Origin of the sequence: Microcoleus sp. S13_B4, assembly GCF_036700885.1 — a bacterium.
Lineage (GTDB): Bacteria > Cyanobacteriota > Cyanobacteriia > Cyanobacteriales > Microcoleaceae > Microcoleus.
On record NZ_JAUBPU010000027.1, the window covers coordinates 1 to 56,474 of the forward strand.

General features: G+C 45.5%; 58 protein-coding genes (1 of these 58 running past the window's edge). 31 read left to right on the top strand and 27 right to left on the bottom strand.

The genetic code is table 11. The features are described 5' to 3' along the window. Positions 1 to 119: 119 nt before the first annotated feature. The 3 genes from QT994_RS15675 to QT994_RS15685 all read right to left on the bottom strand — a co-directional run bounded on the left by QT994_RS15675 (position 120) and on the right by QT994_RS15685 (position 1,768). On the bottom strand, positions 120 to 392 hold the full coding sequence (locus tag QT994_RS15675; protein ID WP_333044472.1) for a hypothetical protein: 273 nt from the start codon (positions 390 to 392) through the stop codon (positions 120 to 122). A 144-nt stretch (positions 393 to 536) separates the two neighbouring features. Next, positions 537 to 1,148: an alpha/beta fold hydrolase gene (locus QT994_RS15680; protein ID WP_333175982.1), complete on the bottom strand. Its 612-nt coding sequence runs from the start codon at positions 1,146 to 1,148 to the stop codon at positions 537 to 539. A gap of 2 nt (positions 1,149 to 1,150) precedes the next feature. Further along, positions 1,151 to 1,768, bottom strand: coding sequence for a triacylglycerol lipase (locus QT994_RS15685; protein WP_333175984.1), 618 nt, complete (start codon positions 1,766 to 1,768; stop codon positions 1,151 to 1,153). 317 nt (positions 1,769 to 2,085) lie between these two features. Between QT994_RS15685 and QT994_RS15690 the strand changes: the two genes are divergently transcribed. Continuing rightward, the gene (locus tag QT994_RS15690) at positions 2,086 to 2,547 is read left to right on the top strand and encodes a hypothetical protein (protein WP_333044467.1); all 462 of its coding nucleotides are present in this window, start codon (positions 2,086 to 2,088) and stop codon (positions 2,545 to 2,547) included. A 104-nt stretch (positions 2,548 to 2,651) separates the two neighbouring features. On the opposite strand, the gene QT994_RS15695 is transcribed toward QT994_RS15690, so the two are convergent. From QT994_RS15695 to sir, 7 genes are all read right to left on the bottom strand, one after another. Beyond that, entirely contained in the window at positions 2,652 to 3,809 is a 1,158-nt protein-coding gene (locus tag QT994_RS15695; protein ID WP_333044466.1) for a tetratricopeptide repeat protein, read from the bottom strand. A 201-nt stretch (positions 3,810 to 4,010) separates the two neighbouring features. Beyond that, positions 4,011 to 4,751: a PPC domain-containing protein gene (locus tag QT994_RS15700; protein ID WP_333175985.1), complete on the bottom strand. Its 741-nt coding sequence runs from the start codon at positions 4,749 to 4,751 to the stop codon at positions 4,011 to 4,013. A 53-nt stretch (positions 4,752 to 4,804) separates the two neighbouring features. Continuing rightward, a complete protein-coding gene (locus QT994_RS15705; RefSeq protein ID WP_333044463.1) occupies positions 4,805 to 5,245 on the bottom strand; it encodes a lysozyme inhibitor LprI family protein in 441 nt (146 codons plus the stop codon). 106 nt (positions 5,246 to 5,351) lie between these two features. Beyond that, positions 5,352 to 5,699, bottom strand: coding sequence for a type II toxin-antitoxin system PemK/MazF family toxin (locus QT994_RS15710; protein ID WP_333175987.1), 348 nt, complete (start codon positions 5,697 to 5,699; stop codon positions 5,352 to 5,354). Continuing rightward, complete coding sequence (locus QT994_RS15715) at positions 5,689 to 5,919, bottom strand: hypothetical protein (RefSeq protein WP_333044459.1); 231 nt, start codon at positions 5,917 to 5,919, stop codon at positions 5,689 to 5,691. The genes QT994_RS15710 and QT994_RS15715 overlap by 11 nt, the downstream gene beginning before the upstream one ends. Positions 5,920 to 5,999: 80 nt before the next feature. Beyond that, a complete protein-coding gene (locus QT994_RS15720) occupies positions 6,000 to 6,776 on the bottom strand; it encodes a 16S rRNA (uracil(1498)-N(3))-methyltransferase (RefSeq protein WP_333175989.1) in 777 nt (258 codons plus the stop codon). A gap of 253 nt (positions 6,777 to 7,029) precedes the next feature. Continuing rightward, complete coding sequence (gene sir, locus QT994_RS15725; RefSeq protein WP_333175991.1) at positions 7,030 to 9,021, bottom strand: sulfite reductase, ferredoxin dependent; 1,992 nt, start codon at positions 9,019 to 9,021, stop codon at positions 7,030 to 7,032. A gap of 286 nt (positions 9,022 to 9,307) precedes the next feature. Between sir and QT994_RS15730 the strand changes: the two genes are divergently transcribed. After that, positions 9,308 to 9,556, top strand: a complete 249-nt coding sequence (locus QT994_RS15730; RefSeq protein ID WP_333175993.1) for a chlororespiratory reduction protein 7 — start codon at positions 9,308 to 9,310, stop codon at positions 9,554 to 9,556. Positions 9,557 to 9,750: 194 nt separating this feature from the next. On the opposite strand, the gene QT994_RS15735 is transcribed toward QT994_RS15730, so the two are convergent. Further along, complete coding sequence (locus tag QT994_RS15735) at positions 9,751 to 10,131, bottom strand: hypothetical protein (RefSeq protein WP_333175995.1); 381 nt, start codon at positions 10,129 to 10,131, stop codon at positions 9,751 to 9,753. Between the two features lie 106 nt (positions 10,132 to 10,237). Next, positions 10,238 to 11,404: a glycosyltransferase family 4 protein gene (locus tag QT994_RS15740; RefSeq protein WP_333175997.1), complete on the bottom strand. Its 1,167-nt coding sequence runs from the start codon at positions 11,402 to 11,404 to the stop codon at positions 10,238 to 10,240. A 775-nt stretch (positions 11,405 to 12,179) separates the two neighbouring features. Between QT994_RS15740 and QT994_RS15745 the strand changes: the two genes are divergently transcribed. The 6 genes from QT994_RS15745 to serS all read left to right on the top strand — a co-directional run bounded on the left by QT994_RS15745 (position 12,180) and on the right by serS (position 19,440). Then, positions 12,180 to 13,226, top strand: coding sequence for an ABC transporter substrate-binding protein (locus QT994_RS15745; RefSeq protein ID WP_333175999.1), 1,047 nt, complete (start codon positions 12,180 to 12,182; stop codon positions 13,224 to 13,226). A gap of 181 nt (positions 13,227 to 13,407) precedes the next feature. Then, positions 13,408 to 14,952, top strand: a complete 1,545-nt coding sequence (locus QT994_RS15750) for a sugar ABC transporter ATP-binding protein (protein ID WP_333176001.1) — start codon at positions 13,408 to 13,410, stop codon at positions 14,950 to 14,952. Beyond that, entirely contained in the window at positions 14,949 to 15,953 is a 1,005-nt protein-coding gene (locus QT994_RS15755) for an ABC transporter permease subunit (protein WP_333176003.1), read from the top strand. Before QT994_RS15750 ends, QT994_RS15755 begins: the two co-directional genes overlap by 4 nt. Beyond that, positions 15,919 to 16,101 carry a hypothetical protein gene (locus QT994_RS15760; protein WP_333176005.1) on the top strand — a complete coding sequence of 61 codons (183 nt, stop codon included), beginning with the start codon at positions 15,919 to 15,921 and terminating at the stop codon, positions 16,099 to 16,101. Before QT994_RS15755 ends, QT994_RS15760 begins: the two co-directional genes overlap by 35 nt. 55 nt (positions 16,102 to 16,156) lie before the next feature. Beyond that, entirely contained in the window at positions 16,157 to 17,791 is a 1,635-nt protein-coding gene (locus QT994_RS15765) for an iron uptake porin (RefSeq protein WP_333176007.1), read from the top strand. A gap of 368 nt (positions 17,792 to 18,159) precedes the next feature. After that, positions 18,160 to 19,440 carry a serine--tRNA ligase gene (serS, locus tag QT994_RS15770; RefSeq protein WP_333176009.1) on the top strand — a complete coding sequence of 427 codons (1,281 nt, stop codon included), beginning with the start codon at positions 18,160 to 18,162 and terminating at the stop codon, positions 19,438 to 19,440. A gap of 139 nt (positions 19,441 to 19,579) precedes the next feature. Here serS and QT994_RS15775 read toward each other — a convergent pair whose 3' ends face one another. Further along, positions 19,580 to 20,596, bottom strand: a complete 1,017-nt coding sequence (locus QT994_RS15775) for a hypothetical protein (protein ID WP_333176011.1) — start codon at positions 20,594 to 20,596, stop codon at positions 19,580 to 19,582. Positions 20,597 to 20,842: 246 nt separating this feature from the next. Between QT994_RS15775 and QT994_RS15780 the strand changes: the two genes are divergently transcribed. After that, positions 20,843 to 22,711, top strand: coding sequence for a beta-ketoacyl-ACP synthase III (locus QT994_RS15780; RefSeq protein ID WP_333176013.1), 1,869 nt, complete (start codon positions 20,843 to 20,845; stop codon positions 22,709 to 22,711). Beyond that, a complete protein-coding gene (locus QT994_RS15785) occupies positions 22,711 to 23,637 on the top strand; it encodes a DUF6999 family protein (RefSeq protein ID WP_333176015.1) in 927 nt (308 codons plus the stop codon). Before QT994_RS15780 ends, QT994_RS15785 begins: the two co-directional genes overlap by 1 nt. A 122-nt stretch (positions 23,638 to 23,759) precedes the next feature. Here the strand turns inward: QT994_RS15785 and QT994_RS15790 are convergent, their stop codons facing one another. Beyond that, positions 23,760 to 23,897, bottom strand: a complete 138-nt coding sequence (locus tag QT994_RS15790) for a hypothetical protein (RefSeq protein ID WP_333050273.1) — start codon at positions 23,895 to 23,897, stop codon at positions 23,760 to 23,762. A gap of 319 nt (positions 23,898 to 24,216) precedes the next feature. Between QT994_RS15790 and msrA the strand changes: the two genes are divergently transcribed. From msrA to QT994_RS15810, 4 genes are all read left to right on the top strand, one after another. Continuing rightward, positions 24,217 to 24,870, top strand: coding sequence for a peptide-methionine (S)-S-oxide reductase MsrA (msrA, locus tag QT994_RS15795; protein ID WP_333176017.1), 654 nt, complete (start codon positions 24,217 to 24,219; stop codon positions 24,868 to 24,870). 308 nt (positions 24,871 to 25,178) lie between these two features. Beyond that, entirely contained in the window at positions 25,179 to 25,484 is a 306-nt protein-coding gene (locus QT994_RS15800) for a hypothetical protein (RefSeq protein ID WP_333176019.1), read from the top strand. A 121-nt stretch (positions 25,485 to 25,605) separates the two neighbouring features. Then, complete coding sequence (locus QT994_RS15805; RefSeq protein ID WP_333176020.1) at positions 25,606 to 25,947, top strand: YtxH domain-containing protein; 342 nt, start codon at positions 25,606 to 25,608, stop codon at positions 25,945 to 25,947. Between the two features lie 37 nt (positions 25,948 to 25,984). Beyond that, the gene (locus QT994_RS15810) at positions 25,985 to 26,563 is read left to right on the top strand and encodes a DUF948 domain-containing protein (protein WP_333176022.1); all 579 of its coding nucleotides are present in this window, start codon (positions 25,985 to 25,987) and stop codon (positions 26,561 to 26,563) included. A 14-nt stretch (positions 26,564 to 26,577) separates the two neighbouring features. On the opposite strand, the gene QT994_RS15815 is transcribed toward QT994_RS15810, so the two are convergent. Beyond that, a complete protein-coding gene (locus QT994_RS15815) occupies positions 26,578 to 27,438 on the bottom strand; it encodes an Rpn family recombination-promoting nuclease/putative transposase (RefSeq protein WP_333176023.1) in 861 nt (286 codons plus the stop codon). 162 nt (positions 27,439 to 27,600) lie between these two features. Further along, positions 27,601 to 28,101: a DNA-binding response regulator gene (locus QT994_RS15820; RefSeq protein WP_333050267.1), complete on the bottom strand. Its 501-nt coding sequence runs from the start codon at positions 28,099 to 28,101 to the stop codon at positions 27,601 to 27,603. 415 nt (positions 28,102 to 28,516) lie between these two features. Between QT994_RS15820 and QT994_RS15825 the strand changes: the two genes are divergently transcribed. Further along, on the top strand, positions 28,517 to 30,187 hold the full coding sequence (locus QT994_RS15825; RefSeq protein ID WP_333176025.1) for a C39 family peptidase: 1,671 nt from the start codon (positions 28,517 to 28,519) through the stop codon (positions 30,185 to 30,187). 205 nt (positions 30,188 to 30,392) lie between these two features. On the opposite strand, the gene QT994_RS15830 is transcribed toward QT994_RS15825, so the two are convergent. Next, a complete protein-coding gene (locus tag QT994_RS15830; RefSeq protein ID WP_333176028.1) occupies positions 30,393 to 30,656 on the bottom strand; it encodes a DUF4926 domain-containing protein in 264 nt (87 codons plus the stop codon). A 165-nt stretch (positions 30,657 to 30,821) separates the two neighbouring features. Beyond that, complete coding sequence (gene argB, locus QT994_RS15835; RefSeq protein WP_333176029.1) at positions 30,822 to 31,733, bottom strand: acetylglutamate kinase; 912 nt, start codon at positions 31,731 to 31,733, stop codon at positions 30,822 to 30,824. A 246-nt stretch (positions 31,734 to 31,979) separates the two neighbouring features. Between argB and QT994_RS15840 the strand changes: the two genes are divergently transcribed. After that, positions 31,980 to 32,771, top strand: a complete 792-nt coding sequence (locus tag QT994_RS15840) for an HAD family hydrolase (RefSeq protein ID WP_333176031.1) — start codon at positions 31,980 to 31,982, stop codon at positions 32,769 to 32,771. 56 nt (positions 32,772 to 32,827) lie between these two features. On the opposite strand, the gene mreD is transcribed toward QT994_RS15840, so the two are convergent. The 3 genes from mreD to QT994_RS15855 form a co-directional block, all read right to left on the bottom strand. After that, the gene (gene mreD, locus QT994_RS15845) at positions 32,828 to 33,394 is read right to left on the bottom strand and encodes a rod shape-determining protein MreD (RefSeq protein ID WP_333046375.1); all 567 of its coding nucleotides are present in this window, start codon (positions 33,392 to 33,394) and stop codon (positions 32,828 to 32,830) included. Then, a complete protein-coding gene (gene mreC / locus QT994_RS15850; RefSeq protein WP_333176033.1) occupies positions 33,391 to 34,197 on the bottom strand; it encodes a rod shape-determining protein MreC in 807 nt (268 codons plus the stop codon). The genes mreD and mreC overlap by 4 nt, the downstream gene beginning before the upstream one ends. A gap of 87 nt (positions 34,198 to 34,284) precedes the next feature. Beyond that, positions 34,285 to 35,292, bottom strand: a complete 1,008-nt coding sequence (locus QT994_RS15855) for a rod shape-determining protein (RefSeq protein WP_006632285.1) — start codon at positions 35,290 to 35,292, stop codon at positions 34,285 to 34,287. Between the two features lie 330 nt (positions 35,293 to 35,622). Here QT994_RS15855 and QT994_RS15860 point away from each other — a divergent pair, with 330 nt between their 5' ends. From QT994_RS15860 to QT994_RS15895, 8 genes are all read left to right on the top strand, one after another. Further along, complete coding sequence (locus tag QT994_RS15860) at positions 35,623 to 35,982, top strand: single-stranded DNA-binding protein (RefSeq protein WP_333176036.1); 360 nt, start codon at positions 35,623 to 35,625, stop codon at positions 35,980 to 35,982. Between the two features lie 47 nt (positions 35,983 to 36,029). Beyond that, a complete protein-coding gene (locus QT994_RS15865) occupies positions 36,030 to 36,551 on the top strand; it encodes a tetratricopeptide repeat protein (protein ID WP_333176038.1) in 522 nt (173 codons plus the stop codon). A gap of 77 nt (positions 36,552 to 36,628) precedes the next feature. Next, positions 36,629 to 37,300 (top strand): hypothetical protein, encoded by a 672-nt coding sequence (locus QT994_RS15870; protein WP_333046369.1) that lies wholly within the window; start codon positions 36,629 to 36,631, stop codon positions 37,298 to 37,300. Between the two features lie 71 nt (positions 37,301 to 37,371). Then, the gene (locus QT994_RS15875) at positions 37,372 to 38,676 is read left to right on the top strand and encodes a TldD/PmbA family protein (protein WP_333176040.1); all 1,305 of its coding nucleotides are present in this window, start codon (positions 37,372 to 37,374) and stop codon (positions 38,674 to 38,676) included. A 241-nt stretch (positions 38,677 to 38,917) separates the two neighbouring features. Further along, complete coding sequence (locus QT994_RS15880; protein ID WP_333176042.1) at positions 38,918 to 39,742, top strand: DUF3153 domain-containing protein; 825 nt, start codon at positions 38,918 to 38,920, stop codon at positions 39,740 to 39,742. 152 nt (positions 39,743 to 39,894) lie between these two features. Then, positions 39,895 to 40,332, top strand: a complete 438-nt coding sequence (locus QT994_RS15885) for a LapA family protein (protein ID WP_333176044.1) — start codon at positions 39,895 to 39,897, stop codon at positions 40,330 to 40,332. Between the two features lie 73 nt (positions 40,333 to 40,405). Continuing rightward, positions 40,406 to 41,221, top strand: a complete 816-nt coding sequence (locus QT994_RS15890; protein ID WP_333176046.1) for a segregation/condensation protein A — start codon at positions 40,406 to 40,408, stop codon at positions 41,219 to 41,221. A gap of 312 nt (positions 41,222 to 41,533) precedes the next feature. Then, positions 41,534 to 42,697 carry an NDP-sugar synthase gene (locus tag QT994_RS15895; RefSeq protein ID WP_333046358.1) on the top strand — a complete coding sequence of 388 codons (1,164 nt, stop codon included), beginning with the start codon at positions 41,534 to 41,536 and terminating at the stop codon, positions 42,695 to 42,697. A 122-nt stretch (positions 42,698 to 42,819) separates the two neighbouring features. On the opposite strand, the gene speA is transcribed toward QT994_RS15895, so the two are convergent. The 3 genes from speA to QT994_RS15910 form a co-directional block, all read right to left on the bottom strand. Beyond that, positions 42,820 to 44,829, bottom strand: coding sequence for a biosynthetic arginine decarboxylase (speA, locus tag QT994_RS15900; RefSeq protein WP_333176048.1), 2,010 nt, complete (start codon positions 44,827 to 44,829; stop codon positions 42,820 to 42,822). A 325-nt stretch (positions 44,830 to 45,154) separates the two neighbouring features. Beyond that, on the bottom strand, positions 45,155 to 46,303 hold the full coding sequence (locus QT994_RS15905; protein WP_333176050.1) for a helix-turn-helix domain-containing protein: 1,149 nt from the start codon (positions 46,301 to 46,303) through the stop codon (positions 45,155 to 45,157). 172 nt (positions 46,304 to 46,475) lie between these two features. Then, a complete protein-coding gene (locus QT994_RS15910) occupies positions 46,476 to 47,066 on the bottom strand; it encodes a DUF3611 family protein (protein WP_333046353.1) in 591 nt (196 codons plus the stop codon). A gap of 167 nt (positions 47,067 to 47,233) precedes the next feature. Here QT994_RS15910 and QT994_RS15915 point away from each other — a divergent pair, with 167 nt between their 5' ends. From QT994_RS15915 to QT994_RS15930, 4 genes are all read left to right on the top strand, one after another. Beyond that, positions 47,234 to 47,404 carry a hypothetical protein gene (locus QT994_RS15915; protein WP_172186391.1) on the top strand — a complete coding sequence of 57 codons (171 nt, stop codon included), beginning with the start codon at positions 47,234 to 47,236 and terminating at the stop codon, positions 47,402 to 47,404. 357 nt (positions 47,405 to 47,761) lie between these two features. Beyond that, entirely contained in the window at positions 47,762 to 48,055 is a 294-nt protein-coding gene (locus QT994_RS15920) for a hypothetical protein (protein ID WP_333046352.1), read from the top strand. A 103-nt stretch (positions 48,056 to 48,158) separates the two neighbouring features. Next, entirely contained in the window at positions 48,159 to 48,587 is a 429-nt protein-coding gene (locus QT994_RS15925) for a heavy metal-responsive transcriptional regulator (protein WP_333046350.1), read from the top strand. A 331-nt stretch (positions 48,588 to 48,918) separates the two neighbouring features. Then, positions 48,919 to 49,671, top strand: coding sequence for a type II toxin-antitoxin system antitoxin SocA domain-containing protein (locus QT994_RS15930; RefSeq protein WP_333176052.1), 753 nt, complete (start codon positions 48,919 to 48,921; stop codon positions 49,669 to 49,671). A 94-nt stretch (positions 49,672 to 49,765) separates the two neighbouring features. Here the strand turns inward: QT994_RS15930 and QT994_RS15935 are convergent, their stop codons facing one another. Then, complete coding sequence (locus QT994_RS15935; protein WP_333176054.1) at positions 49,766 to 50,503, bottom strand: hypothetical protein; 738 nt, start codon at positions 50,501 to 50,503, stop codon at positions 49,766 to 49,768. A 186-nt stretch (positions 50,504 to 50,689) separates the two neighbouring features. Next, positions 50,690 to 52,129 (bottom strand): hypothetical protein, encoded by a 1,440-nt coding sequence (locus QT994_RS15940; protein ID WP_333176056.1) that lies wholly within the window; start codon positions 52,127 to 52,129, stop codon positions 50,690 to 50,692. 216 nt (positions 52,130 to 52,345) lie between these two features. Between QT994_RS15940 and QT994_RS15945 the strand changes: the two genes are divergently transcribed. The 3 genes from QT994_RS15945 to QT994_RS15955 all read left to right on the top strand — a co-directional run bounded on the left by QT994_RS15945 (position 52,346) and on the right by QT994_RS15955 (position 55,524). Beyond that, positions 52,346 to 53,719, top strand: a complete 1,374-nt coding sequence (locus tag QT994_RS15945; RefSeq protein ID WP_333176058.1) for an NB-ARC domain-containing protein — start codon at positions 52,346 to 52,348, stop codon at positions 53,717 to 53,719. Then, positions 53,716 to 54,501: an exodeoxyribonuclease III gene (xth, locus tag QT994_RS15950; RefSeq protein ID WP_333176060.1), complete on the top strand. Its 786-nt coding sequence runs from the start codon at positions 53,716 to 53,718 to the stop codon at positions 54,499 to 54,501. The genes QT994_RS15945 and xth overlap by 4 nt, the downstream gene beginning before the upstream one ends. 147 nt (positions 54,502 to 54,648) lie before the next feature. Continuing rightward, the gene (locus tag QT994_RS15955) at positions 54,649 to 55,524 is read left to right on the top strand and encodes an SDR family oxidoreductase (protein ID WP_333176062.1); all 876 of its coding nucleotides are present in this window, start codon (positions 54,649 to 54,651) and stop codon (positions 55,522 to 55,524) included. Between the two features lie 42 nt (positions 55,525 to 55,566). Here QT994_RS15955 and QT994_RS15960 read toward each other — a convergent pair whose 3' ends face one another. Next, positions 55,567 to 56,474 carry the 3' portion of an EAL domain-containing protein gene (locus QT994_RS15960; RefSeq protein ID WP_333176063.1) on the bottom strand. It continues 217 nt past the right edge of the window, so the window shows 908 of its 1,125 coding nt (coding positions 218–1,125); the start codon falls outside the window, past its right edge; the stop codon is at positions 55,567 to 55,569.

Consider the following 56,474-nt stretch of genomic DNA (forward strand, 5'->3'; position numbering starts at 1 on the left):
GGTTTAACTGCTTATCAATCCATTCAACAAGCTCTCTCTATTGATGGCTCCCTTTTTTCCCCTAGTTGAGCAATTACGATTTTGGATATTCTCAGGAATTTGACGGCGAGCTGACATTTCTATACTGTAGGCTGAATCTGGCCCAAGAAAAGATTGCGGACAGTCCGATTGACAAAACTGAGATAATCGTCGATCTCTTCGTAAAGATTCAGTTCTTGGTCTTCTTCGGGATTGAGTTGCAAATTTTGTTGTTTTTCCAACAGTTCTTCTATGCGATTTTTGACTGTTGTAGAGGCTCGGAAAATCGGTATTCCTTCCACTAATTCAATGCGAACTGCTCCTTCTATAGGCAGAGTATCTCGCAGCTTTTCCAGTTTTGGCAGGACGATCATAATTGTTGATTTTATGGGTTTCAATCAAGATTATATCAATAAATTTTAAATCCGTCTAGGTAGACTCAAAAAGACCGAATCCAGAATCCCTACTTTTTAAAAGATTCGGGGTTTTAAAAGCAGAGCGTTTTACTTTATAGCCAGCTATTTATCAATCTTTAATGGTTCTGAAAGTGCTTCAGCGACCGCTTTTAAACTGCTGGAATGCCTCGCCATCATGGCATGGGCGAAAACAGACAATTTTACATCTTTGGCAGCCGATATTTGGGAACTAGAAGCCGGTACGATGATGAAATCCCAATCTGTCCAAATCGAAGTAAAATTGAGCTTTTCCAACAAGGCAGCATCTCGATTTAAATCTTCCAGAAAAGCACTCCCAGGACGCATTTGGATGCAGCCTTTTCCCCAAAGAGTGTAAGCCATCCAAGTACCGCTGTGAGGAGAAGATATGGCAATAAAGCGCTGCACTCGGTTAAGGCCGCCTAACCTTTGCAGGTAGTAGCGAGTTGCTAAACCGCCCATGCTCAATCCTACTATATCTATATACTGTTCGGGTGCAAAGGTTTTGTCTATATAATCTGCTATTTGTTGGGCTAATTCGTCTATGCTGGCGTTGCCCCAATGGGGCGAGAGATTGAGGGTGTAGACTGACCATCCCAGTTGGGTGAGGTAGGCAGACATTTTGTGAAAAATTCCCGATTTTCTGAAGATTCCGTGAATTAGCAAGACTGGGTTGTGGCTGAAATTGCTATTCATTTTTAAGTGGGAATTTTATTTTCAATAGGTGCTTTGAGTTCTTCAACTACTGCGTTAATACTTAGGGGTTCTGTCACCATTTGGCGGTGCAGCAAAACGTTGACTTTAACTTCTTTACCTACTGGCATTTGGGAGCTGTTCGCCGGTACAATCATTATGTCAAAGGGCGTCCACATTGATGTAAAGTTTATGCGTTTGAGCATTGTCACATCTTGATTTAAATCGCGCAGCAAGCGACTATCGGGGCGCATATCCAGGTATCCTGGTAGGCGTAGGGAATAGGCGGTGAGGGTGCCGTGGTGGGGCGAAGAGAGGGTGATGAAACGCTGTACGCGGTTGATTCCTCCGAGTCGCTGGACGTAGTAGCGGCTGACGATGCCGCCCATGCTGTAGCCTACTATGTCTAAAGATTGTTCTGGATCGAAGGTTTCAGAGATGTAGTCTGCGAGTTGCTTGGCCAGTAAGTCGAGCCCGAGGCTGCCGTCGTTGGGGGTGAGGTTGAGGCTGTGGACTGACCATCCAAGTTGGGTGAGGCGGGCGGACATGGTGTTGAAAATAATCTTTGTGTCCCAGATGCCGTGTATGAGGATGACGGGATTGCGATCGAGCGAACTGTTCATTTGAAAAGAAAATTGCTTGCTGATTACAGCATAGATTACTGCCCTAGGGAGTTTTACCCCTACTAGGACAGCTATGGAATCGGATCGAGGTACGATCGGCAATTAGTGGGAATCGCTAACAAATTCTGAGATACTTGTAAATAAGTGCAAAGCAGTGCGAGTATTTATACCTAAAATTTGCTTTGATGAGGTAGCTTAGATATAGCCAAATGTAAATTTTGATGAATAAATGTAGACAAAGGTTGCCATAGCTCGTAATCTAACTTTGTTGATAAGCTTGTACAAATTTCTCTAAAAGAACAAAAGGAGTAAGTCTAATGTTTGGTTTTATCAAAAATTTCTTCGGCGGTATTTTCGGCTTTTTTGGCAGACTGTTGGGCTTGAAAAAGTCGGAATATTTCCTAGATTTGGGCGAATCTGGAGCTAAGGAACCAGCAAAAGTTGCGCCTGCGAAGGCTGAGCCTGTTGCGATCGCATCGGCAAAAGTTGAGCCTGTTAAGTCTGAGAAGTCTGAGAAGTCTGAACCTGCTAAGAAGGCTAAGGTAGAGAAAAAGTCTACCAAAGATAAAGAACCAGTCGCTAGCGTTCCTGCTAAGACTTCGGAACCCGCGAAGGTACCTGCAGCGGCAGCAACTAACGGGAAAGTGCCGAGTCAAGCTGAACCGAATCGGACTTTTGCTCCTAATAATTTAATGCCGACACCAAATGGAAGTCGTCGAACCCCTGGCCCCAGCATGAACAATTTCCGGGAAATGGCTCGTCAGGTGAAAACGAAGTAGGAAATTGGGAATTGATAATAGGGAATTGGGCACTGGATAATTCCTAATGCTGGCGTTAAAAAATTAAAAATGGGATTCCTGATTTTTAATTTTAACTCTTTGTTCTATTCCCTATTTTCTTGGTTTCTGAGGAAGGCCAATCCGCTGTATAGCTGAAAAGCTGAGTCCCAAGGAGTTTCGGATTTGCGCTCGACTTCTATATGAGATTCGATCTTGCTCAACATATTAGTGTAATCGAGCACTGTCTCGGCAAAGGGCGTAAATTCTGACCAAAGTGTAACGTCAAGCTGGCGATCGAATATTTCCAGTAAGTGATTCCAGTTAATTCTGGTGGTACTTTGAGGAATCTGTTGAGAGTTTTTGACTCTGGATGTTTTGTTTTTCGGGTTCGGTGAAGTGGGCAGAACCGCAGAAGCTTTGGTGAAGTCAACTCCTTGTTGAAATTCGTAACTTTGGTCGCAAATTCGCAGAATGCAGTTTCTGCTGGGAATGTGTAAGTCACAGATTTGAGCGTAATCTTGCCTAATTTCTCTGTGGCGAAATTGCTCCTTTCTTCGGTTGGGGGAGTAGTCCATGACTTCGATGAACATCGGCAACAAGCCTTCTACTCTTTGGGTAACTTCTGACCAGTTAAAGTCGATCGCACCGAGTCGATCGAGTTGATCTTTGCAAACAACGGCTGGTGAAGAGAGAGACTGGAAGTGTTGCACTCGGAAGATTTGGATTTTTTGAATATCGCTTAGGGTTGCCCAAAATACGGGAATGCCAGCGTTGAGGAGTTCTTGACCATAAATTCGGAGTTCGGCGATGGGGCCAGTTTTGTAAAGTCTCCAGCCGCGGCTTTGGATTTGCATCCGGGTTGTGTAGGCGTCGATTTTAAAGATTCTGCTGATATTTTGAATGGCGGCGGGTTTGTTTTCGGGACTCACTGGTTCCAGGATGAGGAGTCCGGGTTCCAGGTTGCTGGGGTCGTTTTTGGCGGTTTCTATGGCTTGTTGGCGGACGTTTTGTTGGGCGATTTCAATCCGTTGAATAGCTTGCCGGGTCTGGGAGACGATTTTGGGGTTGGTGATGTCGCGGAGTATTTGTTTGTAGCTGGTTTGGGCTTTTTCGAGGTTGTTGGTTAGTTCGTAGTAGCGGGCGATATAGTATTGCACCCACGGATTTTCGGGCGATTCTTTTTGCAGTTGTTTGATGAGTTGGGCGGCTTGTTTGTAGTCTTTACCCTCTAGGGCGGCGGCTATTTGGTTGATGTCTGTCATGGCGGTTGCGGGAATGGCGTTGTTTCTATCTTGGCTGATGTTTGCTTGGTTCCACCAGTGGTTAACAATTTTGGCTGTTGTGTTAGTTGGGAATTTTGGGCTGTTGGGAAAAATTAAGATTGGGATTTTTAACCGCAGATGAACGCGGATGAACGCGGATGTGTATAGATGGATGTTGAGTGGATGTAAAAAAAATATAAGTTAAAGTTGATTGGAATTAACGCTTAATGTGTAAGTACCTTTGCTTGTGCGATCGCCTCCTTTTACAACTATTTTATAAGTGCCGTTACTAGGCAATTTTACGGTGAGTTGAGATTCTCGGCGATTCTGGGAGTTGCCTGTTTTTTGGGCAATATTTTTGCCGTTGATGTCTAACAGTGTTATGTTGTGGTCGAATGCTCTGCTTTTGAGGTCGATCGTAATAGATTGACCTGCCCGTCCTGGAAATGTGTGTTCGCTGGGGTCGCCGTCTTTGAGGGTTCCCCGCTGCTGTAGGATGGAAAGGGAGGTGAGTTTTGGGCGATCGACATTGCTCAATTCTAAGCCGTAATTGGTCACGGGTGCTTCGGGGCCATTTCCTTCTCTGACAGCGATGATAAAGGCTGTTTTGTTGTTGGGGTCTCGGAGTATTTTGTCAATAAATTGGGATTGTATTTGTTTTGCTGTTAGAGGTTTAGGTTGGTTGAAGTTGGGTTTTGAGGTACAGAAAAGCACGGCTCCGTCTAGATAGCGGGTGGCGTAGAACCAGTAGTTTTGACTGTTAGTTGTAAATTCGTTGCGGCTAAAGATAGTGAATCTTTCAAGTTGCGGTAGTTGCTGGTTACGGTTACAATTTTTATCGATGTATATTTCGTTGGCTGATGGCTGTCGCTGGGCGAAAACTGCTGGTACGGTGGTGGTTACAATTGCTGAGATGAGGGTGAAGGGCGATCGGCTTTTCATAAATACTTGTTTCTATTTATTGTTGTCAGGTATTGTACGCTGTACTTGCTATTTTATCTATATTTTAAATACTTTTCTAATTCCGCAGTGCGCTGTTTCGTCATGCGCTCCAAACATTCATTAAAAAAACCTCCATAACCGGTACCGCCACGACTTTTATAAGCTTCAAATTCACAGGTTTTATCTCTTAACTTAATCCATCCTAATTGTGCTTCCGTAAGAAGTGAGCGCTCTTCGTCGCTCAATGAGGAAGTTAGTTCTTTGTAAACCTCGTTCAGTCGTTTATCCGAGGCCTCATAACTCAACCGAATACAAGTTCTGACTTGTGCATCTCCTTGCGGGCGATCGCAATTAATCTGTTGAGCAATGGGAAAGCTCGGAGATTGTGCAGAAACTGATGTTGTACCCAAAATTGCCAAAAGCGCGTGAAGCGAAGCTATCCCGTAGGGAATCGACAAAAAGCGCGATCGACCTTTTCTCAACTCTATTTTCATGACTCGTCAACCCATTTATCTGATAATTCCTCTTAACACGAGACAGAGTGGATTTGATTAATTTAAGTATTTTTTTATATTCACTGAATTAAAACGCCTTTTTTTATCAGATTCCAAAAGTGTGCTTGAGTGCTGCATCTACTGGCACCATATCCGACAAAATACCAATTTTGCGATCGATTTCAACTTCTAGAAGCGTCACAAGATTGTCTGTCATAATTACCGAGTCAGCTAGCAATCCCGTTTGCTGCCCTTCCGGTGTTGCTAGGGAAACAAAAACCCGGCTTGGGTGTCCTGAACGGGCTAAGTTGCTAGTAATCATTGCCGTAATTGTTTGCCCTAAACCAGTCCCCAGATTATTAGCTTGAACTATCAAAGGTGGACGGCGTTTCGCAGTACGTAAATCTGAGCTGGGGAACAAAACCAAAACCACATCACCGCGACTATAAGGCATCGTAAGCATCCATCTCCGGTAGTTCCCAATCAGGAGCAAATCTACTCAACCGAACCCGTAAATCTGCTGCTTGTTCCTGGTTGATACCGCGAGATTGCAAGTTTACTAACGCTACTTTTGGCATAAAAGTAACAATAACTTGCGCTTCTTCTATGTCAGCGGGCATTTCCAATAACTCAATTTTGCCATTTCGGTATATCCCCTCTACTGACTGTAACATATTACTCCTGTGATAATTATCTATTTACATTTTAGCTGCGATCGCCAAACCCATCAAGTCTCAGATTAGCTTGGTGGATATTAGCACTTCTCAAATGCCGCGCCCACTAAAGATAAAGCCACAATCGGTGCTGTCACCGCTCTTAAAATTCTACTCCCCAAAGATACAGCTTCAAAATTAAATTCGATCGCTCTTTTCACCTCACCCTCAGTCCATCCACCCTCCGGCCCAACAGCAATCACAATCGATAATTCTCCCCAAGCCGGGGGCGGGCACGGGGACACCGCCCCTACAAAGGGGGGATCGAAACTACCAATCAAACAATCCCACAAATGTCGATTTTCCCCGCGAGCAACACAAATATATCGAGATTTTTGAGCGCTATCTTTCAGAGCAAATTCAAACGAAATAGGATCTAAAATCGTCGGCACAAATTGACGTTCCGACTGTTCCGCCGCCTCCGCAGCAATCCTTCTCCACCGATCGACTTTTTGATCGCTTGGTTTGAGCAAAGTTCGATCGCTCGTTACCGGCACAATACTTGCCACACCCAACTCCGTCGCCTGTCTCACAACCTCGTCAAAGCCGTTTCCCTTGGGCAATGCCGCCATCAAAGTTACTTCAACTGGTAGCTCCCTGTTCACAGCAATCTCCTCTGCTATCGAGGCAAATAACCCGGTTTCCCGTGCTTCTAGGACTGCTAACCACCAATGTCCCCGTCCGTCCATTGCAATAAATCGATCGCCCGCGTGCAAACGTAGCACTCGATTTAAATAATGCTGCTGTTCCCTAGTTAAGTCGATTTTGCGATCGCAAATTTGAGGGGCAGTAATTGCTAATCTTTGTAATTGAGGCATTGAATTTGGGATTGTTTGTTTTCTATTAGAGATTTTTTTTATTTAACCGCAGAGAACGCAGAGGAAGAGAGAATGAGAGGAGATAGGCAGGCGGGGTTTCAACAGTTCAAAAAACAATAAAGGCAAAGCATCTACAACCGGAATTATTTTACAAATTCAAGTTTTTTTCTGCAAATGCTCTGCCTTTATATTACTTTTGCCAGAAGTCTATTGAATACAATCGAAAATCACAAATCGATAATCGAAAATTGGCTTATCCTTCCTCCTTAATCTTCTTTAAATAAGTGGAAATCGCCTCTGTAGCTAGCTGTGTAATCGGCTTGCCCTGACGGGCTGCTTCTTCCTTGAGCTCGTTGTAGATTTCATCGCGGACGCTAATTCGACGGCGGACTTTGCCACCGCCAGCAGTGGCAGTCTCGTTTTCATCGCCGTTACTAGACGTAACTTCTAATTCATTAATCTCAGTTGTCATCGAGTCAGCAGATTGGTAGTTGGTTACAAATTGACGGATAGATTCTAACCCGACGCGATCGCAAAAATTGCCAAAACTCTCGCTCAGTTGCCGTTTTTGCTTGAAATAAACAAAAATCGGCTCCAGAAAAGCTTCAAAATCCTTGACGTGCAGCTTTTCCTCAATGGGTTTTGCCAGCCGCGTTTGTTCTGGAGAACCGCCCAGCCAAATCTGGTAGGATTCCGGCGAACTCCCGACAAACCCCAATTCTGCCATATAAGGGCGGGCGCATCCATTTGGGCAACCAGTCATCCGCACCACCAAATGCTCGTCTTGTAAGCCCACTTTGGTTAAAAGCGCCCGAATCCGCTCTAAAATGCTCGGCATCACGCGCTCAGATTCGGTAATCGCCAGCCCGCAAGTCGGCATTGCCGGACAAGCCATTGCATAGCGCACTAAGGGGTCGATCGCAGTTTCTCGCTGAATGCCACATCGATCGAGTATTCCCTGAATTTCCTGTTTGATATCCGGCGAAATATCGTAAATCAGCACGTTTTGGTGTGGCGTCGCCAGTATCGGCAAGTTGTGCTTCTGGACAATTTCCCGCAAAGCTGTTTTTAGCTGAAATGAACCTTCATCCTTAATCCGGCCATTATCCACAGAAATGCCGACAAACAGCTTGCCGTCTCCTTGTTCGTGCCAGCCCAAGAAATCAAAATACTGCCACTCAGGCAGCGGTTTAAAGGCTTCTAGCGACTTGCCAAAATATTCGGCTACTTTTTCGCGGAACCACTGTACACCTTTGTCGTTAATCAGGTACTTCAGCCGCGCGTGCCGTCTGTCTGTGCGATCGCCGTAATCTCTCTGGGTTGCTACAATTGCCTTGACCAAATCGTAAACATCATCCTTGGCAACATAGCAAATCTCATCCGCAACCCGCGCAAAAGTCTCTTCTTTGTTGTGAGTGCGGCCCAAACCGCCGCCAGCAAACACGTCAAAACCTTGCAACTCGCCAGCTTCATTGGTAATTACCACCAAGCTCAAATCCTGAGAGTACAAGTCAATTGAATTGTCTCCCGGCACGGTAACGGAACACTTGAACTTGCGCGGCATATAATGGCTGCCGTAAATCGGTTCTTCTTTGTCGTCGCTAAAGATTGTGCCGTTGCCGTTTTTCTGTCTGGCGGCCTTCACTGCGGGGTCTTCCTCGGCCGAAACAGCTTTTTCGCCGTCCAACCAAATTTCGTAATAAGCACCGGTTTGCGGCGTCAGCAAATCGGCGACATTGCTAGCGTATTGCAGCGCATACTTGTATTCTGGACGATTTTTGTACGGTGCTGGCGGTGCCATGATGTTGCGGTTCAAGTCGCCGCAAGCTCCCAAGGTTGACCCCATATTTTTAATAATTGAGGAAAACACTGCTTTAAGATTTTTTTTCAACACGCCGTGAAGTTGGAAACCTTGGCGCGTTGTGACACGGATCGTGTGGTTGCCGTATTCTTCAGATAGCTGGTCTAAGGCTAAGTATAATTGCGGCGGAGTGAACCCGCCGGGATTGCGGGTGCGGAGCATGAACTGATAGTCTTTTTCTTGTCCTTTAACTCGATTGTCGCGGTTGTCTTGCTGGTACGAGCCGTGAAATTTGAGAATCTGAATCCCGTCTTCGGTGAAGTGGGTAGTTTCTTGTAACAGTTCAGTGGCAACGGGTTCTCGTAAATAGTTGCTGCGTTCTTTGAGACCTTCTGATTTAGAGGGCTTGCGCGCAACAGGGGTTGAAGTGGAAGATGTGATCATGGGAATGTATAGTGCCAGTTATAATTAGATACAGCCGATCGAAGATTTCTTGACAATTTGACACTTGACAAATTTGCACTTGACAAATCTCCTCAGAAATGCTGTGTCGGATCTGTTGACAACTCGGTTAACAACTAAGTTAATAACGGTAATCCGCTAGGAATTCTGATGGTGCTTAATTGTAACACGATCGAGCTGGGGCTGGAAAATTGTAATTAAGAGTTTATACTTTCGATCGCTTAACTGCACGAAATTTTACAAATAATTAACCTCAACCTTTGAAACTATGTCACTGTATGACGAAGACACCTTTGTGGTCTTAGAAACAAACCAGTCAGAGCAGTTTTTGACTGCGGCGGAACTGTTAGAAAAGCTGAAAGCCGTGTTAACCGAGGAACACGAAGATTTGCCGCAGGACGTGGATAAAATATCTGGCGTGGAAGCTCAAGCCAAGTATTTAATTAATACTTATTGTGAATTAGATGTCGGGCCTGGAAAATTTTTGCAGTGGTATGCTGTGCGCTTGGAAAAGTAATTTTGGAAATAGGGCATCGCGCATAGGGCATTGGTTATTCAAACCAACAAGTAACAAGTAACAAATAAAAAATAACAGGTAACAAGTAACAAATAAAAAATAACAATCAACTAATGCCCAATGCCCAATGCCCAATGCCCCATGCCCCATGCCCGATGCCCAATTCCCCATGCCCCATGCCCAATTCCCAATGGTTAATCTTCCAACTGTTGAACCGATGATACTTCAACTGCGGTAACATCGATCGTACCGGGCGGTGTCAAGCGACTAAAATGACCTTCCTCTATTTTCAGAGGTTCGCCACAGTTGGCACACTGAAACTGAGTTTGATTTAAAGCTGGAAATTCGTATTGACAAACTGGACACTTGTCATGAATTAAATTGCGTTTCAGCCACCACTGAAGCGCGAAAAATGCGACCACAGGCGTCAGCAACAAAAAAGCTACTACAATCAACACTGATTTAACTATCCAACCCAAACCAATTGACACCAACAAACACGCGATGCCCAGCAGTATCAGCCAATTGCTAATACGGGGTAGCTTGAAAGATATTTTGGGGGTGCCTTGGTTCACGGTGGTCTCCTTGGGTGTCTTTGCAGGTAGGCCTAACTCTATCCTACTCAGAAATTAAGGCGGTCGATCGAGTTAATTTTCCCATTGTACACCCAGAAACCGCTCTCTACGGCATAAGTTTATCTGACCCAGAGGGTTGAAAAATTCCTTGTAAGGATTGACAAAGGGATTGAAAACTAAATCTTGCGAGGGTTTGTTCCCTCAACCAGTGGCGATCGCACCTTTTATCCTCTCCTCGCAGCATTTCCACACAAGCAACCGCTACTGCTGCTGAATCTCGGTGAGGAACTCGCCATCCCAGTTTACCATCTTGCAGCGGATCGGCTGACCCGTCCGAGTCCCCCGCCAGCACGGGTACTCCGCAAGCCAGCGCTTCCAAATAAACTATACCGAACCCTTCCTGGGAGGGCATTACATAAGCATCAGCCAACTGGTAATGTGCTGGTAAATTTTCTGTCGGTACAAAACCCGCAAATATTACTCTTTCGGTAACACCCAAATCTTCAGCAAGTTTGACTAATCTAGGTTGATCGTCTCCGCGTCCAATAACTAAGTATTTCACATTGGGAAAAGTTTTGGCTATTTGGGGCAAAGCTTGAAGGGTGACATCGACACCTTTGTAAATATCGCTCGCTCGCAATCTGGCTACAGTCATCAATATTTTAGCACCAACCAAATTGTACTGCTCTAATAAATCCTCTGGCTTCGGCCCAGTCGTAAATATATTTTTATCTACAGTACAAGGCACTATTTGGAATTTTTCGGGATTTAAGTTGTTAATTTCGCAAGTGCGATCGCGCGTGTACCTGCTAATAGTCCATATGCTCTCAGCTTGTCTCATTGCTGTTTGATATTTGGGCCCAAGCGGTCCCCACACTTCCTTGCCGTAAGTTAAAATAGTGTAGGGAATTCCCAGCGGCTGGCATAAAGTTTGAATTAGCGGTGCGAGTTTGATGTGACCGCAAAAAACCCGCTGCGGTCGTTTTTGCAACAAGCGAGTTAGTAATACTGTAGCAAACTTAAGACGGTCAAACCCGGGATTCTCGGTCTTGAGGTAATAAAATTTCAGATTTTTTGACTCGTAAGGATTGTTGCTGTCTGGGGAATCTCGCAACAGCAAAACTTCAGCTTGTGGCGGCGAGTTTGTCCCTACGGTTATGGACAGGTAAGCTTTGAAAATGTCCTTAACGTAGGATTGAATGCCGCCTTCGCTGGCAAATATTTCTAGGAAACAGAATAGGTGATTTGCCGATCGCATCTCAGATTTACCCATTGACAGCGCAGACAATTATTGCAGTATAGTGATTTGGCCAAAAAGGGCGATCGGCATTATCCAGAGCTTTTAAACCATGTGATGATGAGTATAATTGCAGGTTTTACAGGCAAATATTTTACTCCCCTACTCTTACCGTTGGTTTTGAGCGACGATCTGCTTTTTTACTAGGGGCTTTTTAACTAGCAGCATCGGTGAGTGCGAGACTTTTTTTGCAGTTTACTATAATCTACCGTAGTTGACTGTAAACTTAATAATTTTTTACATCTTTTACAATATTAAACACCCAGCAAAATTTAAGATTTATTGAGTTGAGGCGGCGCATCCGACCAGACTGAAGATTAGCAAAGCGTTACTGAGCGAGGCTCTCGCATTTTTAGTCTTTGGTAAAAGTATTGTATATCCAAAGATAGATATCGAGCCAGTATTTAATTGTTATCATCACCCAATATAGAGAGTTAAATTCAATATGACTCTGCCAGCTTTTAAAAGCAATTTCTGAAAAATTTTGTCGAAAATATTCTCCTAAAATTTTCTCAAACTCATAAAATCAATGCTCATAAAGCATTGAGAAAATTCAAGCATCGTTGATGATTTTGCATGGAGGACAGAGACGGGATATTTGTATCTTGTCTGTTGTTCGCAAAAGCAGTCTAACGAGCCGAGCAAGAAAGTTTTACGAGCAGAAAAGAAACAAGGTTTTGTACAATTATGTACAAACAAAAGCCGCTCACCTAAAACATTAGGTGTTCGAGCTTAAACCTAACAAAAGCTAATGTTAGGTTGGCAACGTCATATTTACGATCGACTGTCTCCAAACGAGCATTCATTGGAGTTTGAGGTGAAACGAGTAACGATCGCACTCAGTCTTTTTAGTCTACTCAGCAGCACTCTGGCAAGTTGCACCGCAGCTTCCCAGAACGCTCAAAACAGCACACAACCAAGCAACTCCGAACTTTCATCAGTTGCTGTAGCAGTCCGCGACCTCGGCAATCCATTCTTCGTACAAGTTGGCAAGGGTGCTGAGGCCGAAGCCAAGAAACTCGGCGGTGCAAATGTGAGGACAACTCTCGTTTCCAGCGGCGACGATTTAAATCAGCAATTTAATCAAATCGAAAACTTTATTGCCTCTAAGGTCAGCATGATTGTACTCAATGCTGCTGACACCAAAGGCATCGCCCCCGCTGTCGAAAAAGCCAAGCAAGCCGGAATTCCGATAATTGCAGTTGATACCGCCGCCGAGGGAGGCGTTGATGCCACAGTTACTTCAAATAACGTGCAAGCTGGCGAAGTAAGCTGTCAATATATAGCCGATCGCTTGAAAGGAAAAGGCAGCGTTGTGATTATCAATGGACCTCCCGTCGCTTCAGTAGTCGAGCGAGTTCAGGGTTGCCAGAGTGTCTTCTCCAAATATCCAGAGCTCAAGGTTCTTTCCAAAGATCAGAACGCAGAAGGCAGTCGCGATGGCGGGTTAAGAGTGATGAGCGATTTGCTTACTTCTTTCCCAAAAATTGATGCTGTTTTTGCAATTAATGACCCCTGTGCCATTGGTGCAGAATTAGCCGCCAAACAAGCACAAAGGAGCGAGTTCTTCATTGTGGGAGTCGATGGTGCACCTGAAGCTTTAGATGCCCTCAAGCAGAACAACAGTCTATTTGTGGCTACAGCAGCTCAAGATCCATTTCGCATGGCAGCCAAGGCAGTTGAAGTCGGCAACGACATTCGGAAAGGAAAAAAGCCAGCCGATCCAAACATTCTGATTCCAGTCGCGCTGATTACTCGCGAAAACGTCAATCAACATAAAGGCTGGACAAGCGAGTGACCTTCTTCGTGTCAAGTTAAGACTAAAACCCTTGAGGAATCCCGTTTTTTCCCGAGTCTAGATCCCCCTAAATCCCCCTTAAGAAGGGGGACTTTGAGAAGAATCTTCTCCCCCCCTTCTTAAGGGGGGCTAGGGGGGATCTAAATTTAATAGTCCAGCAGATTTTCTTACGGTATTTACGATGGTAAATAGCACTCAACCTTCAATTAAAACTAAGCCCGTCCTGGAAATGCAAGGTATTAAAAAAACCTTTAACGGTTTTGTAGCCTTGCACGATGTAAATATCACCGTTTACCCGGGCGAAGTCCACGCCCTCATGGGGGAAAACGGCGCGGGCAAAAGTACGCTGATGAAAATTCTGGCGGGAGCCTACATAGCCGATGCAGGCGAAATCAGAATTGACGGCAAAGTTGTTAAGATGACAGACCCCGGTCAAGCCAGAGATTTAGGGATAGCCATTATTTATCAAGAACTCAATCTCGCGCCCAATCTGACAGTTGCTGAAAACATTTTTATGGGCAGCGAGCTGAAGAAAGGAGGTACATTTCTAGACCAAGATGAAATGCGGCGTAGGGCCGCTGAGGTATTAAAAAACCTCGATGCCAATTTTGAGGCTGGAGACCTGGTTTCGACACTTTCAATTGCCGAACAGCAGCAAGTGGAAATAGCTAGGGCGCTCAAAGACAACAGCCGAATTTTAGTGATGGACGAGCCGACGGCCGCGCTTTCAGACCGCGAAACAGATAAGCTTTTTGAAGTGGTTCGCCGCTTGCGGAATGAAGGCATTGCTATTATTTATATCAGCCACAGAATGGCAGAAATTTATGCCCTTGCCGATCGCGTGAGCGTCATCCGAGATGGCGGGTATATTGGCTCTCTTGAAAAGCACGAAATTTCGGCCGATCGCCTGGTGGAAATGATGGTGGGTCGTTCTTTACAGGATTTGTACGAAAACAAGCATCAAATAACACCGGGTGCAGTTGTTCTTGAAGTAACAAATTTAAGCGACGGCCACAAAGTAAAGCCTGCCACTTTTCAACTTCATGCGGGCGAAATTTTGGGTTTAGCGGGTTTAGTTGGCGCTGGCAGAACAGAACTTGCCCGCCTAATTTTTGGTGCAGATCGGAAGGTAAGCGGTGAAATAAAACTGGAAGGTCGTCATCTCAATGTCTCGACACCCGATGAAGGAATGGCAGCCGGAATTGCTTACGTGCCAGAAGATCGCAAGGCTCTTGGACTATTTTTAGAGGCTAGTTCGGGTGAGAATATCACCATGAATGTCCTCGATCGAGAAGCAAAAGCTGGCATTATTAACGAAAATTTTCTCTTGAGAATTGTCAATGATGCTATTAATAATTTGCAGATTCGCCTTGCAAGTCCGAGCATCAGGGCAATGGATCTTTCTGGGGGAAATCAGCAGAAGTTGCTGCTAGCGCGTTGGTTGGCTATCAACCCCAAGGTACTTTTGCTAGATGAACCGACGCGGGGTGTGGACATTGGCGCAAAAAGCGAAATTTATCGAATTATTAGCGATTTGGCAGCCAAAGGTGTAGCTATTTTGATGATTTCCAGCGAACTGCCGGAAATTGTGGGAATGAGCGATCGCGTTTTAGTAATGCGATCGGGAAGCCTCGTCGGTGAAGTAGGCGGATCGACTGGGGAAAAGATTACGCAAGAAAACATTATGGCCTATGCCACTGGTGCAAAAGAGGGAGTAAAATCATGAGTCAAACGCAAACAAAAACCAGCAGAAATTCAGGGAGCGATCGGCAGAAAACAAGTAAAGCTCAAGCTTGGAAAAATTTTATCCAAGTTGCCGGTATCCTGCCGATTTTGGTTGCCATCTGTGTAATTTTTTCCCTGGTAACGCCCAACTTTCTTTCAGTAGGAAATTTGATCAATGTCATTCGGCAAGCTTCGATCAATATTGTCCTTGCTACAGGGATGACTTTTGTGATTTTGACGGGCGGAATTGACCTTTCAGTCGGGTCAATTTTGGGCGTGACGGCAGTTGTAGGGGTGCTGGTTTCCTTAGTTCCAGGTCTGGGTTGGTTTGCCGTACCGGCTGCGTTAATAGCCGGAGTATTTTTGGGATTGCTTAACGGCTCGCTAATTGCCTATTTAGGTTTGCCTCCGTTCATCGTCACCCTCGGTTCTTACACAGCTTTGCGGGGAGTTGCTTATTTAGTAGCTAACGGCACTACCGTTATCAATAGAAATCTGAATTTTGCTTGGATAGGTAACAGCTATGTTGGCCCAATTCCCTGGTTAGTTATTATCGCTTTTCTAGCAGTTTTAGCGAGTTGGTTTGTCTTGCGGCGGACTGTTCTCGGGAGGCATATTTACGCCGTGGGAGGCAACATTCGGGCAGCACGATTGACGGGTATCAAGGTGAGTCGGGTGCTGTTATTTGTCTATGGCGTCAGTGGGTTGCTTTCTGGTTTAGGTGGAATTATGAGCGCGTCGCGCCTCTACAGTGCGACGGGGATGTTAGGGCAAGGCTACGAATTAGATGCGATCGCTGCTGTAATTTTGGGAGGAACGAGTTTCACAGGTGGAATTGGCACTATTTGGGGTACTTTGCTCGGGGCTTTAATTATTGCCCTGCTTAACAATGGACTAACTCTCATGAATGTGTCTTTCTTCTGGCAGTTAGTTGTGAAAGGTCTGGTGATAATTATCGCAGTGACAATTGACAAAGTTCGCACCGGTTCAAGCGCAGCGTAAAGGTATAGAAGAAGGAAGAAGGAAGAAGGAAGAAGGAAGAAGGAAGAAGGAAGAAGTCCCCTGCCCCCCTTGGGGGGAAGGAAGAAGGAAAAAGGCAAATGCAATAATACCAAGGGTTGCAGCTATTAAGAACGTTTTAACAGTCTAGAAGGTGGCTGTATTGCTCATTCTGGCGATCGGTTCCTTATGCGGAGCTTTGTCCTATGCACATCCAGCATTTTTTTCACCTGATTACTGCTTTTATACTCGGAACACCTGGTGTATTTCTACTAACATCATCCCCAAGTTTGGCGGCCCCAATTGATAGATTAGTTGCTCCTGAACCGTTAAATACCTTGACAGAAAAACCCTTCGCGCAGGTGAATTATGTCTCTCAACTCTCGGATGTAAAACCCACTGACTGGGCGTTTCAGGCGCTGCAATCTCTAGTAGAACGCTACGGCTGCATTGCCGGTTATCCCGATGGAACTTACAGAGGAAACCGGGCGCTGACGCGGTACGAATTTGCCGCAGGATTGAATAGCTGTCTCGATCGAGTCAGCGAACTAATTGCCGCAGGAACAACCAACCTGATTACTCGGGAAGATTTAGCGATCGTCCAAAAACTGCAAGCAGAATTTGCAACTGAATTATCGGTGTTGCGGGGTAGAGTCGATGCTCTCGATGCACGCACAGCCGAACTAGAAGCGAATCAGTTCTCGACTACGACGAAGCTGAATGCGGAAATTATCGTGGTGTTAACAGATACCTCCGGTAACAGTGTTGGGGATTCGCGCGATCGCACCAACACTATTGTTGCCAACCGGGGACGATTAAATTTGGAAACCAGCTTCACCGGTCGCGATATGCTGAGAACCCGTTTGGAATTCGGCAACTTGGGCAGGAGGATTGCCGATGAGACGGGTACAAATATGACGGCCTTGAACTTTGATGGCAATGTCGATAACACCATCACCGTCCCTCACTTATTGTATGTCACCCCGCTGACCTCTAATCTGGCGCTGACCCTCGGCCCGACAGGTGTTGGGTATCCGGATATTACGGATTTGCTGACTCCTCCAACGATCGCCAGCGATAGTGAGGGAATTCCCTCGAAGTTCGGACAATACAATCCCCTCTACCGCCGGGGAGGTGGCGGTGCTGCTGTCAACTGGACGATCGTCAAAAACCTCACCCTGACTGTGGGCTATGTAGGCGGAAATCCTAATCTCTCGCAGCAAAGTAACGGTTTATTCAACGGTTCCTACAATGCTCTGGTTCAGCTTGCCTACCGGGGCGATCGCGGAGCAATTGGCGTAGCCTATTCTCGTACCTTTGCACCAAGCGGTAAAGCTGATCTCACAGGCGGTACGGGCAGTTTTCTGGCTGCGCGACCGTTTGGGGACAATATTGCTACATCCAGCGATTCTGTAGGCGTACAAGGATTCTACCGTCTTGCTCCCCGGTTGCAAGTTCACGGTTGGGGCGTTTATACTCGCGCCAATGCAGAAAATTCCGGTGTTAGCAGTGTGTCTGATGGTAGAGGTGGCGTGGTTTTGCTAAATGTTGACGGTGGCGATCGCGCCGATGTTGTGTATGCAGCGATCGGAATAAGTTTCCCAGATGTCGGAGGTGAAGGCAATCTACCGGGGATTTTAGTGGGTTTACCAGGTCGCGTGACGAGCAGTAATGTGCGCCGCGAGCGAGATACTTCCTATCACATTGAAGCGTTCTATCGCTTTCAGGTCAACGACAACATTTCCATCACCCCTGCTGCTTGGGTCGTTGTTAATCCTGAGAATGACAGCCGCAACGACACTCAATGGGTTTGGTTGCTTCGCACTGGCTTTAACTTTTAAGCGGAAAGATATTTTAGTAACCTAGTCTTGGACGCAAAAACCCAGCTTCTTGACGTAATTGCCTCATTTGAGACGATAATAGCGAGAAACCGGGTTTTTTAGACTGATAGTGCATCCAGGGCTTCAATTCCATGCCACACAACAAAAAACCCCTACCATCGCTGGCTGGGGTAGAAAATTATCAGGGTGCATCTACTAATATTTGCAACTATAACATACATTTGTGGGGTGTCACCCTTCATGGGTGACACCCAACCAGGAATTTAGGTCAGAATAAATTATGATTTAATATGCCAATGATTAACAAAGCTTTTATATCATCTCGTTCTGTCCCAGCGGCTCTAAAATTTAAGATTTAGAATAAATCTGTGCTAGACCTCAAATTAATCCGAGAAAACCCGCAAGCCGTGCAAGAAAGCCTCAACCTGCGCGGAGGTAACTATGAAATCGAGCCGATTTTGCAATTAGACAAACAGCAGCGGGAGTTGGAAAGCAAGCGATCGCAACTACAAGCCCGCAGCAACGAAATTGCCAAACTCATCGGTCAAAAACGAAAATCGGGTTTACCCCTCGAATCTCCCGAAATTCAGGAACTGCAGGCAGAAGGCAACGCTGTCGGCACGGAGTCGAACGAACTGCAAGCACAGGAAAAAGATCTAAAAGCTCAAATAGAAGCTTTATTGCTGCCGCTGCCAAACTTGCCGGGTTCCTCAACGCCGATCGGCAAAAATGAAGAAGAAAACGTCGAAATCCGGCGCTGGGGAGACGAATACATACCCCAAAATCCAGATATTTTGCCGCACTGGGAAATCGGCGAAAAATTAGGAATTCTCAACTTTGAACTGGCAGTAAAAATCGCTCAGCCCCGCTTTGTTACCTTAATTGGAGCTGGTGCAGCCCTGGAAAGAGCGATAATTCAATTTATGCTCGATCGCCACACAAAAGCTGGTTATGTAGAAGTGATCCCCCCACTTTTAGTTAACACTGAATCCCTCACTGCAACGGGTCAACTGCCCAAATTTGCTGAAGAAAGTTTCAAGTGCGACCAAGACGATTTATGGCTGATTCCTACTTCCGAAGTTCCGGTTGTCAATTTGTACAGAGGTGAAATTTTGACAGCAGAACAGTTGCCAATTTATCACTGTTCTTATACTCCTTGTTTTCGGCGCGAAGCTGGCAGTTACGGCAAAGATACAAGGGGATTAATTCGACTGCACCAATTTAATAAAGTTGAATTGGTAAAACTGGTGCATCCGAGTACCTCCGAGGCAGAGCACGAAAAGTTAGTGCAGGATGCTGAGGGAGTTTTACAGGCACTGAAATTGCCTTATCGGGCGATCGCACTATGTACAGGCGACTTGGGTTTCGCGGCCGCCAAAACCTACGATTTAGAGGTGTGGCTGCCATCGGCTGGCAAATACCGCGAGATTTCCAGTTGTTCCAACGTCGCAGATTTTCAGGCGCGGCGGGCAAATATTCGCTTTAAAGAAGCGGGTAAAAAAGGCACTCAATTCGTTCACGCCCTTAACGGTTCCGGTTTAGCTGTGGGCCGCACAATGGCAGCAATTTTGGAGAATTACCAGCAGCCAGACGGAACTGTAAAAGTGCCGGAAGCCTTACAACCCTATTTGGGAAGGGAAGTTTTATAAACAAGATGATTCGGCGATTAACTGGTTCCCCAGGCAGAGCCTGGTAACGAGTAGAATATCCTCCTTATTTCTTAGTCTGCGGAGGCGGACTTTGTTGGACAAGGAGCGGTTGAAACCGCCGAATCCTCGCCGAATCATCTTACAGTTTAACTAATGCTTCCTTGATATCCAGCGCTAAAAATCTATCCAATGCTAGATACATCCAGTAAACAGATAATTGACTATCGCTGCTAGTCTTATGAAATCCCAAAGCCAGGGCCTGTTTTTCGTACATGGGGTGAATCATCAGCGTATACAAGTCGCACAGATTCGGAAAATCTGTTTGCATTTCGCCTAAAACTTTCTGTGTGTCTTCGAGAAAAGTAATTCGGTATTCTGACAAATACTGCGGATCGATCATCCAACTGCGGATAAATACTGACTGGCAATTTTGATCTCCTGGTAGCGCCATATTAAAAGGATCGATATCCGAAATTGAACTTAAATGAAGGCTTTTGCTAGGAGCGTTAAAAAAATTAACTTCGGATTCGCTAGCGGTGGGATAAAGTAAGTAAAACCCGACTGGATTGAGATTATCTGAGCGACGCAAAACTCGCATTCCTTTTGAGTATTGACTGGCTAAAAGCCGCAGAATTTTAGCAATTTTGTGGGGAACGGCGTTAGTGTTGCGGTTCATCCAGTTGTAATTGGTAGCTAATAAATTGGCCAGGGGAATCGCGTCGCACCTAGGATTAAAATTATCCAAGTGGATTTGTACAGGCTTTTGAGGTTCGGTGACATTTAAAATTTCTGAAACTGGTTGAATTTCAATGGCCGTAGCGTTACCATCAAAGTGTTTGGCTATCAATCCCAGTGCTTCTAATTTATCTAACATCATTCCGGCGGCGCGATCGCTCCCGCGATCGGAATCGCAGTAAAATAGTTCTGCGGCTTCCCGGTGAGTGCACTGCACTTCTGTTGCTGGCAATTCCAGTTTCGCCAGCGGCGGTGTGAGGCGGGGCTGGCTTTCCTGAAGCTGTTTCACCGATAAGTAAACCCAAAGCCTGATAAAGCATTCAGCCCTAGTGCGAGTTACGCCTACTCGTTTCATCAACAGCGAAACAGCCGTGCGGCGTTGAGAAGGAGAATACCAAGTATCTAGTTTTGCAATATCCATTTCAGTCGGGAAGCTGCGAAGGAACTCTAGTTACATATTGGCTCAATTACATAAAACTTCACCCCGCTTCAGGTAACTTGTTGTCGCTGTTGCTCAACTTGCCTGATTTCCGGCGACTCTACAAGATAGCTGCTTGCTCCTTGCAAGTTCACGGCTTCACAAAGCACCATCAATTTTAGATGTTTTCTGGCTTGATTTAAGAAACCAACGCACCCGACTAAATTAGCAACTTTAGAGGTTTACGCCATGTACAGTGCTTATATCAATCGGATTGGAAAATTTTTGCCGGGAGAACCGATTAATAATGATGAGATGGAAGAATATCTCGGCAAAATTGGCTCGCGCGCTTCGAGAGTCAGGCAGCGAATTCTCAACAGCAACGGGATTCAACAGCGCTACTACGCGATCGACAAACAGCAGCAAACAATATATTCTAACAGCCAAATGGCAGCGTTTGCTGTCCGTGACGCGATCGCCCAGGCAAATTTGGAACCAGGGGCGATCGACTTATTGGCCTGCGCTACCACTTTACCAGATTTATTAGTACCGGGATTTGCCAGCATAGTACACGGGGAACTTTCCGAATTATCTCCCCTAGAAATAGTGTCAACTCAAGGAGTTTGCTGTGCCGGAGTTAGTGCTTTAAATTACGCCACCTCTCAAATCGAACTCGGCAAAAAACAAACCGCCATTGCCGTCGCTTCCGAATTTCCCTCGCGCCTGTTCAAAAACACCAAATTTGAAGCAGAGACTTCGGTGCAAGGGGGAAAATCCCTGCCTTTCGATACAGAATTTCTGCGCTGGATGCTCTCCGACGGTGCCGGAGCATTGTTGCTCCAAAACCATCCTAACTCCACGGGAATTAGTTTAAAAATAGAATGGATTGAACTCGTTTCCCACGCCAATGCTTATCCTGTTTGTATGTATTCAGGATTAGCCAACGAAACATCCACTAAAAGCTGGTTGGATTATTCCTCCTACCTCGATGCAGCCACAGCGGGAGCTTTTGACTTGCGGCAAAATATTCGCTTGCTGGACAATGTAATGAAATTAGGGGTTGAAGGTTGGCTGCGGCTGATTAAAGCCGGGAGAGTTTGTCCGCAGGAAATCGACTGGCTGCTGTGCCACTATTCGTCTCACTTTTTCCGGGGGCAAATTGTAGAACTTCTGGAACAAGCAGGCTGCATGATTCCTGAAGAAAAATGGTTTACCAACTTATACACACGGGGAAATACAGGCTGCGCCTCGATTTATTTAATGTTAGAGGAATTGTTCAATTCGGACAAGTTACAGCCTGGACAGAAAATCTTTTGTTTCGTGCCTGAAAGCGGCCGCTTTACAACGGCATATATGATGTTAACTGCTGTGGAAAATACCCATAAGCCTATGACTTCTCAAATTTATAACATTCATGAGGTTCCCGAAGCTTCGCCTCTCGAAAGCGTTAAACCCGAACACCCCAACTCTCCGCAAGCTTATTTGTTGCGGGAGTTAGCAGGGATTTGGCTGAAGTTTGAGCGCGAAATTCGTTCCGTTCCTATTGTCCGCAAATTGTACCGAGGAGAGTTTACAATAGAAGATTATCAAGCTTTGCTGTGCAATCTCCGGCCACAAGTTGTAGAGGGAGCTCGCTGGATTGCTCGCGCTGCTTCTAACATGAGTGACTTTCGCCTGCGATCGACTTTTATCGGTCATGCTCAAGACGAACACCGCGACTATCAAATGCTAGAACAAAATTATGTTTCTGTGGGCGGCGATTTGTCAAAAATTGTGGAATATGAGAAGAATATTGGCAGCGAAGCACTCTCAGCTTTTATTTTCCACCAAGCATCGCGGGACAATCCTGTCGATTTAATTGGCAGTATGTTTATTATCGAAGGATTGGGCAATCAGTTGGCGGGAAAGTGGGCAAAACAAATTCAAGAAACTCTCGGTTTGCAATCAGAACAAGTGTCATTTTTAGGTTATCACGGAGCTAATGACGAGTCGCATTTAGCCAAACTGGAAAATTTGATTAATGCCGAATGGATGACAGATGATATTGCCCGCCGCATTGTCAAAACCGCTCGCGTCACTGCTCGTTTATATTTGCTGCAATTGGAGGAAATTCGCTAATGCAAAAGCTGCAAAAACAAGATACCAAAAATCTCCCAGATGAGCGAAAAATCCCTTACGTTACCAAACCCTACAACCGCCGAGATCCGAATGTTTGGGATGTGTTGTTTTGCGATCGATCTATTCCCGTCGATTTAGTGGCAAAAGCATATATGATGCGGGATTTGCAAAGCTGGACTCGCAATTATTTGCTCATCCCGATCAAAGTAATTGCTAACTTGTTGCTGGCGGTAATTATGACTGTCAAGCGCCTGTTGCCCTTTCAATTTCGCGCTTACACTTTAATGCACAAATCGGCTGCATTTTTTCTGAATAACTTTGTCTCGCCCGAAGCTTGTTATTTAATAGTCCGGCACATCTGCGCCGGCTCCAACATTATCAACTTCTTGATTGACAACGGCCCCGACACCCAGATTGAAAAGTCAAAGCTTTATCCGCGCACAGTTAGCGATTTAGCTGACAATGCGTTTCTCGAACACGACTTAATTCTCTATAACTTTGTCTGGGATTACAACCAAGCAATGGTGACAAATCCTAACTGGTTGCAGTTGGTTAAAGAACGGGGAATTAATTATGATAGCATTCAACCTGTAAAAGTTGACATGGATTTTGACAATCGCAGGTGGTTGAGGATTTTGGATTTGGAATCTGCGATCGAATTGTTTAAAGTCTTTTATTCTCTGTGTTTAACGAGCGACGAATTTGCGCGAGCAGTGATGTCGCTTCAGTTAGATGAAAACTTCGGACTGTATGTCAGCGAGATTACCGGAAATTGCGACTGGAATCATGTAATTGTCAATCGCCATCCGCTAGCGCCAAACAGTCCATTTAATGCGGCACGCGACTTGTTTTTGCACGGGATAATTTCGGAATATCTCTATCGGTATTTGGAACTGCAAAAAGAGATGAGAAATGTTTCAAAGTAAGGTGTTCAGGTAGGTGCAACCTAAGCACCTTACGAATATAAGTAGCGCGTCCAATAACTTTTTGCGTAAGTCATGAAGTTGCAAAGAATGATTACTTTTTCAGGTAAAATTAATAGGAGAACTCAAGCTGCTGCTAGCTGTGCTTGTTCTGATGCTTTGGGCCAAGTCTGATTTACCACAATCCACTTGCCTGTAATTGGGTCGCGGTAAGTAATAAACGGATTAGATTTTAAAGGTTGACTGCAAGGTTTAGCGCCCATTTCTACACACTCCCAATAAATGGTATTGAATAACTACTACAACACCATACCTTTAATAATCGGCTGTTTTGCCTAAAATCCGCGTGATTTATAACTCAACAATAGGTGATATTTTAGGTATGTTTTGGTGACATAGAACACGGGCTAAGGTGATTTAAAACTGCGTTGGCAGTGAGCAGTATCACCAAAAACCTTGCGTAAAAAAAATCTGCCTTCTGGTTTTTACCTTCTACCTTTAAAAGGGCCACTATTTTCAGTATACATCTGATATTATTAAGTAAGGTAAAGACGTTTATCAGAGATCCCCCCTCACAAACTTATGGTGCTATTTGGATTTGGCAAAAAGTCGAGCCTGCCCTCTCCCCAAGAGGCATTACCAGGGCGGGCAGAGTCGATGTCGGTACCGGCAACTCACTTTGTTAACGGCAATCCGCTCAAACCTCCCTTTCCAAACGGCATGGAGACTGCCATGTTTGGCCTGGGCTGTTTTTGGGGCGCGGAACGCAAATTTTGGCAGCAAAATGGAGTTTTTTCGACGGCTGTTGGCTACGCGGCCGGGATTACTCCGAATCCTACTTACAATGAAGTTTGCAGCGGGATGACGGGACATAATGAAGTAGTTCTGGTTGTCTTCGAGCCGAAAGTAATTAGTTACGAAACGCTCCTCAAAGTTTTTTGGGAAAGTCACAATCCTACTCAAGGAATGCGTCAGGGCAATGATTCGGGTACTCAGTATCGATCGGGAATTTACACGTATTCAGCCAGTCAAAAGCAGCTAGCTGAAGCTTCGCGCGATGCTTACCAGCAGGCTTTGACTGCGGCCGGTTACGGCAAGATTACGACTGAAATTATTGAGGCTCCTGAGTTTTATTACGCAGAAAGCTATCATCAGCAGTATCTTGCTAAAGAGCCGAACGGTTATTGCGGCTTGGGCGGTACTAAGGTTTGTTTGCCTGCTATGTCTCAGGCTTAAAATTTTCCTCTGCTTGATGGGACACAATAATGTTCATTGGTGTCAATTTAAGGTCAAATGTATTGCAGATTTGCTGTGTGACGATTAAGGCCTGATCCCCCCTAGCCCCCCTTCTTAAGGGGGGAACAAGAAGTTATCAAAGTCCCCCTACAACCAGGGGGATTTAGGGGGATCAAGCCTTGCATGAAAGCTAGATTTCTCAGGCTTCAGACTTGATTTGACACTAATGAACACTGCTGTGTCCCTACATTGGGCTAGAATTCCGCCACAAACAGCGGAATATGTTAGTAGTTAAAAACAGGTGAGAAATGCTGACGGCTGTTGTAATTATCAATTTAATGATATCTCTGGTTTGCTTTTATATAGCGACGAAGGTGTGGAAAATCAGGCGGACGATCGCACGTTTGGAAATGCGGATCGCAGGAATGGAACGCCGCAGCAGCAATGTCCTCAGCAAATCGCCGGATTTCCTTGGTAAAAGGCAGCAAGGTACCCGCCAACTGCGACGACGTTATCAACAACTGGAATTGCAACTGCAACAGGTTCAGCAACTTGTGGGATTGCTGGGTTTGGGACGGATGCTTTGGTCCAGGCGCGATCGACCTTTGAGGTAAGCTATCCTAAAACTGCTGCCCCTGCTGACTCCCTAGGATTTTCAACAATATTTCTACCTTTGTAAAGGGCTGCGATCGGGCAAACGTGCCTAAAATTGGTGTATGGAGAGAAGTTATAAAAATGTCAACTAAACGTTCAGGATTATTTATTGGCGGTTTGCTTGTGGGTTCTGCGATCGGGGCAGTGACTGGCTTGCTGATAGCACCGCGACCAGGCAAGGAGACGCGGCAGATATTGAAAAAATCGGCCGATGCTTTGCCCGAGTTGGCGGAGGATTTATCGACTAGCGTGCAGTTGCAGGCCGATCGACTTTCTGAAACTGCAATCCGAAATTGGGACGAAACTTTGATTAGACTCAAAGAGGCGATCGCGGCAGGTTTGGAAGCGACTCAGCGGGAACGCCAAACACTGTCGGAAAGTGAAGCTGAAGTGAGTCCCCCGTCGCGCCCTCCCATCCGCTAAGTGAGATGAAATCCTCAACCACAAATCCGAGATTCAAGTGAGCGACCCTATATTCTGGCTAGGACTTTCAATTTTGCTAGTGGCAGTTAGCCTGACTGCTGTTTTAGTGACTTTAATACCTGCGGTGCAAGCGCTGGCCCGGGCGGCGCGCAGCGTGGAAAAGCTCGCTGACACGCTTTCTCGCGAATTTCCGCCTACTTTGGAGGCGATTCGGTTGACGGGGCTGGAAATTAGCGAGTTGACGGATGATGTCAGCGATGGGGTGCAAAGTGCGGGGGAGGTTGTCAAACAAGTCGATCGAAGTATTGGTAGCGCGAAGAAGCAGGCGCAAAACGTGCAGGTGACAACTCGCAGCGTGGTGACTGGGATTAAGGCTGCTTGGAAAACTTTAACTCGCAAGCCGCCCATGTCTGGAACAAATCGCCGATCGACAGAGAGATTGTCACCGAGTCAAAGAAGTGCGATTTCGCTGAGGGATTCGGGCTTGGAGGATAGGTATTCTGGGGTTTACGGTGCGGGTGCGAGTAATGGGGAATCGCCACGGTTGAGGGGTAGCGAGGGCTCGGGTTTGCCGGGGGATGCGGAAGATTTTGAGGAAGTGTCGAAGGATTCTTGATAGTCGATCGCTTTTTACCTTGCTTGTTTCAACTTTTGAATTTCCTCAATACTCAATCCTGTTGTTTGAGCGATCGTTGCTTCATCTAACACATCCAGAAGTCCTTTGGCAATTTCAAGCGCTTTTTCCTTCATTGCCTGTGAAACAGCCTGCTTAACAGCCTGCTTAACAGCTTTAGTAATAGCATTCCGCTGGTCTTGTATGTAAATTTCCTGATGTTCTAAATCTTCCAACTCTTCGCGGGTTAAATCGGCGCGATTCGCAACTTCAAAAGCTTTCTGAATTGCCTGGACTTCTCCCATTTGTTCCGGTACAACTTCTAAACTTTTGGCATTTTTCAGAAAATATATCCACTTATCGGTTAGAGTTTCTAATTCTTCTAATTTTTTGCCGAATTTCGGTAATTCAACAAACACTAACTCGATATCATAAATTAGATAGTCAACCAGATAATCTCTTTCTTTGAGGACAAAGCGGGAAATTACTTTGTCGAGATTTGGAAACATTTCAAAGTCAGTAATAGTTAAAGCAATTACCGGATTTAGTAGCGTGTAATCGGCCCCCGTGTCGAGTTGAATCGAATAAGCTTTAGCAGCATTGTACAAGATCCGCTTTTCAAAGCCTTCTACATTCAATACCTGCATTTCTATAATGACTGTTTGCTCGTTATTCAGCTTGGCTCGGATATCTAAGTAAGTATCTTTAACTCCTCTAATTTTGGGGGGTTGATAGGGATTGAGGATTTCTAAAGATTCGATCGCAGAATTACCTTGGTAGAGGATGGCGTTGAGAAAACTGATGAGGATTTCTTTGTTTTGTTCGTCGCCGAATATTTTTTTAAAGGCAAAATCTGTTTTGGGATTGATAAATCTCATTTTTAAAACCTCCAAGTTGAAGGGCTCGCTCTCGATTAAGATTATAGCATTTATGCTCTTTGGTTGAGGGTATGATTAGATCGCAGAGCTTTTCAGTAAGATTGGTGGTTGAGGGCCGATCGCCCTTTAGTTAGATTAGTTACTATAGGGGCGATCGCACATCTAATCTTTTTTATCCAAGTGTTCGGTTTTCGTAGTTTCTGAAGTTGAAGGGAATTCTAGTCGAATGTTAATATCAATTGATACTGTACTTTCTTTAAAACCTATATTAACTATTTTTACTAATGCTTCTGTCGGTACAGAATTATTTATTTTAAATTCAGGAGAAGACTGAGTTTTATATCCCGCTTCCTGTAGCCGATCGCAAATATTGCGCCAATTTCCTACAGGTTCGTTAGGTACATCTGCGAGTTTTTTAACATATTGGTATAAAGTTTTACATAAATAAACCTCTGCACTTTTGGAACTCTGAAACAGTTGGCGGGCGATTTCGGCGGGACTGCAACCGGAAAGCAATCCTCGCAGGTAAAGTTTTTCTGTTTCGGTTAGTCCCCTGCGCGATCGAGGAGAGATTTGCCGTTTAGCTTCTGCAAAAGCTTGGTACAGCCTTTCTAAGTCCCAGTGTTTGGCGGCTTCGGCAAATAAATCTTCTTTTGATGCCATTGTCGGGTGTGTTGAGATGTGGCTAACGACAGCATAACGGAAATTGCTAGCGTTTGTTAGTTGCTTGGTATCGGTAGCTAGTGTAGTATTATACTAATACTAAAGATATAAGTGTAAATACTTAGCTCAACGGGGAGGCGCGATCGCTTCAACTAACGTCAAAGCTAGTATTTGCAAAAGTTAGAGGGCGTTAAGTAAAGTTTTGTAACAAAAAAGCAGTATTTTGCATAAAACTTGCGGACTCAGCCCGATAGATAAATAGAGCTTTAGAAGTACCGCTACTGTTGCGGTTCATCGGGGCTAAGGGTTCATTAGGGCGATCGGCCGATCGGCTTTTACAACAAACAGTTTATTTAATCTAAGCAAACACAGGGCAAGTCTATGTACTTGTCTCTAATCAACACGAGGGAATAACGTGTCTAATTTTTTCACGCCTGAATTCAATAACGTAAGTGCGATCGCTCCTTGGAATGCCAGCCTAGAACCGACTAAGGCTATTATCCCGCAGCTAGATGCTAACCGTGTGTTAACGGGGGGTGTTGGTCAGGAAGTTAATCTCCCGACTTTAATGCCTGAAGCCTATGACAATACGATCTTGCCTGATGCTGCGCTAACGCGGATGGCTAATGGGGCGATCGCGGACCCCAACAGCAGTTTACCGGATAGCTCTGTCGATTTGCTAACAGGTCAGGCGATGTCAGAGGTTTATGGGGATTTGAGTAAGTTTGCGGCTGCTCCAGATTTCGTGGCTAAGATGAATGTAGCTTTTGGGGAAAACTGGGATGCTGCGGGTGCGAAAGCCTTAGCTGAAGGATGGTTTCAGGGAGATTTTAGCGAGATTCCGTCGGTGAAGGTTGTCTCGTCTGCTGAGATTGGCGGGGCGAATGGGGCTTTTGCAGCGACGACGGATACGATTTATTTATCGAAGGAATTTTTGGCTCGGAATGGGGCGAATCCGGCGGCGGTTGCGGATGTGTTGCTGGAAGAAATCGGACACTCTGTTGATGCGCGGTTGAATGTTACGGATTCACCGGGAGATGAGGGGGCGATTTTTGGGGCGATCGTTCAGGGGAAGGAGTTGAGTGAGGGTGAGCTTCAGGGGTTGAAGAGTGAGGACGATAGTGGGACTGTTGTGATCGACGGACACAAATATCTAGTGGAGAAACAGTTAAACCCAGCAGGTAGCATTGGTTCTTTTTACAACAGCCACCCAACTATAGCTCAGGCTTTGGGTAGAGATACGGGTGATGAATTTCAATTTTCACCTGGTAAATGGCGACAAAACTTCCAAAACGGTGCAATCTTTCACTCAGCCAATGGTACTTTCTCTGTTCGCGGTAGCCTGGGCAATTATTACCTGAATTTAGGAGGTCAAAATAGTCAGCTAGGTTTGCCTACCAGTGAAGAATTTCAAGTTACTAATGGATGGCGACAAAATTTTGAGCGGGGTTATGTTAACTGGTGGAATACTGGTAATGGGACGTTTACACTGAATAATTCACCGTCATTGGTAAGCAGCACACAACAAGCAAACTCATTTTTTAAACTTCAATACAGGAACCCAACCTATAACTATTCGGGACCGAATAGTAGTACCAACTGTGGCCCGGCTAGTTTAGCGATGATTCGTCAAATGTTTGGTATGGAGCAGGCGAATATCAGTGACGAAACTAGCATTGACTACGCACGTTATCTGATGTTTGGTTATTCTAATGGGACAAGTCAAGGAGTCTCTGTTCTCAATCAAGACACAGTGTGGACATCGTTTGACAATGTGAAAAACGGCATCAGAAACTCTGGTGGTACAGCAGAAGAGTTAACAGGATGGGATAATTTAGATCGGTCTCTAGCTGCTGGAAAGCCGGTCATTAACTACGGTACTTTAACGAATGCTTGGCGTGGACAGTTTCCATCAAGAGTCGGAAGTGGTTCGGGGGGTCATTGGAATGCTATTCTAGGCAAAACTTCCGAGGGAAAATACATAGTTGCTGATCCGATGCACGAGGGGGGTACAGTTGCCATGACAAAAACTCAATTAAGTGTTTTTAATGCCAACCCGCAATTCATTGCTTTTGCTCGGAGGTAGAAAAAAATCACTCAATTTGCTATAGCTTAACAGCGACGCGCAACTGGTAGAGTGCAGCCGATCGTTCTTTATTTGGAATTAAAGAGCGATCGCCCTTATTTTCCCAAAGCGCGATCGCCCTTTTCCCCAAATAACTAAAATGGCGATAGCCCTTTCCTTCCCAAAGTGCGATCGCCCTTATCGAACTTTTATTCCCCTGACATTACTAAGCAACTGCCAGTTCATATTGCAGAACTAAAATTTCATCGGCTTTTAACATAGCCATAGCATATTCCTTCCCTTGACTATCAGCAAACTCCACTAAATACTGACATTCCTTTCCCGTATCATACACTTCAACAATAGTTCCCACAAGTCCAACTGGCAAACTAGAAATAGATGCGTATTCTGGTTCCACTAGCGCTAATCGCGTATTTGAAATCGGCTTGAAAATCGCAACAGAATCCAAAAGTCTAAAGTTTTTAATCATACTTTAACAAAATCTGAAATCCAACAACGGTTAGAATTAGTTGAAGTAATTTCCCCGAAGTACCTTCTCAAGGTTTGTAGGGGCAGGTTTAGTTAGGATATACGCGCTCTCCCAGCGAGTTTACCTATTTCACGCACCCGCCCTCCCCACGCTAGGATTTACCCCTTATTTAGGCCTTAAGTTCGCGCTGCTAAATTCAGAAGCCACAATCATCGACCCAATCCCCGCATCCGTAAATATTTCTTGCAGCAAAGCATGAGGAATTCGACCGTCAATAATGTGAGCACCCTTCACACCCTGAGCCAAACTCCGCACACAACAATTAACTTTCGGAATCATGCCCCCAGACACAACTCCCGACTCCACCAACTCTCTTGCTTCTTGAATATCCAACTTAGCAATCAGACTCTCTGGCTTGTGATAATCCTCTAAAATTCCCGCAGTATCAGTCATCAAAATCAACTTTTCTGCTCCCAAACCAGCCGCAATTTCCCCAGCCACCGTGTCAGCATTAATGTTGTAAGATTGACCGTTTTCATCGGCTGCCACGCTCGACACCACCGGAATATAACCGCTGTTCACCAAAGACTCCAAAATCTGGATGTTCACGCCGCTGACTTCACCCACAAACCCAATTCCTTCCCGGCCATCTGGACGAGCTTGAATCAGATTGGCATCCTTGCCGCACAATCCCACTGCTTTGCCACCAGCTTGGTTGATTAACGAAACAATTTCTTTATTTACTTTCCCCACCAAAACCATTTCTACAACTTCCATTGTTGTCGCATCAGTCACTCTCAAACCATCCTTGAATTGCGGCTCAATTCCCAATTTTTCAAGCCAAATATTAATTTCCGGGCCGCCGCCGTGAACTACAACCGGACGCATCCCCACGCAAGCTAGCAGCACAATATCCCGAACCACCTTGTCTTTGAGATTGCTATCTTTCATCGCCGCACCGCCATATTTGACCACTATGGTGCGGCCGGCAAAGTGTTGAATGTAAGGCAGTGCTTCGGACAGCACCTCTACTCGATTAGTATCCGAATTCCTAACAAAATCGCTTTGTTTGAGCATGGGTAAATTACAAAAGACTAAAAACTTAATTCTAAACTTTAATGGCTAAAGCACATATCAACAGCCACAAAAATCACTTTTTGCCTTGAATTTATCCACGCGCAGGCTCGATCGCCCTTATTGAGCCCAATCCTCAAAAAATGAATAGGTTTTTTTAATAATATGATTTAAAATTATGTATTCTAACTTATAAGATTTTTGCTAAAGTCAATAAATGTATAACTCCCTTGATTTACTTAACGTTTTATGTTAACTACTGTCGATCAAGACTCCGAAAACCTTCAGTACAAGCTACCATTAGAGGCTGACTCCTCCCGCCGGATGACAGTATTTTGCGATTTAGACGGGCCCATAGTCGATGTGTCCGATCGCTACTATGCCACCTATCAACAGGGATTGGCCGATACTCAAGCAGCTTATCTTGCTAGGGGAATCAACCTCAACCTCCAACTCCTCAGCAAACAGCAGTTTTGGCAAATGAAACAAAACCGAGTACCCGATGCTGAAATCGCCAAAAGTTCCGGCTTGTGCGGAGAAGAAATTCACGTTTTTCTCGGATGCGTCAGTCGGATTGTCAATCAGCCAGACTTGTTGCACTTAGATCGCATCCAGCCGGGAGTGCAATGGGCGATCGCACTTCTACACTCCCGCGGCGTGCGGCTGATTTTAGTTACCTTAAGGCCGAGAAATCAAGCCGTTCAACTGTTACAAAATTACGGTTTAGCCAGACTGTTTACCAGCATTCGCGGAACTCAGATGGCGGATGCCGCTTATCACAACTATACAGCCTTAAAAACTGAATTGTTGGCTGAAGTTGCAGAAGAATTTGAGTCATCCCTGGGTTCGGCTTGGATGATCGGAGATACAGAAGCAGACATCCTCGCAGGAAAAGCATTGGGAATACCTACAATTGCCGTTACCTGCGGAATTCGCAGTCGCTATCAACTGCAAAAGCACCAGCCTAATTTCATTCTCAGCGACTTGATTATTGCCGTTCATCACTTATTAGGTTCCGGTCAACAAGTAATAGTAGAATGACTACACTTTACAGTAATTAGTTAACTGTTAACAGTTGACTAATTACTGTTGACTGACTAAGACTTTTCTAAATTCCTGGTCATTTCCCACAAGCGATTGAGGGGAAAATAAATCACCGGAGCCCAAAGACTGCTAAGAATAGCAGAACACAAAGCCACTCGCTGGTGATAGCTCCAAATTTCCAGTAAAGCCCGATCGCCCATAGCAAAAAATTGCAGCCCCATCACCGTTTCCGCTACCACCGCCATCCCAAATACAATTAACGCGATCGGAATCGGATCTCTCTCAACAATATCTGCTGGAATCGACCAGGTTTTCTGCAAAACAACTGTTAGGACTCCTACAACAACTAGACTGACAGCGTGGGTGGGATCAGGAGCCGTCATCGCATCTTGAAGAAACCCCAAAACCAAGCCCATGCTAGCGGCTCCCCAAACTGTACGTTTCCGCTTAATACTCCAAGCAACCAACCAAATTAACAGCCAGTTAGGTCCAATTCCCAGCAATTCCATTCCCGGCATCCGAGTGGGCAATATCAGTATGCACAGCATCACAGATAGAAATGTAACTGCGAAGTTGAGAAATTGGCGCGATCGCGAAGACATCCGGGATAAAGCTTTCATTGTTGCTGTGCTCCCTCAGATGCTGCTGAAGATTGACTCTGCGAATCCTTCGGTTCGGCTTGCTTAGAGTGCGGGTAAACCACCGCCCACTCTAGAGCATTCATCGGTGCAGAAAACTCAACCACAGCTTCTGGAGCCGGAGTTTTATTCATATCCACCGAAACCACTTTTCCCACAGGCAAACCAGCAGGGAACAACTGACTGTAAGAAGAAGTTGAAACCACATCCCCAGGCTTGACATTGGGAACATTCTCAAAAAACTCCATCACAGCCTGATTTCCGCCTTTCCCGCGCATAAAACCCATGTGGCGACTGCGGCTAACTCCCACACCCAATTGACTGGTAGCGTCGCTGATTAACAGCACCAAGCTAGTATTAGGAGTAACGCTGACAACTCGGCCTACCAAACCGCCGGGGCCCATCACAGTAAAATCTGTTTTAATGCCATCGTTACTGCCACGCCCCAAGGTTACTTGCTGCCACCAGTGGTCGGCGCTGCGACCAACAATAGGAGCTACAATTCCTTGAGGTTTCTTAGGCGAAACGTAACCTAAAAGCTCTTTTAGCTTCTGATTTTGATTTTCTACTTCTAATAGCTGCGCTTGCAATTCTTGAGTGCGCGCCGAGATGATTTCCTCTTGCCCCGAGCCGTTGGCGTGAAACGGACGAGTCACCCAATTGTAAACTTCAAATACTGCCGCACCTTGTGTTTGTCGAACTCCCCAAGCGGCAGTTACAGCTAAACCTAGAAAAGCAATTTGCAGCCGCAGATCCCACCACTTTCGGAATGTATTTTTTAGCATAATTTCACTAATCTAAAATTGTTATGTCAGGATTTTAGATTTGAGATTGCAGCCGTATTTCTAAATCCACAATCCCAAATTTGTTAACTACATATTACGCGACGACTGCCCGCTGAAAACCCGTTCCAACTGTTTGTTTTCCAATACCCTACCAGTTCCCAAGACCACGCAGCACAGAGGATCTGCTGCCACGTGAGTGACAATTCCTGTTTCGTGACTGATCAGAGTATCTAAACCTTTCATCAGCGCGCCACCACCAGCCAGCATAATTCCCCTGTCAATAATATCTGCTGCTAATTCCGGCGGGGTGCGTTCCAAAGTACGCTTGACAGCTTCCACAATTACTGAAAGCGGTTCCGACATACTTTCGCGAATTTCTGGGCCTTTGATAGTAACAGTTCGTGGCAAACCCGACAGTAAGTGCAAGCCCCGCACTTCCATCATTACATCGTCATCCTCTGGAGTTGGATATGCAGAACCAACCTGAATCTTAATTTCTTCAGCAGTGCGTTCGCCGATGACCAAATTGTGAACTTTTTTCATGTATTGGACGATCGCCTCATTGAGTTCGTCGCCGGCTACCCGCACAGACTCACTGATCACCGTACCTTGCAAACTCAAAACCGCAACTTCCGTCGTACCTCCGCCTATATCTATAATCATATTGCCAGTCGCCTCAGCAACAGGCAGTCCAGCTCCGATCGCCGCAGCGATGGGTTCATCAATTAACCGTACTTCTCTAGCACCGGCCTGAGTCGCCGCCTCAATGACAGCACGCCTCTCGACTCCGGTGACACCGCTGGGGATGCCAATAATTATCCGCGGCGAAACTAAGCTTCGGCCTTCGTGAACCCTGCGGATAAAAGTCTTGAGCATCAATTCCGCCGTATCGAAGTCTGCAATTACCCCGTCGCGAAGCGGGCGCAGTGCTATGACATTCCCTGGCGTGCGCCCGAGCATTTTCTTAGCTTCTTCTCCAACAGCCAGCGGTATTTTTAAATCTTGGTCAATCGCCACTACAGAAGGTTCCTGCAGAACAATACCTTTGCCCGATACATAAACGAGCGTGTTAGCAGTACCGAGGTCGATACCCATATCTCTAGATAACGAAAATCGATTGAGAAGACCCACTGATTCGTACCCCCCCCAAAAACTAAAATACTATTGTGTGCAATAATGTTGTTACAAAAGTGTAACCGAGGTGGATTCTATTACGTTTTTCATCCTGAGTCTAGTCAGAAATGTACATTGTCGAGCTCAGGTTGAGCGCAGACTCGCCAATCATCCACTATCAATATGTTCTGCTAACTGGGTGTACAATCAGGATGAAGCCTCACAAGCGTTGTTCCAAGTTCAGTTTGGAGGCTAATGCGCGTGTGGACTGTTTAACTACATCACCGATCGACCACATTCCCAAAAAAGTTTATGAGTCTTAATGTTGTGACTTTAGTAGGCCGCGTCGGCGGCGACCCGGACGTTAAGTATTTTGAGTCGGGTACAGTTAAGTGTAGTTTGACGCTGGCAGTGAATCGCAGAACCAAGAACAGCGATCAACCAGACTGGTTCAATCTGGAAATCTGGGGCAAAACAGCGCAGATTGCTGCTGACTACGTTCGCAAAGGCTCTCTAATTGGCGTAACAGGCTCTTTGAAGTTCGATCGCTGGCAAGACCGCAATACGGGTTCAAATCGCTCGAAGCCGGTAATAAAAGTAGACCATTTAGACTTGCTGGGTTCCAAACGCGACAACGAGTCGGGTATGCCGCAAAACAACAGCGAATTCTAGTGTTTGGGGGATTTGGGAAGTAATATTTGTGAATTGGGTGGGTGCTCGTGACTTCAGAAAAGTTAGAAATTGTTCAAACTGAGTACCAAGCTGGGCAAGTAGCTTTTGAGAGTGGCCGGTATGCTGAAGCTGTGCAGAGTTTAGAAACAGCTACGGGTTTAGTCGATCGAAATTCCCGGTTGGGCGGTGAGGTGCAGATGTGGCTAGTGACAGCCTACGAAGCCTCTGGCAATACAGAAAGGGCGATCGAGCTTTGTCGTTCGCTCACCCGCCATCCCCGCCAAGAAACCCGCCAGCAAGCAAAGCGCTTGCTGTTCATTCTCGAAGCTCCCAAACTCACTATCCCTCCTGAATGGATGGTGAAAATCCCTGATTTGGCAGCTTTAGATGAAAATCAATCAATCAGTTTTCAAGCCAATCCCAACGCTGATATCAAGTACGCTAAACCCAAGCCAGTCGTACCAGAGCCTGTAGATTTGAGTCAGGTTAATACGAAAGATAATAGGTTTATTTGGGTAGCGTTAATTGCGATCGGGCTAATTTTAGGCGGCTTATTTCTTAGTTATTAATCATTTTTTCATTCGCACAAACTCTATCTCTAGGGTGCGCCGAGGCGCACCTTACCCCTACTGAGAGAAGTTAAGCAATGCCTTTTAGCAATTATAAAAGTATCAGCGCGGTCGCTAAAGAATTCCAAATTAATTACCTACGGGATAATTTCATTGTCGAAACAGAATTTGCAGTCAGCGAAGTTTTTCGGAATGAATTAGAATTGATTTTCAATGACGGAGTATTTGACAACTCGGAAATCGCCATTTGTGAAAATATCATTTATCCTGTATTAAAAGAAGTTTGGAAAAATTATCGAAGTAATTTTCTCCTCTGGAGTCACCAAACCTTAGTCTATAATGAGAATCTGTGCGGAATTCCAGATTATATATTGGCTAAGCGCTCCCCCCTTGGCACAGTAGTTTTTGACAAGCCCTATTTCATATTAGTTGAAGCCAAGAAAGAGAGCGCCTTTGATGAAGGATGGGGGCAGTGTTTGGCAGAAATGATCGCCGTGCAGCGACTTAACAATGAACCAGAACAAACTATCTTTGGGATTGTTTCTAATGGGGCAATGTGGCAGTTTGGCAAGCTAAAATTAGCAATGTTTACGCAAAATAAAATTTTCTATACAATTCAGGACTTAGAGCGACTGTTTGCAGCCGTTAACTATGTTTTTAAACAGTGTGAATTACAATTAGAGGAGAAGGAAGAAGGAAGGAACGACACTGATTTAGACACGGATACACGGATTAATAATCCAGCATGAGGCAGGAGTCAGATGTTGAATAGCGATAATTGCTAAAATAAAAAAAAGACCAAACCAGAAAGGCTATTATTGTGAGCGATTCAACCGTAGACCAGATTTTGAAATTGGCCTCTCAGCGCGCGGATGCCGCTGAAGTATACTACCTGTCGAGTCAAGACACCCCCATCGAATTTGAAAACAATCGCCTCAAATCCCTGCAAACCAAAGCACTGCAAGGCGTAGCACTGCGCCTGATTTACCAAGGCAAAATTGGTTTTGCTAGTTCCACAGATTTAACGCGGATAGACGATTTAGTAGATGCAGCGATTCAAACAGCCGAAATCGGCGACCCCGCAGAATTTGAACTCGCCTCCAACTTCCACCTAAAAGGCTCGGAAACTACCTACACTCCACCCACAACTCAAGAATTAGTCGAAAACGGCAAAAACCTGATCGAGCAAGTTCACGCCTACAATCCCGATATTATGGTAGATGTGGGCTTCCACGTCCGCAGCGGCCGCGTGAAAATTGCCACGACGCAAGATTTGTATGCCGAAAGAAGCAGCCAAATAGTCAGCGGCTCGCTATCGGGAAATTTGGTAAAAGGAGAAGACTTTATGCAAGCATATAGCTACGATGTCGCGCGCGATCGTCCCCTAGACACCAACAGCATCCTCCAATCACTCCTCGAAAAATACCGCCTCGCCGAACACTCAGCCACCATCACCAGCGGTTCCTACCCAGTATTATTTACCCCCAATGCCGCTGCTAGCACCCTCGGCGGCCTCTTTGATACCATCCTTTCAGGCCAAGCAGTAGTTCAAAAAGCCTCTCCCCTAGCCGACAAAATCGGCGAAACCTTATTTGACGAACGCTTTACCTTTTTTGAAGACCCCACTTTAGGCCCTTCTGCTTGTCCCTTTGACGACGAAGGTACACCCACCACCCGCAAAATCTTGATAGACAAAGGTACTGTCACCGGATTTTATTGGGATCGCAGGTGGGCCGCTCGCGCCGGTGTACAATCAACCGGCAACGGTTTTCGTGGCGGATTGTCTCGTCCAGGCCCGGATTTGACTAACTTTTGCATTTCCCCAGGAAATACCGCCACTCAAGACTTGATTGCTAGCATGGACGAAGGTCTAATAGTAGAGCAGGTTTTAGGTGCCGGTCAGTCCAATCAGTTAGCTGGCGAATTTTCTGTCAATTTGGACTTAGGCTATAAAGTAGAAAAAGGCAAAATTGTGGGTCGCGTCAAGAATACAATGGTGGCAGGCAGCATTTTTGAAGCGTTTAAAAATTTGGCAGATTTGAGTAGCGAAGCTGAATGGGTAGGTGGTGCAGCCTATTTGCCGAGTATGCTGTTTCAACAGTTGGGTGTAGCTTCCAGGCAATAAGTTCAGTGCGGTTAATTCCAGGTAAGGCCGACACTGCTACCCGCAAAATGTGAGCAATCACGTCAAAAAAACCCGGTTTCTGCCAAAAATTCTCTATGAAATCGCCCTTCGGCCACCCAGAAACCGGGTTTTTGGTAAGCGGTTCGTAAGTCCAGACGTGCAAAACAAACATAGAAACAGTGTCTGCCATTCAACGGTTTGCTAATTCATGCAAATAGGTAAAAACAGGGAAAAATTTATAATGAAAGAGCCAAATGTCAAGGATGGAACTGGGAAGAAGAAAAAGCACTTTTTCTTTCTTTTACCTTTGGTTTTTTGCCTTTTAAATCTAGTGACGGGATGCGTTCAGTACGATGTCGGGGTGAACTTTGAGAGTCAAACTCGCGGCGAAATCGTGCAGCACATTAAACTGGGGGAAAGGTTGACGAGCTTCAGCAGCGAAACTGTTGGAGATTGGTTGAAAAGCGTAGAACGCCGCGTGAGGTTGCTGGACGGAAAAACTAAACGGCTTTCGCCCACAGAAGTTATAGTGAGGATTCCTTTCAATAATGGAGCCGAGTTGCAAGACAAGTTTAACCAATTTTACAATCCCGTCGCACCAACCACAAAATCTCGGATCGCAAGTCCGCTAGAAACAGATTTGCCGAAGTTTGAATCTCACCTGAATGTCAAGCAGAATAATTTGTTATTGGTGCTGCGAAATCGGTTGAGTTTGGAATTGGATTTGCGCTCTCTTTCACTGCTTTCTTCTAATGGAAGTCTGCTGCTGAGCCCGGGGGGACTTTTGGAGCTAGACTTTAGCTTGAACACACCTTGGGGCGCCGAAAGTGTTGAAACTGTTGCCGGTGCGCTGGTTCCCGAAACCTATCAGCAAGGAAAACAGTTAGTTTGGAAGCTCAAACCCGGAGAAGTTAATTATTTGGAGGCGATATTCTGGATTCCCAGTCCCGTAGGAATAGGGGCCCTGATTATTGCTTTATTTGTGGCGGCGGGCATTACTTTGAAATATCAAATATTGCCAGCACTGGGAATCGGAAAGAAACCGCAAAACCTCGGTCAAACCTAAAAAGGATATGTCCTGCAGGGGCGGGTTAACCAATCTCTTCAATCAACTCTCAGAGCTGCAATAAACCCGCCAATCCTCGGATATTATGGTTAATTGAGCAGATTTGATCTTATCAAAAAAGCTGGGAGAATCTGCCCAAAAACTGTTGACAAATGCGAAACAGTTTGCTTAACCTGAATTTAGAATTAGGAACAGAGAAAATGCGAGCGCTAAATTTCTTCTTCATCTTTCTGATTTGCTTGGCTCTAGTATTTTTCAGTATCGAAAATACAGAGCCCGTCGCGATTCAAGTTATCCAAGGCGTCCAAGTTAAAGCTCCGCTGTGCGTAGAACTAATTGTAGCGACTGGATTAGGGGCGACACTAGCGTGGCTGTTCAGTCTGTGGTCGAGAATGCAGCGAACCCTCGCCTCGCGCCAACAACTTCGCCAAGTTCGCGAAAAAGAGCAGCGGATTCAGGAATTAGAACAAAATCTTGAACGCTATAAAGCCGAAGTAGAAGCCAAACAACCTTTGTTAGAAAGTGCAGAACCGATAAGTTTAGAAATAGCAGCCATTGAGGACACAACTGCTGAAATCACCGCCACTTAACTTGATATGCTCTCTCGTTTTCGGAGAGAGAAAATCTAAAATCTAAAATCTAAAATCTAAAATCTAAAATCGAATGGCCGTTTCCCGAGACCAAGATGGTTTAGAAACGATTTCCGAGGGGATCGCAATTTTAATTGACCTAGCCGAACGGGGAGAAATTGATCCTTGGGACGTTAAGGTAATTGAAGTGTTCGATCGATGTCTGAGCAAGCTTACGAACGCCTCCGATGCCGACCAGAGTAAGGATTTCTCCGATTTGTCCCACTCCGGCCAAGCGTTTTTGTACGCTTCAATGCTGGTGTTGCTCAAAGCAGAAAGTATCGTCCTCTCAGAACCCCCCCCTAATCCCGACTCGGCCGACGAGGCGACGCTAGAAGACGCAGAGCACTCAGGCGGGCGACACTTGCCGCAGCATTTGGAGCGACAATTGCGCCGTCGCGGTGTAGCTCAACTACCGCAAAAACGCCCGGTGACTCTCCCAGAACTGATTGAGCAGTTGCAGCTAATGAAAGCAGCAATGGAGCAGACAGTTACGCCCCGACGCCGCCCTACCTCAAAAATGCGATCGCAAGCAGCCCAGGCTATCTTTGAGCTAGCTCACCAAGAAAATTTGGTGGAAACTGCTAGTGAACTCGATCGGTTTCTGGCAGAACGGGGATCGGAAATTGACGAGGGTTGGCTCGACTTGGAACAACTGCTGGAACTTTGGCATCATAAGGATTTGCACTCTCCTCTCCACCCAGAACTCCCGGTATCGACTGGGGAAGTTCACTTGCCAAATCATGACCGCGTGGGTATCTTTTGGGCGTTGTTGCTGCTGTCGGCTCAGTCTAAAGTAGAGTTGCTTCAAGAGGAGTTTTATCAAGACCTCAAAATTCGGGCACTTTGAGCTTGCACGGTATTAGGTTCTCCGGCGAAACTAATAACTGTGCCGCTGCGTCGGTTAAAATTCCAGACAGAACCTCGCTCGCCGCCATTCTGCTGCTGAGTCTCGAATGCGGACAGCGGGAGTGCGAAGTTTTTGCTGATTCCCGATTCCTGGTTTCTTAAATTAAGCAAATAGGGAAGAGTGATTGATGGCCTGGTACGATGTCGCCTATAAACAGGTCAGGATTTTGCCGGGCTCGATCGATTCGATCGCAACCGCTAGCATCTAATTGTTGAGTTTATATCAATTAACAGAGGGTTGAGGAAGTTAAGAATGAAAGCGATGATTCTGGCGGCCGGTAAAGGCACTCGCGTCCGTCCCATTACTCAGACAATACCCAAACCGATGATTCCCATCCTGCAAAAGCCAGTGATGGAGTTTTTGGTTGAATTGCTCCGACAGCACGGATTTGACCAGATTATGGTCAATGTTTCCCACTTGGCAGATGTGATTGAAAACTACTTCCGTGACGGTCAAAAATTTGGGGTACAAATTGCCTATTCTTTTGAAGGGCGAATTGAGGAGGGAGAACTTATTGGAGAAGCTCTGGGTTCGGCTGGTGGCATGAAGCGGATTCAGGACTTCTCGCCGTTTTTTGATGATACTTTTGTGGTGCTGTGCGGCGACGCTTTGATTGACTTGGACTTGACTGCTGCTGTGAAGTGGCACCGGGAAAAAGGGGCGATCGCTACTATTGTGATGAAATCGGTTCCGCCCGAGGAAGTTCCCAGTTACGGTGTCGTAGTTACGGACGAGTCTGGCAAAATTAAAGCTTTCCAAGAAAAACCTTCTGTAGAAGAAGCTCTGAGTACCGACATCAACACTGGTATTTATATTTTTGAACCAGAAATATTCAATTACATCCCTTCGGGCGAGGAGTACGATATCGGTTCGCAGTTATTCCCCGCGCTAGTAGCAGCAGGTGCCCCTTTTTACGGGATTAGCATGGACTTTGAGTGGGTGGATATCGGCAAAGTTCCTGACTATTGGCGGGCAATTCAGAGCGTGCTGCTGGGACAAGTTAAAAATGTTTCTATTCCGGGAATTGAAGTACGCCCCGGCATTTACGCGGGTTTGAATGTAGCTGTTAACTGGGATAAGGTTGATATTACTGGGCCTGTTTACATTGGCGGGATGACGATCATTGAGGATGGAGCAAAAATTATCGGCCCGACAATGATCGGCCCAAATTGTTGGCTTTGCAGTGGCGCCACTGTGGAAAACAGCGTGATTTTTGAATATTCCCGTTTGGGCCCGGAGGTGCGGTTGGTTGATAAACTGGTGTTCGGGCGCTACTGCGTTGATAAAACGGGGGCTGCGATCGATTTGCAAGCGGCGGCTCTCGATTGGCTGATTACTGACGCTCGCCAAGTTTTACCGACTCAACACGGAGAAGAGCGGCGGGCGATATCGGAAATTCTCGGTCATGGTGCATAATTGCTAATTGCTAATTTGCAATTGCTAATTACTCAAGGTAAGGTGCGCTAGGCGCACCCTACTTTTACATTTATGATCTCAGCTTTCAATTCTGGTAATGTGCTTAGGTGGCACGCTACATTTTAAGACTGAAGATAAGTATATTGGCTGAGACTCCGCTCGTAATTTTGTAGCAAAAGTTGGGCCTCGGAAAGAGTAATTTTATTTTGCTGCAAAGCTGCTTCTGTCTGACGGCGGATGCTTTCAACCAAATTTTCTGAATCGTACTGTACGTAGCTGAGGACTTCTTTCATAGTGTCTCCTTTCACAACGTGTTCGATATGATAGCCAGAAGGTGTTAGCTGAATGTGAACTGCATTAGCATCGCCGAATAAGTTGTGAAGGTTGCCCATAATTTCTTGATAAGCACCTCCCAAAAATAGCGCCAAATAGTAAGGTTCTCCAGGTTTAAGAGTATGCAGTTCCAAAACCGACTTCACATCTCGTAAATCAATAAATTGGTCGATTTTGCCGTCGCTGTCGCAGGTTAGATCGGCTAAAATACCGCGTTGAGTTGGTTCTTCGTCGAGTCGGTTAATGGGCATAATTGGGAACAATTGGTTAATTGCCCAACTGTCTGGGACTGACTGGAAAACAGATAAGTTGATGTAATAAATGGACGCCATCACCTTTTCTAAATCTTCCAAATCCTCCGATACATATTCTTTTTGCCGCGCGATTTTCTGTATTTTATTGCAGCAAGCCCAGTACAACTGTTCTGTTTTCGCCCGTTCCGCAATCCCCAAATAGCCTAAGTTAAATAAACTGACTGCTTCTTCCTTGAATTGGATGGCATCGTGATAAACTTCTTGGTAATTTTCCGGACTGATAGATTGGTAAATTTCGTAGAGATTGCGCGGAATTTGGTGGGCGTTTTCGTCTACTGGTTCGGGTACTTCTCTGGGGACATCGCTAGTACCGAGTACGTCAAAAACTAAGACTGATTGGTGAGAAGCGATCGCCCGCCCGCTTTCGCTAATGATAATTGGTACCGGGATTTTCCGCTCGTCGCAGGCATCTTTCACTCCCGCTACTACGTCGTTAGCGTAGTTTTGCATATTGTAGTTTTTGGAAGCGTGGAAGTTTGTTTTAGACCCGTCGTAGTCAACGCCGAGTCCGCCGCCTACGTCCAAGTAGTTCATATTAGCTCCCAATTTAGCTAATTCTACATAAATGTGGCTGGCTTCTCGAATGGCGTCTTTGATGACACTAATTGAGGAAATTTGAGAGCCGATGTGGAAGTGCAATAACTGCAAACAATCGAGCATTCCAGCTTTTTCTAGTTCGCCGACTGCACGGATAATTTCAGGAATTGTCAAGCCAAATTTTGCCCGATCGCCCGTGGAGCCTCCCCAGCGGCCCACGCCTTTGGTAGTGAGTTTTGCTCGCACTCCCAAAATTGGTTTAATTCCTAATGCTTTGCTTGCTGCGATTGCGAGTTCTACTTCCTCTATTTGCTCCAGCACAATTACGGAAGTTTGCCCTAGCCGCTGCGCCAAAATAGCAGTTTCGATGTATTCGCGGTCTTTGTAACCATTACAAATTAACAAAGCGCCGGGAGTTTTCAAGGTGGCCAAAGCTATCATTAATTCCGGTTTAGATCCGGCTTCCAGTCCGAAGTGATGGGGTTCACCAAAACGCACCAAATCTTGAATTAATTGTCGGTGCTGGTTGCATTTAACTGGAAAGACACCGCGATAGACATTTTTGTAATTGTAGCGAGCGATCGCTCTGGCAAAACACGAATTTAAGCGCTCGATCCGGTCTTCCAAGATATCAGAAAATCGAATGAGCAGGGGCAAAGCCAAATTTCGTTGTTTGAGGGATTCTACCAGTTCGCACAAGTCGAGGGAACCGCCGCGATCGCCCTTGGGAGAAACTGTAACGTGACCGGCTGCATTGATCGAAAAATACGGTTCGCCCCAACCTTGAATGCGGTAGAGTTTCTCACTATCTTCTATTGTCCAAGATTTTTGTGGCAGTTGAGCCGCCGTTACCAAAGCACTGTCTGGTGCCGCCAAACTCGTGACTGTTGGCGAGTGAGTCGATAGGGGATCGAGATCGGAGAAAGCAGCGGTGGCTGGGGAACTCATCTTATCGGAAACCTCTTTGAGGAGTGGTCAAATAGATAGTTTATCGCACATATCGGGTTTCCTGATGCAGTAGAAAAATCACTTTGGGTACACGGCCCGGCGATTTTAGATTTTAGATTTTAGATTTTAGATTTTTAGATTAAAGATTTTAGAATTGACTCCACAGATGGATGAAAATCGGGGATTGAACTAAAATCTCAACCGTGATTGCTCTCCACGACTCATTTCTTCAAGCAAGTATCCGTATGTAGGTGAACTCAGAAACCCGGTTTCCGAGTTCACCCGCACCAAGAGAGTGGTCGGACGATCGATCGCCCGACACACACTAACCAAAAATCACCTCCGGCGGCGCCATGTCAGCCCCCATAACCAATCCCCCGTTATTAGACTTCTTCAAGCCCGGTTGAGGTGCTTTTTCTGGGGTCTTCTGAGCCGGTGCAACTGAGGCTGGCGGTGTCACCTGCGTTGGAGGTACTGCCTGTGCTCCTGGCACCACGGGTTGCTGCGACAGCCAACCCAAACCCCCTACAGCCCCAGCCATCAAAGCGGTGTAGCCGAGGTACAAATGCACCGGACGCATTTGAAAGCCTTCGGCTGACTCGGAATCGGAAACAGACACATACATACTGGGAATTGGGCTCGCAGCGGGTTGGGGCAAAGCATTCGCCATAGCGCTGCCGTCTAGTCCCAAGGCGTCGCCGAGTCTGCGGATAAAACCTCTAACGTAAATATCTTGGGGCAGTTTGTCGATTTCCCCATTTTCGATCGATTCGATGTGGTGCAGCGGCACGAGAGTTTGACTGTGGAGTTGCTGCAGGGATAGGGAGCGAATTTGCCGTCCCTTACGCAATTCTCCACCCAACTCCCGCAGGCACTCTTCTCGCTGTTGAACGGCTAAAGCTGCTTGTTCTTCCTTGGTGAGTTTTTTCGGCTTTTTGGGAAAACCGAACCCTGGGAAGGATTTTCCGGGGACGGTGACAGGTGCAGGTGCAGCCGACTCGACTTTAATTTCGTCTTGGGGTCCTTGTTTGCTGTCTTCAGAAGTGTTACTTTCTTGATCGGAAATTTCAGTGTCGGATTCGGTTTGGGGTGGCGCTTCCACACTAGCGCTGCGCCAATAGAAGACAGGAAGAGCTACTGGTGGCTCCAATTCTTTAATTTCTGTCACCGTCTCAATGGCGGGACTTAAAGCAGTAAAACTCTCTTGGGGTACTTGCTGTTCAATTTTGTTTTGTTTGGGAAATCTGTCAAATGCGAGCTTGACGGCTTCTCTGCTAACTGCTCTAATTAAAATTTCGGCAGCGGAAGCTGCTTCGCCCAACATTGTTTGCAAGCTAGCTAGAGCGTGGCTATAGGTGTCACTACAGAGGAGTTCAGCTTCTATTTGACCTAGGACAGAACGAAAACTTTCTTGAGAAATTTCAATAGTTGGGTGATCTGTCACCCCATAATAAGCCTCGGGTTTCAGTGCCATGATATTCATGTTGTCTTGGTAGAAGGTATCTGAGTACGTTCTTCGACAGGTTGGCAGTGATTCCGGATGTAGGTTGGGGGAGTGAGGGAGAGTGGGAGGGTCGCAATTCCTGATTCGCGATTTCCGATTCCCAATTCCCACTTATGGATTCCCAATTCCCGAGGCCAGTTTTCTATTGCTTGTGGATGCGATCGAGCAAAAAAAGAGCCCCGAAAATCCCGACAAAATGGGCAACAGTGGCGTGAGTATTGGCCAGTACCACAAATATATCTAGGGGCTGAATAAATCTGCCCACATCGACTGCGGCACCGAACAAGGCTTGCGGCTGAGCTAGAGATTTGGCTAAAAGCGTGCCGCTGATGGCTTCTGCGCCGATCAGCGTCAGCAGCATTCCTGACAAGTTGCTCCAAAGTGACAGCCGCACCTCTTTGATGGTGTCTGCTTTTTTGGGGCGGACAGCGTTAGCGGGCGATCGCAGTTGTCTCGACAAGCGGGTGAAGCGGAAAGAGCGATATACGCTGTAAGCGAGTACGGCTAGCCCGCAAATGGCAAAAAATACGCCCCCGCCGGTGCCGGCACTGTTTGAATTCGCTGCGGCGTTAGTGCTGGGGATGGCGAAGGGGATGGCAAAGAGCAAAATGATCGCCGCTACCACCCCTAGCACTAACTGTACCCAGAAGCAAACCCAGCCTGTTGTACGAAGGGCAAAGGCTACTCGCTGTACGGCGACAGGAAGCTTATCGTTATCTAACTGATTAGTCATATTTTGAGCGGATATAATTAATTGGCATTAGTTGGCAGCAGTTTTTTCTCTTCGGGGACGGTTGACGGCGCTTAACCCTCTTTATAATAGAAGTAGCAATGTTTAAGATTTGTAACTAACATTGGATTTCACATTTGAATAGCGTCGATCGCCAGGTACCCAAAGCAATGACACAACTACAACCCACCGTCACTCCGAAACTGGAACAGCCCAAGTTTGGCTTCAACAGCTACGCGGAACGCCTTAACGGCCGAGCCGCGATGATCGGTTTTTCTCTAACTTTAATTATCGAGTATGTCACAGGGCAGGGCTTGCTGTCCTGGTTAGGTCTCAACTAATTTTAGCTGTTTGGCGCGGTCAGCCTTACACTTTGTCTTGACTCGAACGGCAGCGGGCGTGACTTCTGCTGACCGCGACAAATTCGGGAATTGATTAAAATATTAATTACAAACAAGCCAAGTGACTTCTCTGTCGAGAGAGATCTGTTCCCGAATGCAATAGCTGGCTTTTGGAGGTGTATATGGGGTGGAATTTTGATTTAGACAAGCTTGGCAATTTTGCCTCGCTCCCGTACAATTCCCCACAGGCGAGAAGATTAATTTAGGTGAAGCTAGTCTTTGAGCTAGAAATCCCGATCGTTCCGCCAACTCTAAGTTTTAGAGCTTGTAAATAAATATAGAACAGAGTAAAACCAAATGAATGCTTCGTGGACGCGACTTTTGAGGTCAGCTTACCGTAGAGAACCAATTACCAGCTTTGTTGTGACAGTGGGCGTTGTCGATGCAGCCATCGGCAGCATGGGTGCGAGTGGCTCTTTATTGGCTTTTGGGCTGGGTACCGCTGGGGTGGCGATGGCTCTCCGCTGGTGGCAATTTTACCGCTCTGGAGCCGAACAACCCGCGCCTGCTCCGGAATACTATCTTCCTCCTCAGTCTTCTAGACCTCAGTTGCCCGTGCTTAATGTGTCTAAAAAAAATCCTCCTTATTAAGATTACCGGGCAATGGTGACTAGGCGATGTGCCGATCGACTCCCTGGATCTGAGGCACTAAAAGATAGGGCAAGAAAGTCTTTCGATCTTGGATGCTTGGTTTATGAATATTTCGGTTGCCGAGAAACTGTACAAAATTGGCTCTGTAGCTGCCTGTAGCGGTTTGTCGGTGAAAACTGTTCGTTACTATGAGGAGATGGGCTTGCTGTCTCCTGCGGTAAAGCGATCGCCCGCTGGTTATCGCTTGTTTGGCGAAACCGTATTCAACAGGTTGGCGTTTATTAAACGATCTCAGACTCTGGGTTTGAGCCTTCAGGAGATTAAGGATATTTTACAAGTTCGCGATCGGGGAGAGTTGCCTTGCTCTGAAGCGAAGCAGCATCTAACGGCTAAGGTAGAGGAAATTTCCGTGCAAATTGCAGCCTTAGAAACTTTGAAGGGGGAGTTGCAAGGCATTCTCAACTGCTGGCAAGAGCAACCCTCCCAGGCGAGCATTACTAACACGATTTGTCCGAACATTCAGCGGGATTGAGCGGCGGAAAGATACAAAATAAGGGAAGGAATTATCGGTTTCCTTCCCTTGATGGTTTTGTTGGTGGTTTTGTCGATCGTGTTGAGCTTTTAACTGTTTTCGCAGAGTTTGCTGTTGCTTTTTGAGTTGCCTAGCCCTGGCTGAGCCGCCTTTACCTTTGGAGTTTCTACCCTCGCTGCGAGGAGACTCCCAACTTTTTAGTCTCATGTTTTTAATTGTTTGCACTACTTCTATAATACACCGCCAGATTTTCACTGTCAAGTATTTTTTAGACTGATGTTTTCTAGTATCAACTTTTGACTGATGGGGATTTGCTACTAACATAGCGATTGTGCGCCCATTGCCTGCGGCTGGTTACATCTACGCGCTTTTTGACAATTTGGGATGTAAGGGCGATCGCTTTTACGTCATTATTCCGCACTGTTTGCTACAATTATTTAAGTCAGCTTTAAGGACTGCCATGACTGAAGCTACCTCCATAACAACTGAATATCAAATAACAGTGAGTTCTCCAGTTTGGCAAAGAGTTGAGCAAATTGCCGGAGAATTTAACTTGTCAGTTTCTGAACTATTGGAACAGATAGGCGAAGGTCAACTGAAAGTTGTTGCGGTTCCAACTAATTCGGAAAAAATCAGCGATCGAGATATTGCAAATGCTTTGATTTGGTTAGCCGCGCAAACTGATGTAGCAATCAACGTCTACAAGCTACAAAAACTCGTGTATTACGCTCAAGCTTGGTATTTAGGAGTTTACGGCACGCCACTATTTGATGCAGATTTTCAAGCCTGGATTCACGGCCCGGTTATTCCTGATTTATTAGAGAAGTACCAATGCCAATTTAGTTGGGAACCAATTACAGAGAAAATCGAACAACCGAAACTTCCCCAAAAAATTGGGCAATTTATCGAAGAAGTTGCTGAGGCATATTTTGAGTATGATGATGAAACTTTGGAACGAATGATTTGCAGTGAAATGCCTTGGCTAGAAGCGAGAGGGGATTTACCGAGAGATGAATCTTGTCATGCGATTATTTCTCAAGAGTCGATGAAAAAATATTATTCTGGTCGTGTTTTCTCTAAATAATATAAGTGAGGGCGATCGCACTTTTTGACAAATTGGGATGTAAGGGCGATCGCGCTTTTGTAGTAACTAGGATATCAAAAGCTAGGGAGCGACCTTATATCTCTGGTAAGTTCAAATTTAATTGGTAATCTTGATCTAGGTTAGAAGGTAAGCCTATTTTAGAAAAGAACTCATTAGAGAAGTTTAGAGAAGATTCTACAGCCCACTTAGCGCAACCATATCCCAGACATCGGTGCGGGAAGAAAAGGCTTCCTTCTTGTGTCATTGGGTTAAGCTTTTTGATTTTATTTTCTAACTTTTTATTTAATTTTTCATTAAGCGTCTGATTATAACTTTCTCCAGTTCCAATCCACTCAGGTTTATAGTGGATTAAAGCATTCCGTAGGGAAATGAGTGAAGCAGCAGATTGATAAGGTTCTGCTCCTCTATTAAAGCTTTCTGATTTTACTATACAAAGAGCCTTTTCGTATTTGTCTATAAGTCTTAAGCTTCGTTCATCACGCCACGTTTCTTTCATTTTTTGGGTAACATCAAGACTCCATTCATTAGAACTGGAAATATCTTCTACATCCGTAAACAATTCGTTGATTGTAGCCTCAAGATAGCAGACCGCAGTGATTATGGAACCTATGACATACGATCTATGTTCATCAAACAACTCTGATGAATATTGGCTGTCATCATACTTATCTTCTTTTTCATAACTTAACTTTGCAAAGTGAGCTGCTGCTTTAATATGGCTAAATGATAATTGATGACTCACCTCAAGATCATTCAGGCTTGCGTGAGAGTGATCTGTGTAAATAGTTGCGCTTATAGGATAGTCAGTCATAGCTATTTTATGAGTAAATAATGGGTTTGAAATTTTGAATGTTCATCGATAAAATCATAATCCTTATCGTTGACAATGTTTTCAATGTTAAAGATAATTTACTCTCCTTTAAGTTGCTTAAACATACTTTTAGCAGCTATCTTGAAATCTGCTTTATTAGCCCCTTTTTCTAGGTATAATGGTTAATCACTCCGTGTCTGATGATTCAAGTATTGCTTCTATTTCATCGGAATAACGGTCAGCTTTCGCCCAAATTGTACTGATAACCAAGTCCAAACTTGCGCCTTTTAGTTCGGGAAATTCAGTTTTTATGATTGCTTGGAATTGTGAATTTAAAGGTTTATATGTTAGTTTTTTATGAAAGCATTCCTGAGTGATTTCATAGTATAACATATTGTTACTTATAAGCTCACTTAAGTATGGGCAAACCTTGTAATCCTTGGATTTTTCAAACTTCTGAGTTGCGAATTTAGCTGGAGCTATCACACCTGGTAAATCTGTATAGCTAACGCCTACGCTTGTTCTAGCATTAACTTTTTTGAATTCATCTAAGGCTATATGAGCAAGATTAGTTGTTAATAATTTAGCTTCGGATTGAGCCGTCTCAATCAAGATTCTTTTTTGTTCTTCCTGTCTTAATCTTTCCTGTTCAGCTTCTTCAGCCTTTTGTAAAGCTTCTAGCTTTCGCTTAGCAGCAGCAGCTTTCCCAGTCGGAGTATTTTGATACTTTACATAAGCAATACTTGCTGCAATAGCTAGAATAAATGCCAAGGTAAAATTCACAAAAAGCACGAAAAATGCTATTATACTCAAGATTATAAATGCAGCATTCCATTGATTGTCTGACAATAGTTCTGTTGACGTTTCATTAAGAATTTGTATTGAGGATTGCTCCTGGCTTTTTTCTGCATACGAATTATTAGTAGAAAGCTGATTTGTAGTATTCACTCCTAAATTATGGGACGATTGACTTGCTCGTGCCACCAACTCAAACTCTCGATTCCAAGCCGGAAAATCCTCACCCCCCTGCTGCCCGTAAACCTTCACAGAAGCGATCGCCCCCGCCTTCAAATTCATCAACTCCCTGCGGACAATCCTGATAGAAGCCTCCTCATCAGGAACCCGATCGCCCTCCAGCATCACTTGCAAACAACCATCTTGCAAACTCGCAGTCGCCGTAATCCCCTTGTTTTGCAACGGAAGATTTAACAGACTGGCGATCGCCTCCACATCCCCAAGCTTAGCCCGTTCCTTCAAACTAAGCTGATTTGACTCCGTATTTTCACTAGAACTTGCCCGTCCCTCTGTTACATTCGCAACAGGCAAATTTTGCCCCGCCACTTCAAACTCTTGACTCCACGCCGGCACCTTCGCGCCCGTCTGTCGCCCGTAAACCTTGACTTTTTCAATTGATGCAGCCCCCAAACCAGCGATCGACTTACTCACCCACGGGGCCAAGACTTGCTGACTAGGCGCTTCTGCCGCTTCCAGCATCACCTGTAAACAACCATCCTTAAGGGAAGCTGCGGCGGTGATGCCCTTGGCTTGTAGCTGGCGGTTCAGCAGAAGCGCGATCGCCTTTGCATCTCCCTGTTTCGCGAGTTCCAAAATATTCGGTTGTGTCATAACAGGTAGATACAACTAGCGCTTAGCATAACCTTTTGTTGTCTTAAGTATAAATTCTTTCCTAAATACCAAAGCTTGTCAAGCCATATAAAGTCATATTTAGTAGTTTTTTCCATCCCAACTAGGTCATAAAAAGTCACATTTAGTTGGTTGCTACTGAAAAAGTCATATTTAGTTGGGTTACAATCAGGTCAACCCCTTGCATCTGCCTGACTGATGGACGTTGAAGAAGCCTTAGAATTTGTTGACCATCTAGCTTTGACTACTACGGGAAAACATTTAGATAGTCTGCAAAAAGCTATATTACGTGGCGCTTGGGACAATCAGAAATATAAAGAAATTGCACAGCATCACAACCGTTCAGAGAAATACGTTAAAGAGGTTGGCTTTAAATTATGGAAACTTTTATCAGTTGCATTAGGCGATGAACAAGTATCTAAAGCAAATTTTAGAGCTAAGTTGGAAAATTTACAAGCTTCTAATATTGTCTCACTCGTCGGGAATGGCTGCATCCATATTGGTAACATCTCTGCGGATAGTTCCCAATCCTCAAAAAAATTACAATCTGAACCGCAAGAAAAGAATAAGTTTAACGAAAAAACAAGCAATTCCAAACCGAAAGTACATTTAGATTTAGCTGATGCACCAGAACCCAACCTATTCTATAACCGCACATCCGAACTCACCACCCTCGAAAACTGGATTTTGGGCCGCACCCGCCTCATCACCATCTTAGGCTTATCCGGTATTGGCAAAACCGCCCTTACTCTCCAACTAATCCCACAAATTCAACACGAATTCGATCGCATTATCTGGCGAAGTCTCCGCAACGCGCCACCCCTGGCATCACTCCAAACCGACTTAATTAAATTCCTCTCCCAGCAGCAAGAAACCGAGTTACCAGATTTAATCAACTATTTGCGCTCGCACCGCTGTCTCATCATCCTCGATGATATCCAAACCATCTTCAGCAGCCAACAACTCGCAGGAACTTACCAACCTGGATATGAAAATTACGGGGCATTCTTCAAACAACTAACAGAATCATCCCACAACAGTTGCTTAATCCTCCTGAGTTGGGAAAAACCCAGAGAAATAGCCGCCTTAGAAGGCGACAACCGCCCCGGCAAATCTCTGCAACTCAACGGTTTAGGCCCCGAAACACAAGAAATATTTAGAGAAAAAGGTTTAGGAGAACCGGAGAAATGGTCAGAACTAATCGACCTTTACCGAGGCAATCCCCTATGGTTAAATATAGTTGCAACTATGATTCAAGATTTATTTGGCGGTAGCGTTTCCGAATTCCTCTCCTATGATACCCTATTCTTAGGTGACTTAGAATCACTCCTGCACCAGCATTTCGATCGCCTAACCGCATCCGAACAACAAGTTATCTCTTGGCTAGCCAGCACGATCGAACCAGCCGACATCTCACAAATAGCAGACAACCTGCAACTATCACCGCCAGAACTCTTGAAAGTTATGCAATCTTTAGGACGACGGTCATTAGTTGAAACAGTCAAACAAAACGGGCGATCGCACTTCTCGATCGAGCCAGTAATCAGAGAGTATATAACAAACAAAAAATGAAAATCGCCACCTGGAACGTCAACTCAATCCGCACCCGCCTAGAACACGTTACTAGCTGGCTGCAAACAAACTCCCCAGACGTTCTTTGCCTCCAAGAAACCAAAGTTATAGACAAAGACTTCCCCCTAGAACCCTTCATCAACCTCGGCTACAACTGCTACATTTCCGGTCAAAAATCCTACAACGGCGTCGCTATCTTTAGCCGATCGCCCCTAACGCAAATCAGCACCGGATTTGCTCCCATTCTCGGCGACGAAACCGCAGGTATTTTTGACGAACAAAAACGCCTAATAGCCGGAATAATCGACGATATTCAGATTATTTGCGTATACGTTCCCAACGGTTCCGAAGTCGGCAGCGAAAAATATGAGTACAAGCTAAAGTGGCTCAAACTGCTGCAAGAATACCTCAAAATAGCACTAGCCAAATCCCCCAACTTGTGCATTGGCGGCGACTTCAACATCGTCCCGGACGATCGAGATATCCACAATCCCAAAGCCAATGCTAACTCCGTCGGCCTATCAGTAGCCGAGCGCCTCGCACTCACAGAAATCATAGAATTAGGATTAAACGACCCCTTTCGCAAATTCACCACAGAAGGCGGCCATTATAGCTGGTGGGACTACCGCGCCGCCGCATTTCCCCGCAACAACGGCTGGAGAATCGACCACCATTATCTCAGCCCTCCCCTGTACGAACAAGCAAAAAACTGTACAATAGACATTGCTCCCAGAAAATTAATCAAACCCAGCGACCACGCCCCCGTAATTGTCGAAATTTGATTTATGAGTTATAAATAAAACTAAGGCAAAAGAAACCCGTTTTCTACCATAAATCTTAGGTTTAGTAACGATAAGTTTAAGAAACAGGGTTTCTCGATCCTATGCGTAAGTCCCGATCCAGTTAATAACAACCAATCACTAAAAATCATGTTCTTAGTAACCGGAGCAACAGGCGCACTAGGCCGCCGAATTGTACGAGAAATCAGACAGCAAGAAAAGCCTGTCCGCGCATTCGTTCGCCTCGCATCTCGCTACTCTGAACTAGAAAACCGAGGCGCTGAGATTTTTATCGGCGACTTAAAACAAGACAAAGATATTAAAAAAGCCTGCCAAGGAGTGCAGTACATCATCAGCAGCCACGGCACCGGCGGCGACGTTCAAGCAGTACACTACCGCGCTAACAGAGAATTGATCGACTGCGCCAAAGAAGCAGGAGTGCAGCACTTTGTCTTTCTTTCGGTACTGGGAGTCGATCGAGGATACGAAGATTCCCCAGTATTCAAAGCGAAGCGAGAAGTTGAAAAATACCTGCAAAACAGCGGCTTGAATTATACAATCTTGCGGCCTGCCGGTTTTGCTTCCAGCTTGTTACCCCTAGCAGAAAGATTTCGAGAAACCGGACTTTACCTGCTGATTGGCGACGGCAAAAACCGCACTTCTATTGTCAGTACCGACGACTTAGCAAAGATTGCCACAGACTCGGCAACAGTCGAAGGCGCGCGCAACCAAATTCTGCGAGTCGGTGGCCCGGATGTGCTGACAAGAGACGACATTCCCCGCATTTTTGGACGCTTATTCAATCGCGAACCGATGGTAATCAACCCGCCGCTGGTTGTGTTTGACGGTTTGAGAAATGCCTTGGGTTTATTGAATCCTCAAGCTCAAAAAGACTTAGGAACTTTGCGGGTATTGCTGGGTAACGAGTATTTCTGCACTCCCGAAGAAGTGCAAAACTTGGAATCAATCTATGGCCTGAGAATGGAATCCTTAGAAAGCTTTTTGCGGCGCAACTTAAGCGTTTAAAAGACTCGTTGGCGGTTGCGCTTTACCGCAACTGCCAACATTTTAAGCAGACATAGGCACTGCTTCAACACCACCAATATAGCTCGTAACTGCGATCGGCGGAGAAGTGGGCTTAGCAATCAAATAACCTTGGACAAAAGTTGCTCCCCGCTGCCGTACCCACTCTAACTCCTCCAAAGTTTCCACACCTTCAGCAATAGTTTTAATTTCTAATTGAGCGGCAATTTCTAACATCTTTTCCGTAATTAGTGCCTTATAATAATCTTGATGGACGTTGCGAATCAATTCCATATCCAACTTAATAAAATCAGGACGCAGTTGGTGCATCAAATTTAAATTAGAAGAACCGCTGCCGAAATCGTCTAGGGCAATTAAAAATCCAGCTTCTCGGTAAAACCTCAAAATATTAATCAAGTGATCGATATCAGGAGGGTGCTGAGATTCCGCTACTTCAAAAACAATATTGCTGTGAGGAATTCCCGCTTCATCAATAGCCTGTACTGTTCTTCGCAGGCAGGTAGCGGGATCGTAAACTGAAGTGGGAGAAAAATTAATAAAAAGTAATTCTTGGAGAGCGTAAACATTGGCTTCGCGAATAGCGCGAGTCCGGGCTAAAACATCTAGTTGAAAAATTAGACCTGCTGATTCTGCTTGGGCAAAAATCCGACCCGGATAAATTAAGTCTCCTTGCTCGTCAATTCCTCGGAGCAGGGCTTCATGAGCAAAAATTTTAGAAGTATCTGAGGTATAAACAATGGGCTGAAAATGTGTAGTAATCCGTTCTTCGGACAATAAATCTAACAGCCAATCAGAGTTACTCAAATTAATAAAAGAGTCTAAGGAAGTGCTACGATAAAAATCGCTAAATTTTGGCTGTTCAACTTCGCGCATCCACAAAACTTTTGTCTCTTTCAACTCTTGAGTTGTCAGCGCCGACGATGCTAGGGCGT

Excerpts from the sequence above, each read along its gene's own strand:
- speA (WP_333176048.1), bottom strand. The coding sequence starts at position 44,829 with ATGAGTTCCCCAGCCACCGCTGCTTTCTCCGATCTCGATCCCCTATCG.
- QT994_RS15775 (WP_333176011.1), bottom strand. The coding sequence starts at position 20,596 with ATGGATATTGCAAAACTAGATACTTGGTATTCTCCTTCTCAACGCCGC.
- QT994_RS15710 (WP_333175987.1), bottom strand. The coding sequence starts at position 5,699 with ATGCCTTATAGTCGCGGTGATGTGGTTTTGGTTTTGTTCCCCAGCTCA.
- argB (WP_333176029.1), bottom strand. The coding sequence starts at position 31,733 with ATGCTCAAACAAAGCGATTTTGTTAGGAATTCGGATACTAATCGAGTA.
- QT994_RS15680 (WP_333175982.1), bottom strand. The coding sequence starts at position 1,148 with ATGAATAGCAATTTCAGCCACAACCCAGTCTTGCTAATTCACGGAATC.
- QT994_RS15925 (WP_333046350.1), top strand. The coding sequence starts at position 48,159 with ATGAATATTTCGGTTGCCGAGAAACTGTACAAAATTGGCTCTGTAGCT.
- QT994_RS15855 (WP_006632285.1), bottom strand. The coding sequence starts at position 35,292 with ATGGGTATCGACCTCGGTACTGCTAACACGCTCGTTTATGTATCGGGC.
- QT994_RS15690 (WP_333044467.1), top strand. The coding sequence starts at position 2,086 with ATGTTTGGTTTTATCAAAAATTTCTTCGGCGGTATTTTCGGCTTTTTT.
- QT994_RS15905 (WP_333176050.1), bottom strand. The coding sequence starts at position 46,303 with ATGGCACTGAAACCCGAGGCTTATTATGGGGTGACAGATCACCCAACT.
- QT994_RS15790 (WP_333050273.1), bottom strand. The coding sequence starts at position 23,897 with ATGGGCGCTAAACCTTGCAGTCAACCTTTAAAATCTAATCCGTTTATT.
- QT994_RS15785 (WP_333176015.1), top strand. The coding sequence starts at position 22,711 with ATGCAAAAGCTGCAAAAACAAGATACCAAAAATCTCCCAGATGAGCGA.
- QT994_RS15870 (WP_333046369.1), top strand. The coding sequence starts at position 36,629 with ATGCCTTTTAGCAATTATAAAAGTATCAGCGCGGTCGCTAAAGAATTC.
- QT994_RS15890 (WP_333176046.1), top strand. The coding sequence starts at position 40,406 with ATGGCCGTTTCCCGAGACCAAGATGGTTTAGAAACGATTTCCGAGGGG.
- QT994_RS15720 (WP_333175989.1), bottom strand. The coding sequence starts at position 6,776 with ATGCCTCAATTACAAAGATTAGCAATTACTGCCCCTCAAATTTGCGAT.
- QT994_RS15860 (WP_333176036.1), top strand. The coding sequence starts at position 35,623 with ATGAGTCTTAATGTTGTGACTTTAGTAGGCCGCGTCGGCGGCGACCCG.
- QT994_RS15815 (WP_333176023.1), bottom strand. The coding sequence starts at position 27,438 with ATGAGATTTATCAATCCCAAAACAGATTTTGCCTTTAAAAAAATATTC.
- QT994_RS15800 (WP_333176019.1), top strand. The coding sequence starts at position 25,179 with ATGCTGACGGCTGTTGTAATTATCAATTTAATGATATCTCTGGTTTGC.
- QT994_RS15705 (WP_333044463.1), bottom strand. The coding sequence starts at position 5,245 with ATGAAAATAGAGTTGAGAAAAGGTCGATCGCGCTTTTTGTCGATTCCC.
- QT994_RS15920 (WP_333046352.1), top strand. The coding sequence starts at position 47,762 with ATGAATGCTTCGTGGACGCGACTTTTGAGGTCAGCTTACCGTAGAGAA.
- xth (WP_333176060.1), top strand. The coding sequence starts at position 53,716 with ATGAAAATCGCCACCTGGAACGTCAACTCAATCCGCACCCGCCTAGAA.
- QT994_RS15685 (WP_333175984.1), bottom strand. The coding sequence starts at position 1,768 with ATGAACAGTTCGCTCGATCGCAATCCCGTCATCCTCATACACGGCATC.
- QT994_RS15910 (WP_333046353.1), bottom strand. The coding sequence starts at position 47,066 with ATGACTAATCAGTTAGATAACGATAAGCTTCCTGTCGCCGTACAGCGA.
- QT994_RS15745 (WP_333175999.1), top strand. The coding sequence starts at position 12,180 with ATGTTAGGTTGGCAACGTCATATTTACGATCGACTGTCTCCAAACGAG.
- QT994_RS15895 (WP_333046358.1), top strand. The coding sequence starts at position 41,534 with ATGAAAGCGATGATTCTGGCGGCCGGTAAAGGCACTCGCGTCCGTCCC.
- QT994_RS15715 (WP_333044459.1), bottom strand. The coding sequence starts at position 5,919 with ATGTTACAGTCAGTAGAGGGGATATACCGAAATGGCAAAATTGAGTTA.
- QT994_RS15945 (WP_333176058.1), top strand. The coding sequence starts at position 52,346 with ATGGACGTTGAAGAAGCCTTAGAATTTGTTGACCATCTAGCTTTGACT.
- QT994_RS15695 (WP_333044466.1), bottom strand. The coding sequence starts at position 3,809 with ATGACAGACATCAACCAAATAGCCGCCGCCCTAGAGGGTAAAGACTAC.
- QT994_RS15750 (WP_333176001.1), top strand. The coding sequence starts at position 13,408 with ATGGTAAATAGCACTCAACCTTCAATTAAAACTAAGCCCGTCCTGGAA.
- QT994_RS15955 (WP_333176062.1), top strand. The coding sequence starts at position 54,649 with ATGTTCTTAGTAACCGGAGCAACAGGCGCACTAGGCCGCCGAATTGTA.
- sir (WP_333175991.1), bottom strand. The coding sequence starts at position 9,021 with ATGATCACATCTTCCACTTCAACCCCTGTTGCGCGCAAGCCCTCTAAA.
- QT994_RS15820 (WP_333050267.1), bottom strand. The coding sequence starts at position 28,101 with ATGGCATCAAAAGAAGATTTATTTGCCGAAGCCGCCAAACACTGGGAC.
- QT994_RS15915 (WP_172186391.1), top strand. The coding sequence starts at position 47,234 with ATGACACAACTACAACCCACCGTCACTCCGAAACTGGAACAGCCCAAG.
- QT994_RS15940 (WP_333176056.1), bottom strand. The coding sequence starts at position 52,129 with ATGACACAACCGAATATTTTGGAACTCGCGAAACAGGGAGATGCAAAG.
- QT994_RS15805 (WP_333176020.1), top strand. The coding sequence starts at position 25,606 with ATGTCAACTAAACGTTCAGGATTATTTATTGGCGGTTTGCTTGTGGGT.
- QT994_RS15730 (WP_333175993.1), top strand. The coding sequence starts at position 9,308 with ATGTCACTGTATGACGAAGACACCTTTGTGGTCTTAGAAACAAACCAG.
- QT994_RS15840 (WP_333176031.1), top strand. The coding sequence starts at position 31,980 with ATGTTAACTACTGTCGATCAAGACTCCGAAAACCTTCAGTACAAGCTA.
- QT994_RS15765 (WP_333176007.1), top strand. The coding sequence starts at position 16,157 with ATGCACATCCAGCATTTTTTTCACCTGATTACTGCTTTTATACTCGGA.
- mreD (WP_333046375.1), bottom strand. The coding sequence starts at position 33,394 with ATGAAAGCTTTATCCCGGATGTCTTCGCGATCGCGCCAATTTCTCAAC.
- msrA (WP_333176017.1), top strand. The coding sequence starts at position 24,217 with ATGGTGCTATTTGGATTTGGCAAAAAGTCGAGCCTGCCCTCTCCCCAA.
- QT994_RS15780 (WP_333176013.1), top strand. The coding sequence starts at position 20,843 with ATGTACAGTGCTTATATCAATCGGATTGGAAAATTTTTGCCGGGAGAA.
- QT994_RS15700 (WP_333175985.1), bottom strand. The coding sequence starts at position 4,751 with ATGAAAAGCCGATCGCCCTTCACCCTCATCTCAGCAATTGTAACCACC.
- QT994_RS15740 (WP_333175997.1), bottom strand. The coding sequence starts at position 11,404 with ATGGGTAAATCTGAGATGCGATCGGCAAATCACCTATTCTGTTTCCTA.
- mreC (WP_333176033.1), bottom strand. The coding sequence starts at position 34,197 with ATGCTAAAAAATACATTCCGAAAGTGGTGGGATCTGCGGCTGCAAATT.
- QT994_RS15935 (WP_333176054.1), bottom strand. The coding sequence starts at position 50,503 with ATGACTGACTATCCTATAAGCGCAACTATTTACACAGATCACTCTCAC.
- QT994_RS15880 (WP_333176042.1), top strand. The coding sequence starts at position 38,918 with ATGAAAGAGCCAAATGTCAAGGATGGAACTGGGAAGAAGAAAAAGCAC.
- QT994_RS15830 (WP_333176028.1), bottom strand. The coding sequence starts at position 30,656 with ATGATTAAAAACTTTAGACTTTTGGATTCTGTTGCGATTTTCAAGCCG.
- QT994_RS15755 (WP_333176003.1), top strand. The coding sequence starts at position 14,949 with ATGAGTCAAACGCAAACAAAAACCAGCAGAAATTCAGGGAGCGATCGG.
- QT994_RS15885 (WP_333176044.1), top strand. The coding sequence starts at position 39,895 with ATGCGAAACAGTTTGCTTAACCTGAATTTAGAATTAGGAACAGAGAAA.
- QT994_RS15675 (WP_333044472.1), bottom strand. The coding sequence starts at position 392 with ATGATCGTCCTGCCAAAACTGGAAAAGCTGCGAGATACTCTGCCTATA.